The organism is Burkholderia guangdongensis (genome assembly GCF_013403875.1).
GTDB classification, from domain to species: Bacteria; Pseudomonadota; Gammaproteobacteria; order Burkholderiales; family Burkholderiaceae; genus Burkholderia; species Burkholderia guangdongensis.
The window spans coordinates 56,551-112,465 of record NZ_JACBNX010000019.1; the positions used below are offsets into that span (position 1 = coordinate 56,551).

Genomic DNA, 55,915 nt, shown 5'->3' on the forward strand with positions numbered 1-55,915 from the left:
CCCATATGACGTTCGGTATGGACGAACGTATTGCCCGCATGCGTCGCGTCGGTGCCGCTCACGCACGCGTGCCGCTCGCCGGCGGCCTGCGTGACCACCTCCGCCCGGCTGGCGAATCGTGCGGCCTCGAGCGTGAGCCGGTCGCGCGCCTGCATGCGCACGTCATGAGCTTGCAGCCGCACGCTGGCCTCGCCGAAATCGAGCACGAGATCGCAGCCGCCTTCGCGGCGTTCGAGGATCGCCAGAATCCAGTTGCCTGCCGGCGTGTGGTACAGCTGCACCAGATCGCCGCACCGCGGCTTCACGACGCAACTGATCGCGGTACGGGCGGACAGACGGCCGCCGGGCGCGAGCGCGACCCACCATGCACCGTCCGCCGCCGTTTCGCCGATTCGGCCGATCGTGACGTATCCGACCGGATGAACAACCGCCGGCCGCCGGAGCAGCGTAGCCAGCGGCCCCGACAACCGATCGTCGCCGACAACGGACCTGGCCTCGTCCCCGCTGGCCGATTCCAGAATGGTCATCATCACTCTCCTCTTGCCCCAGGTTGGACACGTCGTTGCCATGCATCGTCATCGTCGGCAAACGCGTGCTCGAAAATCGCTTGTCGTGTATCCGCGGCGAGCCATGCGCGCCTCGGCTGTCCGGTCAACAGGCCAGCCCGGCAATCGCAACCATTCAGATCGACCGTCTCGAGTTCGGCGCCCCGCGCGTCCAGTCTCTCGAGGCGAGCGCCCGTCAGCTTCACGCGAAGGAGCCGCGCATGGCGGAATGCGACGCGTGGCGCATGCAATCGCTGAAGATCGCAGTCCGCCAGCACCGCGTGATCGAAAATCGCCTGCGTCAGATCGGTTCCCGATACCGACAGGCCGCGGACCTTCGCATGATCGAAGCTCGCAAACGGTAGGCGGCTCTCGTCGATCCGGCCTTCCGTCCACGTGCAATGCGACCAGGCGGCCTGGCGCAGATCACACTCGCGAACGATCATTCCTTCGATCTGCGAATCAATCCACCTCACGTTGATTCCTCGACAATGCTCGATCGCATGCCGATTGCAGCGACTCTTTCCGACAATGAAATTCACCAGCTCCGCCGAGCGGATGCCGAGGTCCGCGGATGCCACGTCGATCCACGACGTATCCGACCAATGCCCGCCATTCAGCGTGACGTTCGCGAGATGGCTTGCGACGAACGACACGTGCGCCGTCCGCACGCGTTCGAAATGCCAGTCCACGCCATCCGTCTTCGAGAAAATCGAGTCCCGGACCTGTCCGCCCCGCCATTCGGCGCCCCGGATCTCGCCGCCGGTCAACGACAGCCCCCGTAGCCGGCAGTCGTCCCATGTCGTTTCGATGACGCGGCAGTTCTCGTGATGGATGCGGATCGCCTCGCAACGCTCGAAACGATTGCCGTCGAATCGGCAATCGACGAAGTTCACGTTCGACATCCGGCAGTCGGACCACGTCAAATGATCGAAATGACAGCCTTCGTAGATCACGTCGGCCAGATCGAGTCCACGATGAGACGACGTGTAGTGCCGCTTCCTGATGACCAGCGGGAGCGCCGGCGCTGCCGTCGACGGATTTGGGGCGTTCATCCCTGCCTCCTCGGCACATCGAGCCTGCCCGCGTTCAGGTTGTGGCGCCACGCGCCCGCACCGGGAAGGTGTGCCCAACCCATCCGCGCGCGGATCAGGTTGCAGTCGCGCACCCGGGTTTCGTGCATGTCCGCGCCGTACAGCATCGCTTCCTTCAACGAGCAACGGTCGAACGAGGCGCCAAGCAGGCGGGCATGCGTCAGATTTGCCCCTTCGAGCACGGTGTGCGACCAGATGGAGCGTTCCGCTTTCAGGTGCTGGGCATTGAGTCGAACGAACGAGCAGTGCTCGACCCGCAGCGCGTCCGCATGCAGATCCTGAAAGCTCGATGACTGAAACACGCAGTCGCTGACGCGCGCGCGGTCGATCGACGTGCGGTGCGACAATACCGCGAACGAGAGCGTGCACTGCTGCCATGTGCTGGCCGTCAGATCGCTCAGCAGCACACTCGGCTTCGCCAGCTTGCATTGCGCAAGCGCCAGGCCGGCGAATTCGCATTCGACGATCGCGAGACTGTCGGCCTGCACGCGAACCCAGGCCCAGCGACGGGCGTCGACCCGGTTCCACGACACGCTCGTCCATGCCACGTCGCGCACCGTTCCCCCCTCGCCGCCGCCGCCCTGGACCGTCACCAGGGACCAGGCGCCGCCTGTCGCCGACAGCGCGTCGAGCCCGCATTCGTCGATACTGACGCGCTCCAGCTCGACGTTGTTCCATGCGCCGCGCCGCAGCAGGCTGCGGACCAGCGCGCCACCGTGCCAGATCACGCCGTCAAACACCGCATCGACGAATGAACAGTCGACCATGTGCACCTGGATCAAACGGCTGTTCCGCCAGATGCTCCGATCGAATCGGCAGCGCTCGAAACGCAGCGCCTGCATGCGCCAGCCGTCGAAACTCAATCCGGACAGATCCGCGTCGCGGATCGTCTCATCCTTCAGTTCCGAATGGCCGGCTCCGCCGAAATAGGCTCGCCAATCGCGGCCGCGGTCGCGGTCGCGGGACGGCGCGACTGGCCATGCCGCATCGCCGGCCGCGTCCCGGAGACCGTGCGACGCCTGCTGGCCGGCTCGCGCCTCCATCAGAGACTGCCGGTGGCGCTCGAGCCGTTCGACGATCTCCGTGCGCGGTCGCGACGGCGGCGAGAAGCGCGGATGGTCATCGGCGTCGAGAATCAACTCCCAGGCCCAGCCCTTTTCGGTCGACGGCATCAGCACGTGATCCGCCAGTTGCGTCGGGTCGGTGGAGGACACGTCAGCGCGCTGCGCGGCAAACGCCATCATGGCGCCGGTGTCGATCCGCTCGCCCGCGTCTTTCAGCGACGCCACCAGCATCTCCGGCGCATCGTCCAGCACATAATCGATCGTGACCGCCCCATTCCACCACAGCACGCCGACATCGCTGTCGGGCAGAAGCCAGACGGTCTGCTGACGTAACGCCACCTGCTCGGCGTCAGGGTGACCGGTACGCGTCACCAGCGCAACCGCGGCGAGACGCGGCAGCGTACCGGCATAGCCTTCTCCGCGCGCGCCGAAGCCGTTCAACTGAAAGGGAGCGCCGGCTGCCCACACGTCGCCACGCGACCACTGATCGGGCGCGGCCTGCTGAAAGAACCTCGGGTCGACGCTTTCCGGCCAGCCCATGTGAGTACCGTCACGCGCCATCGCTTCCGCGGAGCCTGGGCGATGCGGCATCCACTGGCGGCGCTCGGGCCAGTCGGTCCCGAGCACGCCCATTGCGGCCAGCGGCTCCGGGCGAACGCCAAACGTGGAGACGCGCTGCAACGGTGCCGTGCCGGACGCGATCCCGAACGGGTTTTCGCCCGCATGGCCCGCGGCCGCCTCCGTCGGATCGATTGCAACCGTCGCGAATCCCCCCGGTGCATCGCGCCCGTCGGCACGCGCCTGACACGAGACGGTCTTGCGCACGCCATCCAGTTCCGCCAACGCCGCCCAATCGACCGTGCGGCCGACTTCATCGGCCGGCACGCGGCATACCGAATGTCCGGCGAGCATCCATTCCGCGCGCCATTTCGGCATCGCCGCCTCCACGAGCGGCATCGACGGAGCCGCGGCCTTGACGGCCTCCCAAACGGCTGCCTCGTGGACCAGTATCGCCGGCTCGCTGAGCCGAAAGCCCACGCCGATACTGATTGCCAGCATCGGCCGGGAACCGATCTGCGTGCGCGTCGTCGCGATGAGCGCGGCCTGTGGTTTGATGTGGCGCAGCGGCATCAGCTTTTCACCTGCATGCCGACTTTTTTCAGGTCGATGCCGGTGTCGGCATAGCTCGCGCCGGTATACGCAAAGCTGAACCCGGTCGTCGACACGCTGCTGCCGGTCGCCGAAACACTCGACCCCACCGCGTTCGTCGAACTGCCGATCGCTACTGCGCTCGATCCCACCGCGCTCGTCAGGCTTCCGATCGTCGAGGTCGACACGCCCGCGATGATCGTCGACGTGCCGGTCGTCCAGACCGATGAGCCCATGATGACGTTCGACGTGCCCGTCACCACCGTGCTGTTGCCCGTCACGGCGTTCGACGTGCCGGTATAGGCCTCCGACACGCCGATCGTGCTCCGTGATTGCCCCGTGAACGACATGCTGACGTCCGTCATCGACGCCGCGATGCCCGTCATGCTGGTGGCGACGCCGGTTACCGCCGTGCTCGTTCCGACCACGCTGGTCGCCATGCCGGTAAACTTCGTGGCGGTGCCGATCGCTTCGGCATAGACGCCAATGTACGCCGAGTACACGCCGTTGAAGGACGTGTTCACGCCGGTAAACGTCGTATCGACACCCTTGAAGCCGAATCCGACGCCGGTGAAGGACGTACTGAGTCCCGTAAACGCCGTGGAAACGCCCGTGAAACTGGCCGACAGACCGGTGTACGAAATCGAAATGCCGGTGTAACTGACCGTCATGCCGGTGACCGACGTGGCCGTTCCCTTGACGGACGTATTCATGTCCTGGCCGACGGCTTTGGAGCTGTTGCGCTCGCACGTCTCCTGCATGTCGCGTTCGGAATGGAGCATCAGGCGCTCCGCGCCGCGCTGATCGTCGAACGTGAGCTGGCTCGCGTTCTGGTTCTGCCCAGCGGACTTCACCGAGCGTGATACCAGCCCCGTATAGCGAACGTCCTTCGGCAAATCGTACGGCGTCGGATTCTCGCCGTTGTAGACGATGCCCGTCACGAGCGGCCGGTCGAGATCGCCGTCCACATAGGTCACCAGCACTTCCTGGCCGACGCGCGGCATCGCGAGCACGCCCCACCCTTTCCCGGCCCAGGCTTGCGACACCCGGATCCAGCACGACGCGTCGGCTTCCGACGTCTTGTAGCGATCCCAGTGGAAATGCACGCGAATCCGCCCCAGCTTGTCGGTATGCACCTCCGACATCTGCGGCCCGACCACAGTCGCGCTCTGGATACCCGGCACTTCCGGCCGTCGAGTCACGAGCAGCGGCCGATAGGGCTGGTCGTCCTCGAGCGCGCGGAATTTCACCGCGACATTGCGGCCCTGCGAGGTGCTGTCCGGACCGTCCTGGATAAACGACAGCTCGCTGCCGATCACGTAGTAGCGGCGATTGCGCGTCGGCGCCGGATAGCCGGCGAGCGTAAATGCCCGCCCGGTCGCCAGGCCGCGAACATTCGCGTGGCCGTTCAGCACGCGCGCATCGGCTTGAAACGCCTCCAGTCTCAAGCGCGCGAGCCGCTCGCCGCCCTGCGGATCCTGGTAGCCCGTTCCGTAGTCGTAGTACTCGAGCGCCACCCCCGACAACGCGGGCGCCGACGTTGCCCGCGCGTCGCTGTCGAGCCGGTTCGATGGCGCCAGGTAATTGAAGTCGCGCAATGCGACGTTGTTCGATCGTACCCGCCGCGTGCGCTGCAGTCGCTGCACGCCCTCCCGGCCCTGAATCGCCCGGGACTCCTCGCCGTCCGGAAGATACTGCAACTGGCCGGACGAGAAGGACAGATCCTCGAAGCGCGGATGATCCGACAGCACGACCACGTGTCGATCCGCCTCGTGTTCGACCCAGAAATAGATGCCCTCGTCCTCGAGCAGGCGCTTGACGAAGTTCAGGTCGGTTTCCTGAAACTGCACGCAATATTCACGCGGCTCATACGCGCCTTCGAGGTCGCGGCGGTAATCGAAACGCTGATGCCCGCGGAAAACCTGTTCGACGATCTCCGGCACCGACAGATTCTGGAAGATCCGGCTGTTGCGGTTTTCCTGGAGAAACGACAGCCAGCTTCCCAGTTCGAGCGTATAGGTGTACTGGCCGCTCAGTTGTCCGGTGTCGTAACCGCCGAACACGAACGCATTGAAGGTTCGCATCGCGCCGTCGCCCAGATCGATGTCGGCCGACAGCGACGTGCCCAGCAGCATGTCGAGATCCAGCTCCGGATCGCGGCTCAGCAAGTCGAGACGGTAGGCCGGCTCCTGCGAGAAATTCTCCCGAACGGACAGCGAAAGTGCGACGACGCTCGAGTCCAGCGCATCACCGCGCAATTCGATCAGACGCATGCCGATTCTCCTTCCGAGCCGGCATGCGCCGGCGAGACCGCGCTGTCATCCGCCGCGTCATCGGCGGCAATCGTCATGCCGATGTGGGTTGAGCCGGCATCCCCATCATCGAACGACAGCGACAACGTGTCGCCGACGGACAGCCGGACCGTCCGCAACGGTCGATCTTCAGCGCGCGCGGCAAGCAAGCCCCGCGCGATCGCGGGCATCACGTGCTGGCGCAGCAAATCGCGCACCGCTCGACCGTTTGCCGGATGCCGTGAAATCGCCTGCGCAATCCAGTTCGCCACGCCGTCATCGACGCGCCATGCGAAGCCATTCTGCGCGAGCCGCTGGCCGATCTCGTCGAGTGCCTGATGCGCAATGCCCGTCAGCGCGCCGACATCGAGCGGCCGGAACGCGACGATCTGGATCCGGGCAAGCAGCGCCGCCGAGAAGCGCCCTTGCAGTCGCCCACGCACCAGCGCCTCGAGCCTGGCCTGGGACACATGCGGATCCGCGTGGCACGCCGCTTCGATATCCGCGTCCCCGAGATTGGTCGTCAACAGAATCAGGCTGTTGCGAAAATTGATGCGCCGCCCTTCGCCGTCCTCCATCCAGCCCTGGTCGAACACCTGGTAGAAGACTTCATGAATATCCGGGTGCGCGCGGTCGAACTCGTCAAGCAACAGCACGCTGTACGGCCGCTTCCTGATCGCTTCGGTCAATCGGCCGCCTTTACCGTAACCCGCGTAGCCGGGCGGCGCCCCTTTCAGCGTCGACACGGTATGCGCCTCCTGGAACTCGTTCATGTTGAATTGCACGAGACTGCGCGCGCCGCCGAACAGCAATTCGGCAAGCTTCGCGGCCGCCTGACTCTTGCCGGTGCCCGTGGGACCCGCAAGCAACATGACGCCGATCGGACGCTGCGGATCCCCGAGCCCGGAATGTGATACCTGCAGCGCCTGCGCGATCGAGCGCAGCCCTCCCGCTTGGCCGTGGATGTTCGCGTTGAGCGACGCCTCGAGCGCCGCGATTCTCTGCGCGTCGTCCTGCGCGAGCTGTACGACCGGCACACCAGTCCATTCCGCAAGCACTTCGGCAATGACGCGTTCGTCCACCCAGGGCCGCACCCACCGGTCGGCACCGGCGCGCATCGCCAGCGCCGCGCCATCGGCGGACTCCGCCAGCGCGGCGCCAGTTGCGCGCTCCCGTTTCGGCTCACTGGTCTCCGCGTTCAAGCGCTCGAGCCAGGCGCGCACTTCCTCGCGCTGCGCGTCGACCTCCCTTTCGAGCGAGCGCGCCTGCATCGTCAACTGATCGCGGCGAGCCGCGAGTTCGGCCTCGTCTCCCGGCGTATCGACGCCCATCCTCCGGTCGCTGGCGCGCCAGCCGAGCGTCTGCCCGATCGAGCGAGTCTGCTCGATGAGCCGCTCCAGCTCGGGCGGCACGCCGCTCTGGCTCATCGCGACGCGCGCGCACGCCGTGTCCAGCAGGCTGATCGCCTTGTCGGGCAACTGACGGGCCGGCAGGTAGCGGCGCGACAGCGTCACCGCGCCATGCAGCGCGGCATCCACGATGAACACCTGGTGATGCCGCGCGAATCGCGGCGCAATGGTGCGAAGCATGTCGACGGCGGTGACGTCGTCCGGCTCCTCGATGGACACGGCCTGAAAGCGCCGGACCAGCGCCGCGTCCGGCTCGATATGCTGCTTGTATTCCGCCCAGGTCGTCGCGGCAACCATCCGCAACTGGCCGCGCGCGAGCATCGGTTTGATCAGGTTCGCCGCATCGCCGGTCCCGGCCGAACCGCCCGCCCCGATCAGCGTATGCGTCTCGTCGCAGAACAGGATCACGGGCCCCGGCATCGCGAGCACCGCATCCATCAACGCCTTCAGCCGCTGCTCGAACTCGCCTCGAACCCCGGCGCCCGCCTGCAATCGAGCCAGATCCAGCGCCCAGACCTGCGCGTCCACCATGCCGGGTGGGACGGCCCCGGCGTGAATCTTCTGCGCGAGCGCCTCGACGACGGCCGTCTTGCCGACCCCCGCTTCGCCGAGCAGAATCGGATTGTTCTGACGCCGCCGCGACAGGATATCGATCACGGTGCGCAATTCGCCGTCACGGCCGACCACCGGATCCAGTTCGCCATGGGCCGCCTGATCCGTCACGCACGTCGCCCATTTCGACAGCACCTCCCGGGGCGTGTCGCCCGTCGCCGCTGCGCCCGCGATTGCACTGTCGCGCGGCTCCGGGCACTCGTCGGCCTCTGGCCAGCCGGCCGCGAGCGTGTCGTATCGCTCGACGATCTCATCCAGTGACGCGGCCGTGATGCCGTTCCGCACGCGTTGCTGTAACCAGCGGCGCGTCGATTCGTCGTCGAGCCAGGAGAGCAGCAGGTGTCCGGAACGCACCGTGGCCGCCGGCGCGGCGGTGCGGCTCCAGATCACCGCCGGGCCGACGCTGTGTTCGAGCGCACGGGAGATGTCGCGCAACGACTCGCCACCGACATCGAACGTGTCGAGCGCCTTTTCCAACTGGTGCTTCACGTCGCCGAGGTCATGCCCCCACGCCGTGAGCAGCCGCGCAAAATCGCTCTGCTCGCGCTGAAGCAGGCACATCGCCCAATGGTCCAGGTCGATGAACATGTGCCGCCGCGCGCGCCCGAGCACGGTCGCATCGACGAGCGCCGCATAGGCCGTGCGGCCCAGACAGTTGAATATGCGTTCACGATTCACGCGTCACCCCGGAAAGATTCATGGACAGTCAGCGTACGAAGCGCATGATTCGGCCTCGACCACGCGTCGACGCCGATCCGCATGCGGCCGATCCTCCCCGCCAGTTCGGGACACGTGCGCACCTGAACCTTGATGACGGGATCGACCGCTCCATCGACGAAATCGGATGCGACCGCGCATACCGCCATCACGGCCGGCGCGCGGCGCTGCCAACGATGGAACTCGCCGGCCGCCAGCGGGCCGATCACGATCTCCATCGAATACTGGACGTCCCAGATCCGTGCCCCGAGCCGCCACGTGCCGACGCGCCTCCGGGCACCCGTGGCGTGCATCACGGAAACCCAGCGGCCGTGGCGCGGCACGACCTTCAGCGGAACATGGAAATAAGCGCCGAGCACTCGCTGCAAATCCACCAGCGAGCGGCGCCGCGCGCAATAGGCGCCCGGAAACGCGTGCCGGCAAGCCATCGCATCGCGTGCGACCGCCGCGTCCTGTCGTGCGTTCGCGAATGACGTGACCCGCTCGACGAACGCATTGCGTCCACGCTCGCAGCCGAGCACCGGATGCATCGACGACCACGCGAGATAGTGCATCCACGCCAGATCGCCACAGACCAGATTGACGAAGCGCTCGAAAGCCGGATTGCGCTCGACGTTTCGCTCGTGCATCGCATGTTCGGTCACGGACAGCGGCATCGGCCCGTATGGCGCGAACAAACCGAAATGTCGCTGGATCACGCTGACCCGGGGGCCGTCGCGGTGGTCGATACCGCGTCGCTGCCGGACGTCGATGCGTGAAATTTCGGTGCTCGCGAAGCCCATGTCGGCCGATTGCTCGATTCGCAGCCAGCCCGGACTGCGTCGCACGAATCGAGATGAGCCGTTACGTTCACGCTCCAGCATCTCGATCCGGCGCATCAGTTCGAAAAACGTCCGGCGTGGCGACAGGACCTGCAGGATCCGTTCGAATTTCACTGCAACCTCCCATCACTGCCGGCCACATTCGTATGCGTACTGATTGCTTCGCCGTCGAGTCGCACGATGGCCTCGATGCCGTCGTTCAGCGAGGCCGCTTCCGAGAGTGCCTGCGCAAGCACGCGCCCGAACAACCACCCGCCGCGGTCCGCATGCGCGGATTCCGCGATGTCGATGTCGATCCGCGTTGCCCGCACCAGTGCAATGGGCGTGGCCCGCCCCGTCGCGACAAATTGGGCGCCAAGCACGACCGAGCGCAAACTGTCCACGCGTTGCCGGTCGAGCGCATCTTCGCGGCTGGCGGCGAGATACATCTGCTCGACGACGCGGGCGGTGATGTCCTGCCGTCGCGCGTTGCGCAGCGCGAGCGGATTCTGTCCAAGATACGACGCGGCATTCCAGCATTCGTCCATGGCCGGCATGCCCCGTGGCGCGCTGGCCGGCCACAGGCATTCGACGCGCTGCACGGCGACCGGATCCAGCAGGCTCAGCTCGGCGTCGAGCAGCGCGGAGGTGCGCCAATCCCGGTCGGCAACCAGCGCCTTGCCGGTAATGGAAGCGATATCGTCCAGTTCAACCAGGCCGGCCGGCGCAGATACGCTAATCAGATCGTGGCTGGACAATGGATCGCGGGGATCGCGGGGATCGCCGTGGTCGCGCCGGGAGCCGTCGGCGAGCGGCGCGCTGTCCCGGCGCAGTCCGTATCGAATCGCGTTGTCGTCCGCGTCGTACCCGGCCGTCTCGAGCACCGCACGCGCCGGGTGCGCGTTGCCGTTGCGCTCGCACACGTGTACTTCGGTCACCCCCCACAGGTGGTAGGCAGCCGGCGCGATCCGGTCGACCGGGATCCACTGCTCGGTGAGATTCGGATCATAAGGAACCGGATCGAAGCGCTTCGGATACAGATTGATTGCGGGTGTCGCGAACAATCGGAACTGATTGGCGGAAACCTCTCCGACGAGCCCCTTCGGGAGCTGCTGTATTCCGACGACGAGTTCGAACGAGCGCGCCGACGGGGCGGCCCTGGCGATCGACTCCAGAACGTCGACATGGACACCCAGCAATCGCGCGGGTTGGGCGAAGTACTCGCGAAGCACGCGCAGGCCGGGCAAGCCGCCGACGTCCGACGGCAACAACGCTTCGTCATCGGCGATGCCGGACAACCGGACATCCGCCGCCGACAGCGGCAGTACCTCATCGCCGAAATCGGTCGACACGACGGCGCACCACGTACTGCCGGAAGCAAGCAGCGCCTGATGCAACGCATAGGCGCGCGGCAGGTCGCCCGCGAGGCTCAGATGCAGGGGCGCCAGGCGAACGTCGTTCCGACGCAACTCACCTGCGGTCGCCAGTCCTTCGAGCTCAAAGGCGAATCGCACGACCGCCTGCGACGACGCAAGCCGCTGCGCGAGCGGTGACGGCAGGCCGTTCAGGCTCCGGCCGCACTCGACCTTCTCGAGCCGCAACGGCAGCAACGTAACGTCTCGCGCGGTGGCAAACATCACCGGCAACTTGCGTCCCGGCAATCGGGCCGCGATGAGCGAGCCGCGCGGCAGCGTCTTGTGCTGAAACGCCTCCGGCGAGGCCAGATCCGTGTGAAACGCAAAAGTCGACATGGCGGGCGTCGTCGCCATGAAGAGCGGGCAGACACGTCCGAGCGCTTGCCGTGCGAATTCCGCACATTCGCGATCGAGACGCGCCTGCACGCGTGCCGACAGATAGGCGACGCCTTCGAGCAAGCGCTCGACGAACGGATCGGTCACGGCATCCGGATGCAGGCCGAGCGCCGCGGCGACCTGCGGGTGCTCGCGTGAAAATCGGGCACCCGCATCGCGCAACTGCCGTAGTTCGTCGTTGTAGTGATCCAGAAAGCTCATGTTCGTACGCGCCCCCGTCAGCCGTCGGCCGGGCTGAAAAAGCCGTTCAGGTAATCGAATGCGAGACTTACCCTGAGTTCGGCCCCGCCGTCGCGGACCGTCGTCCGGATGTCGAAATACAGCATCTGCCGCATGGGTCGGTCTCCGAGCCGGGGCTGCACGACGGTGCGACTGCCATCCACCCGCGGCTCGAATCGGCGAATGACCTCGCAGATATGGGCCGCCGTCCGCATCGGATCGACCCGGAACGCGCCGCTGACCTGCAATGGCGGCGAGCCGTAGTTCAATACCGAATAAGCGGCTGGACTGTCTGCGGGCGCGTCGATACGTGCGCCGCGCAACGCGCAGTTCATCAGGTCCGCCACATGGCGGCAGACGACCTCGCCAAACGAATCGTTCCGACATCCTGTCGACAGCTTGCTGTAGAGCGGATGCGAGTTCATACGCCATCTCCTCGCGCGTGATGCAAGGCCGCAACGCGAACCATGGGCGGCCAGAAGAAGGCCGCCCCCCATGCCTGTTAAATCGGCGCGTTCATCTTGAGGTCGTAGCCGGCCTTGATCACCGCCCCCATCGTGCCGTCATTGCGCTGCTCGCGATACTCGAACTCGATCTGCGCGAAGTTGATCTTGATCTCGTCGGTCGGCAGCACGTTGTCGACCTCGCCGCTGCCATTCCCCAACTGCGAGAACGGCATGTTGCCGAGCGTTCGGAACGACGACACGAGACCGCTTGCAAACGTGATCGTCAGGAATTCCTGCTGGCCTTTCCCGGACTTTCGGCAAATCAGCTTCGCGTTGGCGATGTGATCGCCCGTCGCGCACATCAGGAACAGCTTGGGAGACGCCTTGTTGGACACCATGCGAAACTCGAAGTCCTTCATCTCGACCTTGCCTGCGCCACCCCCACTGCCGAACCCCCAGCGGCCGGAGTTCTCTTCCGCCCACTGCCAGCTCTGAATCTGAATCAAGCCCGGATATTGCTGATCGGTCGACTCGCCTTCAACACCATCGATCTGGAGAAAATAATCAACCAATGCATTCGACATTATCTGCACTCCTACTCTTATAGAGACTGGCCGTGACGGCCGCACTCGAGGTACGGCACCTTTCTATTTCAGCGCCCTCCGATCGGAACGAAAACGGCGATCATTGCCGGTTAGCTGCCCGACTCCTGCTTGATGGATGGAAGCTTCGAAACCAGCCTGAGAGACACGGTCAACCCCTCCAGCTGAAAATGGGGGCGCAGAAAGAACTGCGCGCGGTAGTACCCCGGATCCTCCGGGATGGCATCGACGACAACCTCGGCGGCGGACAGCGGGCGCTGCGCCTTGGTGATTTCGCTGGAAATCGACGGGTCGCCATCCACGTAATTCATCAGCCAGTCGTTCAACCAGCGTTGCGTGTCCTCGCGGGACTTGAACGAACCGATCTTGTCGCGGACGATGCACTTCAGATAGTGAGCGAACCGGCACGTCGCGAAAATGTACGGCAGCCGGGACGAAAGGTTCGCGTTCGCTGTCGCGTCGTCGTCCTCGTACACGGCCGGACGGTGTACCGTCCTGGCGCCGATGAACGCCGCCGTATCCGAATTTTTCCGATAGACGAGCGGCATGAGGCCCGACTCGGACAATTCGTGTTCCCGCCGGTCCGAAATCGCAATTTCCGTCGGGCAATGCAGTTCGATCTCGTTGCCCAGTGACGGCAGCACGAATTTCGACAACACCTCGACCGCCCCGCCCGACTCGATCCCGCGAATTTTCGTGCACCAGCCATAGGTTTTGAATGCGCGCGTGATGTTCGCTCCCATCGCATACGCGGAATTTGCCCAGCAAAAATCTTCCGCGCGATTCGGATCGACCTTCTCGTCGAATCCGAATTCCTCGACCGCCTGCGTTTTCGGACCGTACGGAACGCGCGCGAGGAAGCGCGGCAACGTCAGCGCCAGGTAACGGGAATCGTTGCTCTCGCGCAGCCGCCGCCAGAACGCATACTCGGTCGACGTGAATATCTTGGCAACGTCGCGCGGGTTGGACAGCTCGCTCCAATTGTCCATCTGCAGCAATCCCGGCGCGGCCGCGGAGATGAACGGCGCGTGCGCGGCCGCGGCAATCTTCGACATCTCGGTCAGGATCGACACGTCCTGCATGCCGTGATCGAACTGGTAGTCGCCAATCAGGCAACCGAACGGTTCGCCGCCGAATTGGCCATACTCCTGCTCATAAATCATCTTGAAGATCGGACTTTGATCCCAGACCACGCCCCTGAAACGCCGGAGCGTCTTGCCAAGCTCGCCCTTCGAAATATTCAGGTAGCGAATCTTCAGGTTCTCGCCCGTGTCCGTGTTCGACACCAGATAATGCAGGCCGCGCCACGCCCCTTCGAGCGCCTGGAAACGCTTGTTGTGCAATACCTCGGTGAGCTGACCGGAAATCTTCCTGTCGAGCTCCGCGATCAACTGCTCGATCGTCTGCGCGACATCCTCGCGCACGACGATCTGGCTTCTGCGCGCGTAGGTCAGCAACGTTTCGACCGCGCTCTGCACGGCTTCGGCAGCCTCGTTCGTCCGCGGACGAAACGATCGGCGCAGAATATCCTTCAAGTCGTCGTCGACCCGCTCCTCGAGCACAACGCCGGCCGGCGCGAATTCGGACTGGTTCAGCGTGCTCATTTGATCTCCTGATTGGAAGTCGGGTGGTCGTCGGCCGACCACTTCGGATTCTTCAGCAGCTCGTGAATCAGATCCTCCGCCGCCACTTTCCCGTCCATGTAGGTCAGCAGCTCCTTGAGACGATTTCGCGCATCGAGCAGCGCCGAGAGTTCGGGAATCCGCCTGACGACTTCCGCCGGCTCAAACGAATCCATGGATTCGAACGTCAGATCGATCGGGATCAGCGTGCCATCGTCGGTGAGGACGTTTTTCACGTGGTAACTGAGAGCCGGCGCGATCTGCGCCATGCGCTCGTCGAAATTCTCCACGTCGATCCCCACGAAACGACGATCTTCAACCGCGCCGAGCGACTCGACGTTGTCGCCGGACAAGTCCGCCATCACGCCGGCGACGAACGGCAGTTCGACTTTTTTCTGCGAACCGTAGATCTCGACGTCGTATTCAATCTGCACACGCGGCGCACGACTTTCTCCGATGAATTTCTGCCCATCCTTTTGACGTACCACGACGTTCCCTCCTCGACAGGACAATTGATTTATCTGGCCACGGCTCCCGGTCGGCTCAGTTGCGCCGCCAGCGCGGCGCCATCGGCGTAGAGTTCAGCCATCATCTCTTCGAACCCCGCGCCCAGCATTCGCCGGATTCGCGACAGAAAGATCGGCGCCGGATGACTCGGCTCATGAATGCGAAAGTACTCGGCGATGCATTCCAGCGCGGCGTCCACGTCCTCTCGCGTCGTCAGCTCGGAACGGGCGCGCAATGGCTTTGCCTGCTCAGTCGCCGCGATCGCCCGCTCCGTCTCGCGTGCCGCCAGGCGATCGGCCGGCCGATCGGTCGGATTCAGGTGAGCGAGCGCCGCATCGAGTAGACCGAGTACACGCGACAGATCGAATGGCCTTTCCACGGCAGTCGTCAATTCCGCAATTCTCAAAACCGACTCCCTGATTTCCGGCAAAACGATATTTGCTGTCGCGTTGAATTCACTTTCGCCCGGAATTTTTTCCGCGACCTCGCCTCGAGCCAGTTCATCAAGCGTAATACCGCGCTCTTCGAAACGAGCCTGCCTGCACTGATGCAAAAAAGATGCGCTCGATATCCAGCCAAGATGGAGCACATGCATTTCGCGCGGGGATTCACCCGGCAGTGCGCGCGGCTGAATCTCGTCGATGGGCAAGCTCATGATGCCGGCCAGGCATCCGATGCCGTCCGCCAGGCCCGCGACGCCTCGCCTGGCGATACAGGCCCGGAGATACCAGATCGCGACGCGAATGTCGTTGGCCTTCCTCAGCAGCTCGACACACGCTTTTTCGACATTCCCCCATTGAAACGCCGGCTCGCCTTTTCGCAACGGCACATCTCCGAGCGAGTCGTGTTCGCAAATCAACGAATCCAGTCGAATGAATTCTTCATCGAAATCCAGCGCATTGAACTCCGCAAGATTTTCCTTTTCATTCAAATCGAGCTCGGCCACCTGGCACTCCCCTTAGCTGCAACGCATTTACGTCTGCTTGCGTCTAAAAAATACAAAGGTGAAATTGATTGTGGTCGCCAGTCTGGTTTTATGCAATTCGGTAAAACTAATTAAGTTGATTTTTCTCAACATTTATTTTTTCGCATGAAAAACGCGGAATTCGATTGGAAAAGTTATTCAAATTGTTAAATTCTGACTCGGGGAAACAAAAACGGCGCGCCATAGACGCAGTAGACCCCGCGCCGGAACATCGAAACGGCCTACGTCCGGATGAACCGGGGGGCCGCTAGGGGGCCGACCCAATCGGCCATTGCGCGCATGGAAGTGCTAGGATGGAATGACACCGACACCGGAGGCAGCGCATGTCGCCGATCCTTACTCCCGAAGCCATCGAAGCGCTGAAGTGGATCGATCAGTTCGGCGAGAGCCGGCCGTTTCCGCCGGCGTTCGCGAATGTCGTCTACGCGTTGCTCAGCGACGGGCTCGTCTACCAGAGCGCGGAAGGCCGGGCCGAGCTCACCGACGACGGCAAAGCCTTCTTGTCCGACGAATACGACTGACCGTGGCGCGCCCGCGCCCGACACCCGGCGCGATTGGCCGTGCGCGGTACGCGGTTCGTCAACGGAGTGCGCGATGGAACCGAAAGGCAGCGATCTCGGCGATTACAGCGAGCCGTACCGCGGCTTCGAAATCGAGGTGAAGACCGAGCAGGTCTGGGACGGCGAGCGCGTGCACTACCGCGTGCTGCAGGGCGACGCGGTGCGGATCGACTGGCGGCTCGTGAAGGTCGACGGCCTGCTGCTGACCGAGCACCGGATCATCGAGTGGGTGCTCGACGAGGGGCGGCGCGCGGTGGATACGGAGCTGGCGGGCGGGTAGCGTTGGGCGAGACATTCGCCCGTTACGGTAGAATGGCGGGTTGTTTCCGCGTCGCATCCTGTCGAATTCCATGCCCGTTTCGTCCCGCCCCAGCCCCCGCCGCGTCAGCGTGGCCCCGATGATGGACTGGACCGACCGCCATTGCCGGTCGTTCCATCGCATGCTGTCGCACCACACGTTCCTGTACACGGAAATGGTCACGACGGGCGCGCTGTTGTTCGGCGACGTCGAGCGGCATCTCGCGTTCACGCCGGACGAAGCGCCGGTCGCGCTGCAGCTCGGCGGCAGCGAGCCCGACGATCTCGCGCGCGCCGCGAAGCTCGGCGAGCGCTGGGGCTACGACGAGATCAACCTGAACTGCGGCTGCCCGTCGGAGCGCGTGCAGCGCGGCGCGTTCGGCGCATGCCTGATGAACGAGCCGCGGCTCGTCGCCGATTGCGTGAAGGCGATGCGCGACGCGGTGTCGGTGCCGGTGACGGTCAAGCACCGGATCGGCGTCGACGCGGTCGAGGACTATGCATTCGTGCGCGACTTCGTCGGCACGGTCGCGCAGGCGGGCTGCGAAGTCTTCGTCGTGCATGCGCGCAACGCGATCCTGAAGGGGCTGTCGCCGAAGGAGAATCGCGAGATCCCGCCGCTCAAGTACGACTATGCGTATCGGCTGAAGCGCGATTTTCCGTCGCTGGAGATCGTGATCAACGGCGGCATCACGACGCTCGACGAAGTCGAGCAGCACCTTGCGCACGTCGATGGCGTGATGCTCGGCCGCGAGGCGTATCACAACCCGTATCTGCTCGCGGGCGTCGACGCGCGCTTCTACGGCGCGAGCGAGCCGGCGCCGACGCGCGAGGACGCGGAAGCCGCGCTGATCGCGTATTGCGCGGCGGAGCTCAAGCGCGGCACGTATCTCGGCGCGATCGTCCGTCATGCGCTCGGGCTCTATCGCGGCGTGCCGGGCGCGCGCGGCTGGCGACGCATCCTGTCGGACAGCAAGCAGCTCGCGCGCGGCGATCTCGCGATCTTCGACGAGGCGCGTGCGCATCTGTCCGGTCGCGACGAGATTTCCGAAAAAAAAGCTTTGCAAGATTAAACAGGCTTTGTATAATCTCGCTTCTTCGTTGCTGAGCAGCGCTCTGAAGCGAAGAGATGAAGTTAGTGGTGGCTGTAGCTCAGTTGGTAGAGTCCAGGATTGTGATTCCTGTCGTCGTGGGTTCGAGTCCCATCAGCCACCCCAAAGAATTCAAGCACTTAGTGCCGCATACTGAATGGATGCACAGTGCAAAAATTCCCAAATTGGGAATTTGAAAAAAGCCCGCCTCTGAGCGGGCTTTTTTTGCACTTGTTCGGAGACCAATCGTGACCCTCAGTGACCTTGGATCCCCTACTTGGTGGGCGACAGCGGTTGTCGGCGCGGTCGCGCTGAAGATTGTTTCCGACTACGTTCGAAAGGGGCTCGACAAGCTTGCGGCAATGGGCTTTTCCGCGTGGTCGTCGCGAACAGCGGCGTCGAGAGCCCGGTTTGCTTCCAGGGTTCGCGCACTCCGCAAAAATCACACGCTTCGCGAGTGGTGGTTCCAACAGGAAATGCGACATAGAAGCACTTCCCTCATGTACCTGGTCTATGGGGGCATAGGCATCGTGATGATCGGAATCCTTGGTATGGTGAAGAAACTTGCCGAGCTTACGATTGCACCAAAACTGATTTCTACCGGGCCCATCGATGTCCGGTACGCCATCATCGCGCTCGCCGCGTGGGCGTCAATTTGTGTTCTCGTTTCCGTTTGGACGTCTTTGAAAGCAATGTCCATTCAGCAAGAACTCGCCGCCGCGCTCTTCGATGCGGAAGATTCGGCGGAGGCAGATTCGGAACAGCCCGCAGCTACGTCATGATTCCGCCGTGCGCCGCCACTATTCACTGGGGATGGACTTTGGTCATACCTCCGAGGCCATCTCTCGCGCTACCGGGCGCCCGCTGATCGACATAATCGACTCCGAGGATGAAGCGCGGATTCGCGAACTGATCGCCGCACAGACCTGGCCGCAGGGATGCGGAGGGCGACGGGCCTACCGGCAATGGTGTGCTCGACGTGGTCTATGCCAATGGAGCCGTCCAGCCACGCCTTTTTAGGGAGGCCGACTCGCATGAGCTGAATTACCCCCTCCCCGATGGCACCGTCAAGTTACCCTGCGTCAGGCACGTCCAAGCTATTGATGGATATTTCGGCACCTTCCTGCGCGGACTCGGCCTTTCGAGAAACGATGAGGGCGATATTCATGGCGCGGACGTCGAAAATATCCTCCCGCTCACCTTGAATACCTCGCCCAAGAATGGCAAGCGCCGTACCGGATATGAAGCAGCGGCGCTCCTTCTTGTTAATCTCGGCCTTGAATTCCAAGCCGTCACGCGTGCCTTGCTTTGGATCGAACACGCGAATGCTTAGGACGGTAGTCATGCCATCTCCGTAATGGAAGTGCCGGAAGCCAACGACGATTCGATGCAGATGCTTACGCGAATCCGCCGTCGATTGCCAACTTGAGGGCAGCGCGTGACGCGGCGTGTGCCGCTTCCCTGTCCGGGTAGATCGTTTCCGAATGCTCGATTTTGACCAGCGTCCACGTACGCGCGCCAATCATGCGAGCCAGTTGAGCAACGAGTTTGAAACCGCCATCGGCTTTGCGGGCAATGGAATCCAGTTCGCGGCCTTCGTAGCGGCCGGCAAGGTGAAATCGGTGCGACATGATGGTTCCTCCTTGGTGATTTTGAGCGGCATGCAACTACCTAACATTTTTTTCAAGTTTCTAAGTTGCTCGCAGCCAAGTACCCAAATCTCTTGAGAAGCGAACCATGGCGACGAACGCACCGATCGAAGTCGAGATCGCCTATGCGGCACACGATAGCTGCCAGATTCAATGCTGGGCGCGCGGCCACCATGACGCGACGGCATTCCCGAAGGCTTGCGAGGTCGCTTTGGCTCAATGGGATGAACGCATCGTCTGTCTCGATGGGAAGTGGGTGAAGCATCAGCACTGGCGCACCGTGCGCGCCGACGCGGAGACCGCAGCTTGCGGCGTTGTCGACTACGTGCACGTCGAATCGGCACCCGGCCGTGGCGCTTACGCCGTCACGGTGCTCGACGAGTGGCTCCCGCTTTTCACACGCCGATGCAGTCAATGCTACACCACACACTACACGCCAGAGGGATTCAAGGCGATGTGGTCGAAGCTGATGGCGGTCGCGCTGAAGGAAAAGGTCATTGGGACGCGGTTCACGTTCCACGATCTGCGGGCCTACTACGTCACCCGGCACTAGGCCCAACGCGGAGCACTGCCCGATCTGCACGCCAACCCCGCGACCACGGCGCGCGTCTACGATCGGACAAAAATCGTGAAGCGGCGCGGTGTAATTGGGCTTTTTGCTTTCCGGCGGTCGCGCAGGCGCCGCTTTCGCGGCGCCCTCGCCCGTCACAGCCGCGCGATCGACACCTCCGTCGACTTCACCAGCGCGACGACCTCCGCCCCGACCTTCAATTCGAGTTCGTCGACCGAGCGCGTCGTGATCACCGACGTGACGATCCCGAACGGCGTCTCGACGTCGACTTCGGACACCACCGATCCGCGGATGATCTCCTTCACCTTCCCCTTGAACTGATTGCGCACGTTGATTGCGGTAATGCTCATTGGTTTCCGCTCCGAAAAAGATATCTGAAAACGGACGGCGCCCCGCACCGTCCGGACACGACCTGCCGAACCCGGTGTTCAAACGGCCCAGCGAATCCGCTCGAACCGCCGCTCGTCGCGCGCGGCCGCGACCGTCCGCGCCGTCTCGAACTCGGCCGACGCCTCGCGCGCGAGCACCCTCGTCAGTACGCGATCCTCGAGCGCCGCGAACGTTGCCGATGCCCGCGCGCGCGGCCGCTCGAGCGGTACGTGTTGATCGAGCGCGATACGCCCCTGCTCGATCAGCAGGATGCGATCCGCGAGCTCGACCGCCTCCTGCACGTCATGCGTGACGAGCAGCGCAGTGAACCGATGTTCGCGCCACAGGCGCTCGATCAGCGCGTGCATCTCGATCCGCGTGAGCGCATCGAGCGCGCCGAGCGGCTCGTCGAGCAACAGCAACTCGGGCCGATGCACGAGCGCCCGCGCAAGCGCGACACGCTGCCGCTGGCCGCCGGACAGCTGCGCGGGCCAGTCGTTCTCCCGCTCGAGCAGCCCGACCTCGTCGAGCACCGCGCGCGCATCATCGCGCGCGTGCCGGCCGAGCCCCAGCATCACGTTCTGCAGCACCGTCTTCCACGGCAGCAGCCGCGCGTCCTGGTACATGATCCGCGTGTCGAGCACGCCGCCCGACGCGCCGCGCGTGACGAGCGTGCCGTCGCTCGGCGCGTCGAGCCCGGCGACGACGCGCAGCAGCGTCGATTTCCCGCAACCGCTGCGGCCGACGATCGCGACGAAGCTGCCGCGCTCGATGCCGAGATGCACGTCGTCGAGCACCGTGCGCGCGCCGAAGCGCTTGCTGACGCCCGCGAGCGTCACCGCATCGTCCCGTGCGGGCGTGCCCGCCGCCGCGCTGCGCCTGAACGGCACGATCGCCGCACCGCCGTCGCGCTCGTGGATCGCCGCATCGCGCGCGGCGGCATCCGCCACGCGCGCCTGCGCGAATTCCGCGTCGAGATCCGCGCCGGAAAGCGGCCCGTAGCCGGCCGCCGAAGTCGTTACCGTCATCTGTTCGCTCCAGGTTGATACGCCGGATGCCAGCGCAGCGTCGCGCGCTCGAGCGCTTTCGCGAGCACGTCGGCGAGCTTGCCGAGCGCGGCGTACAGCAGGATGCCGACGAGCACCACGTCGGTCTGCATGAATTCGCGCGCATTCATCGTCATGTAGCCGATGCCCGACTGCGCGGAGATGGTCTCCGCGACGATCAGCATCACCCACATCAGCCCGAGCGCGAAGCGCACGCCGACGAGAATCGACGGCAGCGCGCCCGGCAGGATCACGTCGCGATACAGCGCGAAGCGGCGCAGCCCGTAGCTTTTCGCCATCTCGATCAGATTCGTGTCGACCGAGCGGATCCCGTGATACGTGTTCACGTACATCGGGAAGAACACGCCGAGCGCGACGAAGAACAGCTTCGCGCGCTCGTCGATGCCGAACCACAGGATCACGAGCGGAATCATCGCGAGCGCGGGGATGTTGCGGATCATCTGGATCGTCGAATCGAGCGCGGTCTCGGCGGCCTTCGACAGCCCGGTCGCGAGACCGAGCGCGAGGCCGAAGCCGCCGCCGATCGCGAAGCCCGACAGTGCGCGCCACGTGCTGATTTTCACGTCGTCCCACAGCTCGCCGGATTCGACGAGCGCGAACGTCGCGCGCACGACCGCGAGCGGCGCCGGCAGCACGCGCGTCGACAGCCAGCCCGCGCGCGCCGCGAACGCCCACGCGACGAAGAGCGCGGCCGGCACGACCCAAGGCGCCGTGACGCGCCACGCACGGGCGGCCACGCCGCCCGCGTTCCGGATTTTCGTCGTCATTGCGTCATCTCCGTGCGTCAGCGCTGCGCCGTCTTCGGCAGATAGCTGTTGCCGACGACCTCGCCGAACGAGCCGCTCGCGTTCGCGTTCGCGTTCGCGGTACCGTTGCCGTTGATCAGCGGGAACACGAGCTCCGCGAACCGGTACGACTCCTCGAGGTGCGGATAGCCGGACAGAATGAACGTGTCGATGCCGAGCGCCTCGTATTCGCGCATCAGCGCCGCGACCTGCTCAGGATTGCCGACGAGCGCGGTGCCCGCGCCGCCGCGCACGAGACCGACGCCCGCCCACAGGTGCGGATACACTTCGAGCTCCGCGCGGCCGCCGCGCCTTCCGCCGTGCAGCGCGGCCATCCGTCGCTGCCCTTCCGAGTCCATGCCCGCGAACGCCTGCTGCGCACGCGCGATCGTCGCGTCGTCGGCGCGGCTGATCAGGCGCTGCGCGTCGGCCCACGCTTCGTCCTCGGTCTCGCGCACGATCACGTGCAGCCGGATCCCGAACCGGATCTGCCGGCCGCGCGCGGCGGCACGCGCGCGAATGTCGGCGATCTTCTTCGCGACGGCTTCGGGCGGTTCGCCCCAGGTCAGATAGGTGTCGACGTGATCGGCCGCGATCGCATGCGCGGCCGGCGACGAGCCGCCGAACCACAGCGGCGGATGCGGGCGCTGCACCGGCGGATAGAGCGCGCGGCCGCCCTTCGACTTCAGGTGCTTGCCGATGTAGTCGAACGCCGCGCCGTCGTGCGATGCGGCGAGCAGCCCGCGCCAGATGTGCAGGAAATCGTCGGTGATTTCGTAGCGCGTGTCGTGATCGGCGAACAGGCCGTCGCCTTCGAGTTCGGCGGCGTCGCCGCCCGTCACGACGTTGATCAGCAGGCGTCCGCCGGACAGCCGGTCGAACGTCGCCGCCATCCGTGCGGACAGTCCCGGCGACGCGATCCCGGGCCGCACCGCGACGAGGAACTTCAGGCGGCGGGTCGCCGGAATCAGGCTCGACGCGACGACCCACGCGTCCTCGCACGAGCGGCCGGTCGGCAGCAGCACGCCTTCGTAGCCGAGCGTGTCGGCCGCGACGGCGATCTGCCTGAAGTAATCGTAGTCGGCGGCGCGCGCGCCTTCGGCGGTGCCGAGATAGCGGCTGTCGCCGTGCGTGGGAATGAACCAGAACACCTTCATGTGCAGCTCCTGCGTTGACTGTCGTGGCCGGAATTCGGGCAAAAGGATGCCCCTGCGCGCGTCGTCCAGGCGACGCACGCATCGGTGCGGTTGAGATCGAATCGGGATGCCTCGCCGGTCAGGCCGCGCGGCGGGCGAGCACGCGCGCCGCGCGGTGCATTCCGGGAAATCAGTCTAGGGACCGGCGCCGGACGGCGGAACGATTTTTTCGAGCTTAGGTTTTCCGCTTTCGTGCTTAGCGCGCTTTAGTGCGCCGTCGCCGCGATTCCCGGCGAAAGCGGCCCTGGCGACGCTAGCGACCCTATAATGACGCACCCGTCCGAACGACGACGCACGATCGGCGCCGGCCGCGCCGCTACACGGTACCAACGATGCAGAAAATCATCCTGCCGTTTCTGTCCGGCTTTCTTGCCGCCCTGTTCTTCCACGAAGCCGCGCTCGCGCTGCTGCACGCCGCGAGCGTGATAGACGCGGCGGGCTTTTCCACGCAGCCGTTCGCGCCGCTCGGCATTCCCGAATTCGTCGCGAACGCGCTGATGAGCGCGTGCTGGGCCATTCCGATGGCGTGGCTGCTGCGCGTCGCGCCACAGCGCCCCGCGCCGTGGATCGGCGCGCTCGTATTCGGCGGGATCGTGCTCACCGTGGCGCGCGTGTTCGCGATCGATCCGCTGCGCGGGATCTGGCCGGGCGGCAACATGCTGCCGCCGCTGACGGTCGGCTTCGCCGCGAACGCGGCCTGGGGCTGGGGATCGCTCGTGTTCATGCGCGCGTTCATGTCCGACGATGCCGGAGACGATTGAGCCGGCCCGGCGGCCGCTGACCCGGCGCATCGCCTGAGGCAATGCGCCGGGCCGTTTCCCTTCAGTCCTTCAGATTCCGCAGCGGATGCGTGTCCGGTGTCCACGGGCTGTCGAACATCGCGAGCACGTCGGCGCGGCGCACGTCCGCGACCGACTTGAAGCGCCAGCTCGGCTGCTGATCCTTGTCGACGATCAGCGCGCGCACGCCCTCGATCACATCGCCTTGCGCGAACGTCGAGCGCGTCAGGTCGAGGTCGCGTCGCAGGCAGTCGGCCATCGTCGCGCCGCGCGCGCGCTCGACGACTTCGAGCGACACGGCCATCGATAGCGGCGACAGTTGCGCGCGAATCGCATGGCCGGCCTTCTCGACCCATGCGTCGATGGCCGCGCAGTCGGTTTCCGCATCGAGCGACGCGAGGATCGCGACGAGGTCCGGCTCGGCGAAATGCCGGTCGATGCCCGCGCGCGCGCCGGCGAGCGCCGACGTGTCCGGCGTCGGCACGACCTTGTGCGCGGCGGCCGCGTCGGCGACGTACGCGACGACGTCTTCGCCGCGCGCGAACCGCTCGCGATGCAGCGCGTCGACGAGCGCGGGCAGCGCGGCGTCGGGCAGATAGACGTCGGCGAGGCCCGCGTAGATCGCGCCGGCCGCGTCGAGCGTCGCGCCGGTGACCGCGAGATAGCGGCCGATCGCGCCCGGCGTGCGCGCGAGAAACCAGCTCATTCCGACGTCGGGGAACAGGCCGATGCGCGTCTCGGGCATCGCGAGCTTCGTCGAGTCGGTGACGACGCGCAGCCCGCCCGTATGCCGCGCGGCCTGCGAGATGCCCATCCCGCCGCCCATCACGACGCCGTTCATCAGCGCGATGTAGGGCTTCGGATACGAGAAGATCGCGTGATTCAGCGAATACTCGCCGATGAAGAACGTGTCGATCGTGTCGCGCTCGCCGCGCTGGTACGCATCGTGGAAGAAGCGCACGTCGCCGCCCGCGCAGAACGCGCGCGGATGCGGGCTGTATATGACGACCGCGAGCACATCGGCGTCGTCGCGCCACGCGTCGAGCGCCGCGTGCAGCGCGTCGATCATGCCGGTCGACAGCGCGTTGAGCGCCTTCGGCCGGTTCAGTTCGAGAAAGCCGATGCGGTTCGCGACGAACGCGCGCACGTCGGGCTGGTGGGTATCAACGGTCGAATCGGTCATGGGAAGGATCGGGTGAAGTTCAATGCGCCTGCATCTTCGAAAACAGGTTCAGCACGACGACGCCCGCGACGATCAGCGACAGGCCGATCATCGCGGGCACGTCCGGCATCTGGCGATACAGCAGCATCGCGACGAGCGTGATCAGCAGGATGCCCGCGCCCGACCAGACCGCGTAGATGATGCCGACCGGCATCGTCCGCAGCGTGATCGACAGGCAGTAGAACGCAATTGCGTAGCCGACGACGACGATCAGCGACGGCCACACGCGCGTGAAGCCGTCCGCCGCGCGCAGCGCGGACGTGGCGACCACTTCGGCGACGATCGCGATCGCGAGCCAGGCGAATCCGGGGAGTCGCATCGGTCAGCTCCTCGCGAGCGCAAGCGCTGCGTAGTCGCGGCCGAGTTCCGCGCACAGCGCCTCGACGACGAATTCGTGATCCGCACGCTGCGGCAGCCCCGACACCGTGATCGAGCCGATGACGCCGGTGCCCGCGACGGTCAGTGGAAACGCGCCGCCGTGCGGCGCATAATCGGCGAGCGCGAGGCCGTGCTTCGCGTCGAGCGTCGTGCCGGCCTGCTGCATGCGCAGGCCGACCGCGTACGAGCTGCGGCGGAAATGCGCGACGACGTTGCGCTTGCGGCGTACCCAGTCGACGTTGTCCGGCGTCGTGCCCGCGAGCGCGGCGAAGAAGAGCGGCTGGCCGAACGTGACGACGTCGATCGCGATCGCGTGGCCGCGCTCGGTCGCGAGCGCATGGAGCCGGTTGCCGAGCGCCCATGCGCGGGCCGCGTCGAAATTGAGAAAGACGAGCGCCTGTTCCTGCGCGCCGATCGATTGCAGATCGTGAGCGATATCCATGAATCCAGTCAGTGCGAATAGAAGACACAGCCGGAGCCCGATCCGTACGCGCTCCGCTGCGGGTGACGACGCAAACCGCACGATTCTAGCGCACGCGCCCGCCGCACCGGCCGGTAAGCCGATTGTCGAAAAGGTCTTGCATGGATTCGGGTTTGTCCTTATAATTCATTTCTTCGACGGACGCGGGGTGGAGCAGTCTGGCAGCTCGTCGGGCTCATAACCCGAAGGTCGTAGGTTCAAATCCTACCCCCGCAACCAAGCATTCCCGAAAGCCCTGATTTCACGCAGAAATCAGGGCTTTTTTGCTTTCCGGATACTGACCTGAACTACCCTACGCACTGCTCGAAATGCTCGAACCGACCTGCGACGCGCGCTAGGCAGGCTTGGCCCAAATCAAAAAAAACGGTGCGGCGACATGGAATAATCGTACAAATACAACAATGATTCCGAGGGCTGGCGATGCCGGTAACACGATGTTCGTTTGTCTTGAATGGTCTCCCGATGGGAACCCTGCGCTGTGGGAATATGGCGTTTCCCGCCTTCTCCGGTCGCGGACAATACACGGGCGACCCAAAGGCGACTGACCGGAAAAACGATGGCCCGTTGCCGAAGGGCCGGTACTACATCGTTTCACGGGAAAGCGGGGGCCACCTGGGGTGGCTGTACGACGCTGTAAAGGATCGGTTTTCCAACGCCAATCGATCGACTTGGTTCGCTCTATACCGTAACGATGGCGTGATCGATGATTGGACGTTCATCAACGGGGTCAAGCGTGGAAATTTCCGGCTTCATCCCGCCGGCCGGCAACGGCTCAGCGAGGGATGCATCACGCTATCGAATCAATCGGACTTTGACCGGTTGCGGACCTACCTGCTGGCAAACCCGGCAGGCACAATACCCGGAACCACCATGCGCTACTTCGGCATCTTGGAGGTTCGATGAAACGGATCGGTAAGGTGGCGGCGCATGCCCTGGCGGCACTGCTGGTCGCCTATATCATTGGCCCGTGGCTGTACAACTCCGACGCATTCGTCAACTGGCTCAACGGCCCGTCCGGCTCCCGTTTCTTTTCCTGGCTCTTCAATCTGTTCGGATCCATCGGTGGCGAGCAGGATGAAGACATAGCGATCGCATTCATGTTCGGGGTGTCTCTGGTGATCGCAATGGTGATCGTGTGGGCGACGTCGCGCTTGGTGGTTCAACCACTGCTAAAACGTCGGTCCGGGCGCTGATTTTCCCCGGTTTCGTTTCGATCGCGCGCGTTTGGCATGCGGCAAGCCGGCGCATGCCAAACGCGGCCTGCCATGCGCCCCGCTATCGCTCGCCCAGGAACGACAGCAGCAGCCGGGTCACCTCGGCCGGCTTTTCCTGCTGGATGAAATGCCCGCCGAGCGGAATCAGATGGTTCCCCCGCAGGTTCGGCACCGTGCGTGGAAGATTCTCGTAATCGTCCTTCGTCATCTTCAGCACGCCGTCGAGTTCGCCGGCAATGAAGGTCGTCGGCTGCATGATGCGCGCACCGTCGAGGAACGGCGTCAGCTCCCAGTTCCGGTCGAGATTCCGGTACCAGTTGATGCCGCCGCGGAACCCCGACGTCCGGAACAGTTCGACGATGTAGTCCAGCTCGTCGGCCGGCAGCCACTCGGGCAGCGTGTCCGGAACCGCGAGATTGTCGATCAGGCGCGTCGTCTTGTCGAAGCGCGCGAGGCTCGCGCGCCGGTGCGCGTCGTGCAGCTGCGCGTCGCCGGACGCCGTGTACAGCACGCCGAGCAGCGAGCGCCGGATGTCGAGCTCGAACTCCCGCTCGGCCCGCTCCGGCTCCTGGAAGTAATGCTGGTAGAAATGCCGCTCCTGCGTCGCGATGTCGAAGCGCACCGCCGGGCGCACCTTGTGGCGCGGCACGTACGGCACGCTCAGCAGCGCCAGCTTCCTGAACAGATCCGGCCGCAGCAGCGACGCGTACTGCACGACCACCGAGCCCCAGTCGTGGCCGACGAGCGTCGCCTCCTCCTCGCCGAGCGCGCGCACGAGCCCGACCAGATCCCCGACGAGATTGAGCACGTGATACGCATCCGTCGCCTGCGGTGCGTCGGTGAGGCCGTAGCCGCGCTGGTCCATCGCGACGACGCGGTAACCGGCGTCGACGAGCGGCCCGATCTGGTGCCGCCACGAAAACCACGATTCGGGCCAGCCGTGGCACAGCAGCACGAGCGGGCCCGTGCCCTCGTCGACGTAATGCATGCGGATGCCGTTGGTAAACGCATACCGGTGCTTCCAGTCCCTCGCCATGTTTTTTGCGCTCCTTGATTGAAGAACGGCCGATGTCCGGGCGCGCCGCGCCCGCCAATCCATGATCATGCCCCGGCCGGCGCCGGACAACCATTCGAGAAAGCCCCGCCCCGGTGATACACTCGCATCACCTCGTCTTCGCCTTCCGACATGAAATTCTGCTCCGTCTGCGGCCACGAAGTCGTCGCGCGCATCCCGCCCGGCGACAACCGCGAGCGCTTCGTCTGCGATCAGTGCGGCACGATCCACTACCAGAACCCGCGCAACGTCGTCGGCACGGTCCCTGTCTGGGGCAACCAGGTGCTGCTGTGCCGCCGCGCGATCGAGCCGCGCTACGGCTACTGGACGCTGCCCGCCGGTTTCATGGAGATGGGCGAGACGACCGCCGAGGCCGCCGCGCGCGAGACGCTCGAGGAGGCCGGCGCGCGCGTCGAGGTGCAGAGCCTGTTCACGCTGCTGAACGTGCCGCACGTGCATCAGGTGCACCTGTTCTATCTCGCGCGGCTGAACGACGCGGATTTCGCGGCCGGCGAGGAGAGCCTCGAGGTGCGCCTGTTCGACGAAGCGGACATCCCGTGGGACGAAATCGCGTTCCCGACCGTCAGCCAGACCCTGCGCTTCTTCTTCGCCGATCGCGAAGCCGGCGACTACGGCGTTCACACCGGCGACATCTTCCGCTCGCTGCGCAACGGCTGAGCGCCGCGGCGATGGTTCCCTGGCTCGGCCTGGACGATCCGTTTCCGCCCGTCGAGCGTGCGCTCGGGGCCATGAGCGGCGCGCCGGGGCTGCTCGCCGCGAGCGCCGACCTGCTGCCGTGGCGACTCGCCGATGCGTACCGGCGCGGCATCTTCCCGTGGTATTCCGACGGACAGCCGGTGCTGTGGTGGAGCCCCGACCCGCGGATGATCCTCGTGCCGGACGAGTTCAAGGTGTCGCCGTCGCTGAGGAAGACGTTGAAGCGCGTGCTGCGCGAGCCGAACTGGGAGGTCCGCGTCGATTTCGATTTCGCCGGCGTGATGCGCGCCTGCGCGCAGTCGCCGCGCCGCGGCCAGCGCGGCACGTGGATCACCGCGGAGATCATCGATGCGTATTCCGCGCTGTTCCGCTCCGGCCACGCGCACAGCATCGAGACCTGGCACGACGGACGGCGCGTCGGCGGGCTGTACGGCGTCGCGTTCGGGCGAATGTTCTTCGGTGAATCGATGTACGCGGACGTCAGCGACGCGTCGAAAATCGCGCTCGCCGCGCTCGTCGGGCATCTACGCGAGCACAGGCTGGAAATGATAGACTGCCAGCAAAATACGTCGCATCTAGCGTCGCTCGGTGGCCGCGAGATCGCACGCAGCGCGTTCATCGCCCACGTGCGCCGCGCGGTGGCCGAGCCGCCGATTCCGTGGCAGTTCGACAAGGGCGCGCTCGCCCGGCTCGCACACCGCGGCGAATCCGCGGGCCCGCACGGCAACGGGCGCTGAAGCGGCCTTACCCCTGCATCGAGAGCTGCCCATGACTCACCCGACTGAGCTGCCGCTTTCACCGCTTTCGGCGTTGCAGTTCTATGCAACGGCCCCGTACCCGTGCAGTTATCTGGACGGCCGCGTCGCGCGCTCGCAAGTCGCGACGCCGAGCCACCTGATCAATTCCGATCTCTACACCGAACTCGTGAAGGCCGGCTTCCGCCGTTCCGGCGTGTTCACGTACCGGCCGTACTGCGACGGCTGCCGCGCGTGCATCCCGGTGCGCGTGCCGGTCGCCGAGTTCGCGCCGAACCGCACGCAGCGGCGGATGTGGAAGCGGCATCGCGGGCTCGTCGCGAACGTGTCGCCGCTCCACTACGACGAGGAGCATTACGCGCTCTACATGCGCTATCAGTCGGCGCGCCACGCGGGCGGCGGCATGGATCGCGACAGCCGCGACCAGTACGAGCAGTTCCTGCTGCAGAGCCGGATCAACTCGCGGCTCGTCGAATTCCGCGATCCCGGCGCGCCCGGCGGCGAGCCAGGCACGCTGCGGATGGTCAGCATGATCGACATCCTCGGCGACGGGCTGTCGTCCGTCTACACGTTCTTCGAGCCGGACGATCCGCATACGAGCTACGGCACCTACAACATCCTGTGGCAGATCGAGCAGGCGAAGAGCCTCGGGCTGCCGTACGTCTATCTCGGCTACTGGATCCGCGAAAGCCAGAAGATGGCGTACAAGGCGAACTTCCGGCCGCTCGAGGGGCTCGTCGACGGGCGCTGGAAGGTGCTCGATCCGCAGCACGTCGATCTGCCGCCCGTCGACGCGGCGTTCGCGCGCGCGCCGCTGCCCGGCGGCCATTCCGGCACCGTCTGAACCTGTCGAACAGCGAACCCGGCCCCGCTTGCGCAACTGCCTGTAAAATGGCGGGTTATCCCATTTCCGGCTGTCCGTCCATCTCCCGTGTTCAGTTCCCTCTACCCGCTCGCCCGCGCATCCCTGTTCAAGATGGATGCGGAAGACGCCCACCACCTGACGCTGCAAGCGCTCGGCATGGCCGGCCGCACCGGCCTCGCGTGCATGCTGTCCGCGCACGTGCCCGACGCGCCCCGCACCGTGATGGGCATCGAGTTCCGTAACCCGGTGGGCCTGGCGGCCGGCCTCGACAAGGACGGCGCGGCGATCGACGGCCTCGCGGCGCTCGGCTTCGGCTTCATCGAGGTCGGCACGGTCACGCCGCGCCCGCAGCCCGGCAATCCGCGCCCGCGGATGTTCCGGCTGCCGCAGGCCGAAGCGCTGATCAACCGGATGGGCTTCAACAACCAGGGCGTCGACCAGTTCGTGAAGAACGTGCAGGCGGCCCGCTATCGCGGCGTGCTCGGCCTGAACATCGGCAAGAACGCCGACACGCCGATCGAGCGCGCGGCCGACGATTACCTGTACTGCCTCGAGCGCGTGTATCCGTTCGCGAGCTACGTGACGATCAACATCTCGTCGCCGAACACGAAGAACCTGCGCCAGCTGCAGGGCGCGGGCGAGCTCGACGCGCTGCTCGCCGCGCTGAAGGACAAGCAGCAGCGTCTCGCCGATCTGCACGGCAAGCTCGTGCCGCTCGCGCTGAAGATCGCGCCCGATCTCGACGACGAGCAGGTGAAGGCGATCGCCGACACGCTGCTGCGCCACCAGATCGAAGCCGTGATCGCGACCAACACGACGCTGTCGCGCGACGCGGTGCAGGGCCTGCCGCACGCGGACGAAGCGGGTGGCCTGTCCGGGCGCCCGGTGTTCAACGCGTCGAACGAAGTGATCCGCAAGCTGCACGCGGAGCTCGGCAGCGCGGTGCCGATCATCGGGGTCGGCGGCATCTTTTCCGGCGAGGACGCGCGTGCGAAACTCGCTGCCGGCGCGTCGCTCGTCCAGCTCTACACGGGCTTCATCTACCGCGGCCCGGCGCTGGTCGCCGACTGCGTGCGCGCGATCGCTCGCGATCGGGCGTCGTAATATAGAAATAAACAAACGATATTTATCGGTCGATTGCGTTTTCGCTATCATCAACGCGGATATATCGACTGAAACCTATCGACCGAAACCTATCGCCCCGAACCGGACAAGGACAGAGACAAGATGAAAATTGCGCTGCTGAAGAAATTGATGGTCGCCGGCCTGATCGGCGCCTCGCTCGCCGCCGCGACCGCGCATGCGGCCGACCTCCTCGACGAAGTGAAGCAGCGCGGCACGCTGCGCGTCGGCCTCGAAGGCACGTTCCCGCCGTTCAACTCGAAGGCGCCGGACGGCCAGCTCGTCGGCTTCGACGTCGACGTCGCGAAGGCGATCGCCGCGAAGCTCGGCGTGAAGCCCGAGTTCGTCACGACCGAATGGAGCGGCATCATCGCCGGCCTGCAGGCGGGCAAGTTCGACGTGATCGTCAACCAGGTCGGCATCACCGACAAGCGCAAGGAAGTGCTCGACTTCTCGACGCCGTACACGTACTCGAACGCGCAACTGATCCAGCGCAAGGACGACACGCGCGCGTTCAAGTCGCTGGACGATCTGAAGGGCAAGAAGCTCGGCGTCGGTCTCGGCACGAACTACATGGACATGGCGAAGTCGGTGCCGGGCGTCGACGTGAAGACCTACCCGGGCGCGCCCGAGTATCTGCGCGATCTCGCGGCCGGCCGGCTCGACGCGGCGCTGAACGATCGCCTGATGCTCGCGTACCTGCTGAAGAATTCGCAGCTGCCGCTTCGCACCGGCGCGAACGTCGGCCCCGGCAATGCGTCCGGCATCCCGTTCAAGAAGGGCAATCCGAAGTTCGAGAAGGCGATCGACGACGCGATCGCGCAGCTCGACGCCAACGGCACGTTCGCGAAGATCTCGGACAAGTGGTTCGGCATCGACGTGACGAAACCCGCGAAGTAAGCGGCGCCCGTACCCGATCCGCCGTTCATGTCGACCACCACCCTGCTCGTCCAGTCGCTGCCCGTCCTCGCGCAGGGCGCCGCGCTGACCGTCAAGTTCGCCGTGCTGTCGATGGTGTTCGGCCTGCTCGGCGCGGTCGTGCTCGCGATGATGGGCATTCGCCAGAGCGACGGGCTCGTCGGCTTCAAGCGCTTCTGCGTCGACGCGCTCGCGTCGGTCTCGCGTGCATACATCAGCGTGATGCGCGGCACGCCGCTGCTCGTGCAGATCTTCGTGATCTATTACGGGCTGCCGAGCCTCGGCATCGAGCTCGACCCGACGCCCGCCGGCGTGATCGCGCTGTCCGCGAACGTCGCCGCGTACCTGTCCGAGAGCATGCGCGGCGCGATCAACGGGATCCATCGCGGCCAGTGGCTCGCCGCGTACAGCCTCGGGCTGTCGTGGACGCAGACGCTGCGCTACGTGATCGGCCCGCAGGCGCTGCGCATCGCGGTGCCGAGCCTGTCGAACAGCCTGATCAGCCTGATCAAGGACACGTCGCTCGTGTCGGTGATCACCGTGACCGAGCTGTTGCGCAGCGCGCAGGAAATCATCGCGTCGACCTACCAGCCGCTGCCGCTTTATCTCGCCGCCGCGGCCGTGTACTGGGTGCTGTGCCAGATCCTCGAATGGGTGCAGCGCTGGTACGAGAAACGGCTCGCGCTGCCGGGCCGGCACTGAGCCGCCGCGCGGCGCGTCACTCCATCGGATAGCGCACGCCGAGCGCCGCGCGCGCCGCGTCGGTCATCGCGATCATCCGTCGCGAGTGATCGTGCGTCATCACCGGGCTCTCGATCTCACCCGCGCGCAGTAGCGCGCAGAAATGCTCGGTCTCGTAGTTGAGGCCGCCGCCGTCGAACGGCTCGTCGAGTTCGACGACACGCCCGTCCGCGTAGCGGATCGTCGCGCGCGCCGGGTCCCACCAGTTTTCGTGGATCGTCACGTGCCCGAGCGCCGCCGCGAGCAGCGCGTCGCCGCGCCCGTGCACGTCGAGCCCGCAGAAGAGCTGGGCGACGCCGCCGCGCGCGTGGCGGCTGTTCACGCTCGCGAATACGTCGACGCCGGTCGCGCCGACGCGGCCAAACGTTTGCACGTCGAGCGCCGCGCCGAGCCAGTCGACCGCCAGAAACATCTCGTAGATGCCGATGTCGAGCAGCGCGCCGCCCGCCTGCTCGAAGCGGTAGACCGGATGATCGTCCGGCACCGTCGACGACGCGCAGCCGGCCCGCACGAGCCGGATCTCGCCGATCGGATCGTCAGCCAGATGCGCGCGCAACTTCCGGTACAGCGGGTAGAACGGCGGCTTCATCGCCTCCATGAACAGCACGCGCGCGTCGCGCGCGGCACGCAGCACGGCGTCGAGCTGCGCCGCGTTGATCATCGCGGGTTTTTCGCAGAGCACCGCCTTGCCGGCCGCGATCGCCGCGAGCGCGTATTGCGCGTGGCTGTCGTTCAGCGTCGCGACGTAGATCGCGTCCACGCCGCTCGCGAGCAGCGCGTCGAGGCTCGCGGCGGGCGTGCCGCCGTGTTCCGCGCAGAACGCGGCGCAGGCTTGCGCGCGGCGCGCCCAGACGCCGGCGAGCACCGCGCCGCGCACATGCGCGAGGCTGCGCGCGAAGCGATGGGCAATGCTGCCCGCGCCGACGATGCCGAAGCGGACCGGCCGTGGATCGAGTTCGCTCATCCGGAATTCCGTGGTCGATGGCCGACACAGCGCCGGCCGGCCGTCATGATAAACGGCCAGCCGGATCCGGACCAACAAAGCGCGCGGGCGTCAGGCGCGCGCGGGCACCTCGACCGAGAAATCGCGCGAGATTTCGTCGGCGCCGAAGTCGATCAGCGCGAGCGCGGCCGCTTCGGCCTCGCGTGGATCGCGCCGCTCGATCGCCTCGACGACGCGCGCATGCGCGGCGAGCGACCGCGCGTACGCGTTGTCCTGCTGCGCGACGCGCGGATTCACGAGCCGCACCGCGCCGCGCACGATCGCGGCCATCTGCTGGAAGAACTGGTTGCCGCTTGCCTGGACGATCCGCGTATGCAGCAGTTCGTCGGCCGCGTCATAGCCGGCCTCCCCCGGCTGCAGCGGCTTGAACGCGTCGAACGCCTCGCGGATGCCGGCGATCTCGGCCGCGCTCGCGCGCACCGCGGCCTGCGCGGTCGCGCGCGGCTCGATCAGCATCCGGAATTCGATCACGTCCCGCATGAACTGCGGGTCGGGCTTCGCGCGGAAGCGCCAGCTGACAACGTCCTCGTCGATCATCCGCCAGTCGCGCATCGGCCGGATGCGCGTGCCGACCTTCGGCCGAACATCGAGCATGTCGCGCGCGAGCAACATCGACAGCGCCTCGCGCATCACCGTGCGACTGACGTCGAAATCCTTCGACAGCACGTCCTGTGGCGGCAGGATGCCGCCGTACTTGTCCTCGACAATGCCCGTGACAAGCCCATCCATCACTTTGGCGACCAGTGACCGGTCCTTTCCCTGCTCCATGACACCTCCCCGTGCGTCTGTTCGCGAAAACCTGCTCAGCAGTTCCGCCGGCCCTGGTTACGACGTATGTTCTTATGATCTATAAGTTGATTGGTTTCCAGGCCATTCCGCTATCTGGTATACACCTGACAGGGTTATCCCTCTTTCGATTCAACTGACTTATAAATCTCCAAAAAAAACCCGGAAAGCGCGTGGCGCGCGTTCCGGGCCCGGGAGCGCGCGGCGTCGAATGCGCCGCGCGCTCAACCGTGCGCTCAGCTGTGCGAATACGCGATCGTCTCGACGCCGTGCTCGGTGCCGAGCAGGCACAGGTTCGCGCCGCGCGACGCGAACAGGCCGACCGTCACGACGCCCGGCCAGCCGTTGATCTGCGCCTCGAGCGCGCGCGGCTCGGTAATCCGCAAGCCCTTCACGTCGAGGATCTCGTTGCCGTTGTCGGTGATGTATGGCGCGCCGTCCTTCGTCACGCGCAGCACTGGCACGCCGCCGAGCGCGGCGATGCGCCGGCCGATCGCGGTGCGCGCCATCGGCACGACCTCGACCGGCAGCGGGAACGCGCCGAGCACCGGCACGCGCTTGCTGCCGTCGGCGATGCAGACGAACGTATCGGCGACCGACGCGACGATCTTCTCGCGCGTCAGCGCGCCGCCGCCGCCCTTGATCATCGCGCCGCTCGCGTCGATCTCGTCGGCGCCGTCGACGTAGACCTGCAGCGATTCGATCTCGTTGAGATCGAACACCGCGATGCCGTGCGCCTTCAGGCGCTCGGTCGTCGCGACCGAGCTCGATACCGCGCCGCGATAGCGCGACTTGACCGTCGCGAGCGCGTCGATGAAGCAGTTGGCGGTCGAGCCGGTGCCGACGCCGATCACCGAGCCTTCCGGCACGTGCTGGATCACGTAATCGGCGGCCGCCTGGCCGACGAGGCGTTTGAGTTCGTCTTGAGTCATGGCATTCGAAGCTGTCAGATAGCGGAAAACCGCTAGTTTACTGGAGTGGGATGGCGTGCACGCCGACGGTATAGCGCGCAAACGTGTGCAATCGTGTCAGGCGGCCCTCAGGCCTTCGCGCGCCGCTGCCGCACTGCCTCGTACAGGCACACGCCCGACGCGACCGACACGTTCAGGCTTTCGACGCTGCCCGCCATCGGGATGTTCATCACCTCGTCGCAGGTGTCGCGCGTCAGGCGCCGCATGCCCTCCCCTTCGGCGCCCATCACAATCGCGACCGGGCCGTCGAGCTTCGTCTCGTAGACGCTGGCGCGCGCGTCGTCGGACGTGCCGACGATCCACACGCCCGCTTCCTTCAGCTCGCGCAGCGCACGCGCGAGGTTCGTCACCGTGATGTACGGGACCGTGTCGGCGGCGCCGCTCGCGACCTTCGCGGCGGTCGCGTTCAGGCCGACCGCGCGGTCGCGCGGCGCGATCACCGCGTGCGCGCCGGCCGCGTCGGCCACGCGCAGGCACGCGCCGAGATTGTGCGGATCGGTGATGCCGTCGAGCACGAGCAGCAGCGCCGGCCCGTGAATCCCGTCGAGCAGTTCGGCCAGGTTCTGCGCGAGCGGAATGTCCTCGACGCGCGCGACGACGCCCTGATGGCGCTCGGTATGCGCGAGCCCCCAGAGACGCGTCTCGTCGGCCGCGATCAGCCGCACGCCCGCCTCTTTCGCGGTGTGCAGGAAATCCTGCATGCGGCGGTCGCGGCGCGTCTGGTCGTACAGCACCTCCGCAATCGTCGACGCATCGTGCCGCAAGCGCGCGGTCACCGCATGAAAACCGTAAAGAACCTTCAGACGTGACATGACTGGAACAACCTTCGATCAAACGCGGCCGCGCAACGCACGGCCGCCATCCATGGAAACGGAAAACGCCGCGCTCGACGGCCGAAGCCGGTGGCGCGGCGACGCGATACGGCGGACGGCATGCACCGTCCGCGCTCATCAATTTCAATGCTTCTTGTGCACGCGCGCCTTCTTCGTGGCCGGCTTCGGCGCCGCGCCCTTCTTCCTCGCGGCGGCGGCGCGCGCCGCGCGCGCCTCCTTGACCGCCGCGGTCGGCGCGCTCGCCGCGTGCTTGCGATGCGGCGAATCGTCGGCCGGCAGCGCGCGCACGCGCGGGCTGCCGCCGCGCTCGACGCCGCCGCCCGGCGCGGCAGCCGGATTCGCCGGACGCGGCGCCTTCACCGGCGTATCGCGCACGAGGCGGAAGTCGATCTTGCGCGCGTCGAGATCGACGCGGCTCACCTGCACGCGCACGCGGTCCGACAGCCGGTAGCGGATGCCGGTGCGCTCGCCGCGCAGCTCGTTCTTGATCTCGTCGTACTGGAAGTAGTCGGAACCGAGCTCCGTCACATGCACGAGCCCTTCGATGAACAGCGTGTCGAGCTGCACGAAGATCCCGAACGACGTGACGCCGTTCACCATCCCGCCGTACTCCTCGCCGAGCTTGTCGCGCATGAAGTAACACTTGAGCCACGCCTCGACGTCGCGCGACGCTTCGTCCGCGCGGCGCTCGTTCGCCGAGCAGTGCAGCCCGAGCTCTTCCCAGATCGCGGTGTTCGGGCGCGTGCGGCTGTGCGCTTCGTCGTCGGCCTGCTGCATCGCGCGTGCGCGCGGCGACAGCGCGGTGTTCAGGGCGACGCCGTCGGGCGCCTTCGGCGCGTACTTGCGGCCCGCGAGGATCGCGTAGATCGCACGGTGCGTGAGCAGATCCGGATAACGGCGGATCGGGCTCGTGAAGTGCGCGTACGCCTCGTACGCGAGGCCGAAGTGGCCGATATTGTCCGGGCTGTAGACCGCTTGCTGCATCGAGCGCAGCAGCATCGGCTGCAGCATCTGCGCGTCGGGCCGGTCGCGGATCTGCGCCATCAGCGCCGCGTAGTCGCTCGCGTGCGGCGAGTCGCCGCCGCCGAGCGTCAGGCCCATCCCGCGCAGGAACGCGCGCAGGTTTTCGAGCTTTTCGGCGGTCGGCCCCGCGTGCACGCGGTACAGGCCCGGATGCTTGTTGCGCTTCAGGAAGTCGGCCGCGCAGACGTTCGCGGCCAGCATGCATTCCTCGATCAGCCGGTGCGCGTCGTTGCGCTGGCGCGGCACGATCTGCTCGATCTTGCCCTGCGTGTTGCAGACGATGTAGGTCTCGGTCGTGTCGAAGTCGATCGCGCCGCGCTTCTGGCGCGCGGCGAACAGCGCCTTGTACACGCCGTACAGATTCTGCAGGTGCGGCAGCAGCTCCGCGCGGCGCGCGGCCTCGGGGCCTTTCGTGTTCGACAGCACCGCGGCGACTTCCGTATACGTGAGCCGCGCAGCCGAGTGGATCACCGCCGGGTAGAACTGGTACGCCTTGATCTCGCCGCGCGCGGTGATGACCATGTCGCACGCGAGCACGCAGCGGTCGACCTGCGGATTCAGCGAGCAGAGCCCGTTCGACAGCTTCTCCGGCAGCATCGGGATCACGCGGCGCGGGAAGTAGACCGACGTGCTGCGCTCGACCGCGTCGCCGTCGAGCCCGCTGCCGGGCTGCACGTAATGCGACACGTCCGCGATCGCGACGATCAGCCGGAAGCCGTCGCCGCGGCCGACCTTGACCGGCTCGCAGTAGACGGCGTCGTCGAAGTCGCGCGCGTCTTCGCCGTCGATCGTGACGAGCGGCACGTCGCGCAGGTCGACGCGAAAGCGCAGATCGTTCGGCAGCACCTTGTCCGGCAGCGCGGCCGCGTCGTCGAGCGCGGCCTGGCCGAATTCGTGCGGCACGCCGTACTTGCGCACCGCGATCTCGATCTCCATGCCGGGATCGTCGATGTCGCCGAGCACCTCGGTCACGCGGCCGAGCGGTTGCGAGTGGCGGCTCGGGAAGTCGGTCAGCTCGACGACGACGACCTGCCCGACCTTCGCCTTCTTCGCGTTCTGCGTGACGAGGATGTCGTGGCCGATGCGCTTGTCCTCGGGCGCGACGATCAGCGCGCCGTTCTCGTTCAGCAGGCGCCCGATCACGCGCTTGTTCGCGCGCTCGGTGACCTCGACGACGTGCCCTTCCGGCCGGCCACGGCGGTCGTAGCCGACGATTCGCGCGAGCACGCGGTCGCTGTGCATCACCTTCTGCATTTCGCCGTTCGGGAGGAACAGGTCGTCCTGGCCGTCGTCGCGGATCACGAAGCCGTAGCCGTCGCGATGGCCCTGCACGCGCCCGGCGACGAAGTTCGACGGATGCGTGAGCTGGTAGTGACCGCGCTTGTCGAGCCGGATCTGTCCGTCGCGCTCCATCGCGGCGACGCGCCGGAAGAATCCCTCGCGTTCCTGTCGCTTGATCGACAGCGCTTCGGCGATGTCGTTCGCGGCGAGCGGTGCGTCGCTCGTTCGCAGCACGCCGAGAATTTCTTCGCGGCTCGGAATGGGATACGGATATTTGCTCAAGGGCTTGTCGATGGTTGTTCTCGTTGCGTGGGCCGACGGTAAGCGGCGTCGAGCGGCATGGCCGGGTATGGCCAGGATACGGCGGATCATTCTAACATCCGCACGTGCCGGCCACGACGGTGGGCGGCCGCGAGCGTGTCGGTGGCGTGCGATGCGGTCTCTTGATACGGAGGTCATGCAAAGGTGTGTCAAAGGTGTTGACACGCGCGATCGAGTCGCTATAATTGCGGTCTTGCTTGATGCAAGACGTGCCCAGGTGGCGGAATTGGTAGACGCACTAGGTTCAGGTCCTAGCGGTGGCAACATCGTGGAGGTTCGAGTCCTCTCCTGGGCACCATTAGTTGTTCCGATGCAAGCTGAAGTAGTCCGAGAAACCCCGTAAGATCAACGTCTTACGGGGTTTTTTGTTCCCTTCAGATCCCGTACATTCCGCTGACGTCGATCCTTTTTGCGTATACTGTTGCGTATACCGGATCTTGAGGGGGCAGCCATGCCCAGACGAGCCGAACCGAAGTCGGAGTTGGCCTTTCGTACCGCCAAAGCACAAGAACGCCCCTACCTTCTTGCCGATGGTAATGGGCTCGCGTTGAGGGTCCGGCCGAATGGCACCAAGACCTGGTTGCTCCGCTATCGCCGCCCCTGCACCGGAAAGGAAAACTTCCTTAGCCTCGGCTCCTACCCCGACGTTTCCCTCGCCGACGCCCGAAAAGCGGCCGCCACCGCTCGCAACCTGATACGGGAAGGCACCGATCCAGTCGAGCATCGCAAAGCTGAATCCGCCGCGCGCAAACGTGCTGCCGAAGGCGTTTTCCATCTAGTTGCCGAGAATTGGCTCGCCTTCAAACGCAAGGAGTGGGCCGACGAGACTTACCGCAAAGCGGAATTCGTGGTTCGGCAATACCTGATTCCGCCATTACGCAACAAGCCCATCTCGACGCTCGCGACATCGGAGGTTAAACCGGTATTGGAAGGAATAGCGACGCATGCACCCAACCTCGCAACGAAGGCGCGCCAATACGTGGGCGGCATCGTCACCTACGCGATCCACCATAGCCTGAGGGAGGACGGCGTTCCTTTGTCGCTGCGCGGCGTCATACCACGACACGAGAAAGGCCACATCCCGGCGATCACGAAGCCTGCCGAAATCGTCCCGCTCGTACAGGCCATCAATACCTACAAGTCGCCGATCACCAGGGCCGCCCTGAAGCTGACCATGCTTACAGGCTTACGTCCCGGAGTAGTGGCCACTGCACCGTGGGACGAAATCGATCTTGACGCGGGTGAGTGGCATATCCCGGCCAGCCGGATGAAGATGCGTCACGACCATATCGTGCCGTTGCCTAGGCAAGCGGTCGCGTTGCTTAGCGAATTACAGTCGATCACGGGCCGTGGGCACTATGTGTTTCCGTCACCAGCCCGTCAGAAGACGCCGCATTTGCACCGAGATGCGTTAAGCAAGGCTCTACGCGACATGGGATTCCAAGGAAAGCACGCCACACATGGATTCCGCGGCATGCTGCGAACCGTTGGCAGGGAGCGGCTTGGCATCGACATCGATGTTCTCGAAGCGCAACTCGCCCACGCGAAACGAGGCGACGTGCAGAAGGCCTACGACAGAACAACGTTCGACGATGATCGTCGCCGCGTGATGCAGGTGTGGGCTGATTACATCGACGGGCTATGCAGAGCAACTCCGCCAGTTGGTGCGATCAGTTGAAAACTGCTTCGAGAAACAGATTTCTTCCTGTTTTCCCTGTTGCTCACGGGATTTCGTGATTGCGGGCATCGATTTCCAACGGTGCCGCGTCATATCCGACGGTAGCGATCTGCCGGAGGTACTCCGGAAAAAAATCCTTGATTGACCCAGCGTTCTCGTACTGGTGCACGTGTCGGAATTCGTGAGTCAGCAGCCTGCGTGTAAGACGGCCGTCAACGATAAAGATCGCGTAGCCCAATGTAAGTCCCGTGAATCCTGGCCCGAGCAGCCCAGCGTTCAGTGCGACATTCCTCAACCACGGTTCGGTAGGCAATGGGAGGCTCGGTGCGATGACAACCCGAATCTTCTCGGGTGCGAGAACACCGACGGCTCTTGCGTCAGCAATGCCGTCCGATGCTAAATATGCGCCGGTTACGAGTGCAATTCGCTCTTGCTCTTCGGCCCAGGCGATTGCGTGAGGGAGGACCTGTGGCAATATTGACGCGAGACTGGTCATTGTCATGCTCGTATTTTCCGTGGTCAGTAGTTCGGATTCGGCACGAGCCATTTCGTGTCGAAGCGATGGCCGCTCTCGATCGCCTGATCCACATAGGACTTCACGGAGTCGATCGCACGGTAGACGGCATAAGGAACCGAGTCTTCGTACGGTACGGAAGTGATATACGCTGAGATCTGGTCGGGAGTATGAGCGTGATGGCTGGTTTCGAAGCTGTACGGCCGGTCTTCGGCGACGTCGGAGCGCTCCACCTTAACGGCAAGCGGATATTCGTGGCCGGTAGTCGTGAGCAACGTCATCTTCACTTCGAACCTCAATCGGGACGACCCCACGCCAGCAAGCGTCACCAGATCGTTCTCAAGAAGCGCGAGCGCATCCGAAATTGTCGTGTCGATTCGTCCGAGTTGTATTGAAGACATTCTTTTTTCTCCGTTTCCCGCAGTGTGTAGCCTTACGCTACGTATAGCGCAATACTTTCTGCCTGTTAGATTATCGACTCTTTATCTCGGGCACCGGCCGCAGTCACGACGTCAACGACGAAAAACCAGAACACGCACCCGAGGACGAACAGCACCGCGCCGATGACGGAAACGTGGCCGATGAGGATCGTAAAAGCGATGATGCTCGGAATCATCCCTATACCGAGCGCCGCGCCGCGGTATGCGCTCGTCTTGCGCTGCTGGATCACAGTAACCGTGCGGTCAAGAAGAAGATGTCCGACGAGCGCAGGGAGTGAAAGTGAGAGCAGGCAGATCACCAACTCCCCCCCTCCAATCGCTGCGGAGTTCGTGATCGACGCAATGAGAGCCGCAGCAACGAGAAGGCTGTATAGGCACCGATCATTTTCGACCGAACCGCATGCAGTTCAACCGGCGTCTGTGCTCGAACGCGCCTCAGCACATCCTCAAGATTGCCAGGCTCGGTTGTCCCCTTGGAGCCGGTTTCGCCCATAATCGATTCCTAATCGAATTGCTACGCGGTGAGGATCAACATAGGGCGGTTGCGTTGCATGTCGTGACTAATTTCGATCCCCGCAAGGGGTTCGGCCGTCGACCACCCTGGTAGCCCCTTGGCGTGGACCGTAAGTAGGACGCGATGAGCGTCGCAAGCATCCACATTGCCATCACTCTGAGCGCGGTATCGCGGGTCTCCGAGTGGGCGAGGATCGTTGAGTCGTCTACCTCTGGCTTCGAGGGTGACCGTGCTGCCGCGCATGCGCAAAATCGCACGTGCCTTATCGTTGCGGCTGGCGATCAGCTCGTCGAGCTGTTCGGGAGACGCGTTCACCGACTCTGATCCAACGCGCATGAAAGCCGGCCCGGTGAAATGTGGTCGGTCGTCGCTCCCATACACCACGACTGCGACTACGTGACGACTGTCGACATCGAGGACGCGAGTCATGAAGGAGCGAATCGGCGGATAGCATGGGGGTGTCAGGATTTCCGTGTTCAAGGCGGGTTGAATAATCACACGGACGGGCGAACGAATCGATCCTGATAGAGGATAGCGAACTGGTTCATCGCTGCCTTCCAATCATGCGCAGCACGACTCCAGTCGGCCGTGATATTGCGCAGTGCCAGCCAGATCAACTTAGTCGCTGCGTCGTCAGTCGGGAAGTGTCCCCGGGTCTTGATGATCTTGCGCAACTGCGAGTTGATGTTCTCAATGGCATTCGTCGTGTATATAACCTTCCGAACACCCGGTGGAAACGCGAAGAACGGAATCACGCGATCCCAGGCGTTGCGCCACGATGCGCTGACCGTCGGGAATTTCTGGCCCCAAGCGCCTTCGGCAAACGCGTCCAATTCGGCCTGAGCTGCTTCCGCGCTCGGCGCGGTGTAGATTGGTTTGATTGCCGCAGCCAGCCCTCGCCGGTCTTTCCAGCTCGCGTAATCGAGGCTATTTCGGATCAGGTGGACGATGCAGGTCTGCAGCGTGGTGGCCGGGAACACGGCCGCCAGCGCCTCCGGCATACCCTTGAGGCCATCAGTCACGGCAATCAGAACATCGTGAACGCCACGCGTCTTGAGATCGTTGAATACCTTCATCCAGAACTTGGCGCCCTCGGTGTTCTCGATCCACAGCCCCAGAATATCGCGGGTCCCATCGGGCAGAACGCCCAGCGCCAGATAGACCGCCTTGTTACGTACCACGGCGTCCTCGCGGATCTTGACCCGAAGCGCGTCGAAGAACACCACCGGATACATCGGTTCGAGCGGCCTGGCCTGCCAGGCGGTGACTTCGGCCATCACCTCGTCGGTGACGGAACTGATGAAGTCGGGCGAGACCTCGGTAGCGTATTGCTCCAGCAGGAAGCCCTGGATCTCGCGCACGGTCATGCCCCGGGCATACATGGCAACGATCTTGTCGTCGAAGCCCGTGAAGCGTCGTTCGTGTTTGGGGATCAGCAGTGGCTCGAAGCTGCCGTCGCGGTCGCGAGGCACCTCGATGCGGATCGGACCGTCTTCGGTCAGGACCGTCTTGGCGCCTTTACCGTTACGCTGATTCGTGGCATTGACCGGCTTGGCGGCACCGGGTGGATAGCCGAGATGGTGGTTCATCTCGCCGCCCAGCGCTCGCTCGATCAGCGCCTTCTTGAGCGCCAGCGTCGCGGCATTGATGGCTTCGGCCGTCATCGGACCGTTGCCGAACTGTTCAAGCAGTTCGGCCGGAATCGCCGGCAGCTCTGCAGGCTTGGCTTTCGGTTTGCGGGGCATACATTCTCCTTGAGAGGATGATATGCCTTGAACACGAAATTACTGACAGGCCCATCTGAAGCAGGCGTTACCCAACGCCTACTTCGATGCACGGGGACTGATCTCGATCCGCCGGACGGTGGATCGCCTCCAGAGCATGAACTGAACCGCCGTATGCGGAACCGCACGTACGGTGGTGTGAGAGGGCTGAGGGGGTAACCCCTCACCCTACTCGATCGTGAATTGCGTGCATTGCGTGAATGCCGCAGCACGTGGGGTGAATGAACTGTAGGGACGTCAAATTCCCGCAACAAACGAAATCTCGTCATGCGCGCCATGACCTGAAGTCATGCGCCGCGCCGGTGCGAACCGCAGCCGGCCGGCATCGCCGCCGGCCGGCATCGCCGCCGGCCGGAAATATCGGATGACGAACGATTCAGGCCGGCGATTGCGCGAACCAGTCGGCTTCGCGAATCTCGATCACGGTCGGAATCGCGCGCGTCGCGGCGTCGCGCAGCGCGAGCGCGAGTTCGTTCGCGTTGGCGGCCGTTCGCGCCGCGCAGCCGAATCCGCGCGCGAGCGTGATGAAGTCCGGCGTATAAGGATCGACGCCGACCGGCACGATGTCGCGCGCGGTCATGTACTTGCGGATCTCGCCGTAGCCGAAGTTGTTCCACACGAGCACGATCACCGGCACGCGCGCTTCGACCGCGCTCGCGAGCTCGGGCAGCGTGAACTGCAGGCCGCCGTCGCCGATCAGGCAGACGACCGGGCGCGCGGGCGCGGCGAGCTTCGCGCCGATCGCGGCGGGCAATCCGTAGCCGAGCGTGCCGTAGCCGGTCGACGAGTTGAACCACGCGCGCGGCGCGGGTGCGTCGTGCGTGAAGTTGCCGACGTAGACCGGGCTCGTCGAATCGCCGGCGACGATCACGCCGGGCAGCGACTCGACGATCGTGTCGATCAGCCGCTGCTGCGCGCGCGTCGTCGCATCGCGGCCGGCCGCGATCGCGTCGCGCACCGCCGCGACGCGCGTGCCACCCCAGCTCGCGTCGCGCGGTGGCAGCGCGTACGCGTCGAGCTGTGCGAGCACGCTCGCGAGCGCCTGTTGCGAATCGCCGATCAGCGCGACGTCCGGCGGGAAGTTGCGCATCGCCTGCTGCGCGTCGATGTCGATGCGCAGCAGCGCGCCGTCGATCGCGAAGCCGCCGTCGAACACGACGTCATAGTCGGTCTCGCCGAGCTCGGTGCCGACCGCGAGCACGACGTCCGCGTCGCGCACCAGCGCGCGCGTTTCGGGCAGCGACTGCGTGGAGCCGACGAGCAGCGGATGGCCGGCCGGCAGCAGCCCCTTCGCGTTGATCGTCAGCGTGACCGGCGCATGCAGCCGCTCGGCGAGCGCGCGCAGCTCGGCGGCCGCCTGCGCGGCGCCGCCGCCCGCGAGGATCAGCGGGCGCTTCGCGGCCGCGAGCCGGCCCGCGGCCGCGGTGACGGCGGCCACGCCCGGCGACGGCCGTTCGATCGGCACGATCGGCGCATTTGCGATGCCATCCGCCGGCGCGACGATCACGTCGAGCGGAATCTCGATGTGGACCGGGCGCGGGCGCGCGCCGTCGAACACCGCGAACGCGCGCGCGAGCACCTGCGGCAGGTCGGCGGCGTCGAGCAGCGTGTGCGAGAACGCGGTGAGGCCCGCGAAGACGTCGCGCTGCGACGGCAGCTCGTGCAGGCGTCCGGCGCCGCTGCCGAGCTCGCGGCGTGCGTTCACGCTCGAGATCACGAGCATCGGGATCGAATCCGCATACGCCTGCGCCATCGCGGTCGCGATGTTCGTCATCCCGGGCCCGGTGATGATGAAGCAGACGCCGGGCTTGCCGGTCACGCGCGCGTAGCCGTCGGCCATGAAGCCCGCGCCCTGTTCGTGGCGCGGCGTCACGTGGCGCAGCGACGACGCGGCCAGCCCGCGATACAGCTCGACCGTATGCACGCCAGGAATGCCGAACACGTATTCGACGCCGTAGCGTTCGAGCAGCGCGACGAGCGCCTCGCCGCAGGTCGGGGCGGCGCTGGGCGCGGTGAGTGCCTGGTCGAGGCAAGGGGGGAGGGCCGGGGCGTTCATCGGTCGTCGAGCTCCTGAGGGTGGTGGCGAGCCCGCGCCGCGTCGCGCGGAGGCTCGTGCTGGCGGCCATTGTCGTCGTCGGTTGCGCGCGCGAACAATCGATTAGTTCTCATGGCGCGCATGATGTTTTTGCATGGGTAACGCCTCCGGCGCCGTGGCGTGGCGGCGCGGCGTCGCTCACGCGCATGGGAAGCGATCGGTGCTAGAATGCATGAAATTTCAGTGAAAAATCCATCATGCAAACTGCAGCGCAACCTTCTTCAGGGGCCTTGCGAGGTGGGGCCGCTCACCTCGCGGGAGAACTGCGCCCTGGCCGCGTATACCGGCGTGAAGACCTGGCGCGGCTGTCCACGGCGGTGGACCGTCACCTGCAAGCGTTGGTGGCCAGCGGCAAGCTGAGAAAGCTCGCGCAGGGGCTTTACCATGCGCCCAAGCAGTCCAGCTTCGGGCCGTTGCCGCCTGCCGACGATCGGGTGGTGGCCGGATTCCTGCGCGACAAGGATTTCCTGGTGTTCTCTCCGTCGGCGTACAACGCCGTGGGCCTGGGCACCACGCAGTTGTACAACCGAACCTTCGTCTACAACCGCAAGCGCCACGGCGTCTTCAAGCTCGGAAACCGTCAGTTCGATTTCCGCATGAAACCGCGCTTTCCAAAGAAGCTGACGCCCGAATTCTTGTTTGTGGATCTGCTGAACAACCTGGACGAACTGGCCGAGGATCGCGATGCGGTGCTGCGCCTGGCGCGCAGCAAGCTGTCATCCTTCGATTCCGCCCGCCTGCAGCGCGCGGCTGACAGCTACGGCAATGTGGCCACACGCAAACGCCTGCGGGAGTGGGCGGGTGGCTGATTTCCTGCACGAGCGCAAGGACTTTGACCAACTTCTGGCGGTGGTGGCCGACGAGCGCGGCCTCGAGCCCATGTTGGTCGAGAAGGACTACTGGATCATGCAATGCCTCTGGGGCTTGCAGGCTCAGGGCTTCCAGTTCGAGTTGAAGGGCGGAACATCGCTGTCGAAAGGTTTTGGCATCATCCATCGCTTCTCCGAGGACATCGACATACGCATGTCGAGAAGCTGCAGACCATCTCCACCAAGTACCGGAGACTGGCCGAGGCCGAGGCGTTTCCGGCCAACTTCCTGCGCCATTACTATGACGTGTATTGCCTGCTGGCATTGGATGAGGTCCAAACCTTCATGCGCGAGCCTGCCTATCCGGAGCGCAAGGCGCGGCGGTTTCGCACCGGTGACGAGCAAGTCATCGCTCGCAATCCGGCATTCATCCTGCCGGACGCCGATCAGCGCGAGCGCTTTGCCGACGAGTACCGCAAGACAGCCGCGTTGTACCACCAAGGTCAGCCGGACTTCGAGATTCTGCTGGAGCGGATTCACCAGCACATCGATGCGATGTAAGAACCTGATCACGTATCTTTTGAACCATCATGCAACGCAAGCTATATAGCGGCCGTGACCCGTCCCGCGCGGTCGCGATCGCCGATCTTCAGGCGATGGCGCGCCGGCGCCTGCCGCACTTCGCGCTCGAATACCTCGAATGCGGCGCCGAGGACGAGCTCAGCGTACGCGCGAATCGCGCGGCGTTCGAGTCGATCGGGCTGGTGCCGCGCACGCTGCGCGACGTATCGGCGCGAACGATCGCGACGCGGTTCAGGGGCGGCGACGCGTCGGCGCCGATCGCGGTCGGCCCGACCGGCTTCAACGGGATGCTGTGGCGCGATGCCGATATCGCGCTCGCGAGGGCGGCGGCCCGAAGCGGCGTGCCGTTCTGCGTCGCGACGCTCGCGAGCGCGAGCATCGAGCGCATCGCGGCGGCCACGCGCGACTGGCCGGATTCGCCCCGCTGGCTGCAGCTCTACCTGTTCCGCGACCGCCAGTGCACGCTCGAGCTGCTGCAACGCGCGCGGGACGCCGGGTTCTCGTCGATCGTGCTGACGACCGACGCGGTCGTGTACGGCAATCGCAACTGGGAGGCGCGCAATTACCGCGGATTCAAGCGGCCGAACTGGCGCAGCATGCTGAACGCGGCAACGTGCTGGCGCTGGCTCGCGAACGTGTATGCGCCGGGGCTGCCGCGCTTCGAGAATCTCGACGGCTTCATCGGCCAGCGCGCGACCGCGCTCGACGCGGCCGACTGGATCGAGCGGCAGATGGACACCGCGCTCACGTGGCGCGACGTCGAATGGCTGCGCGAACGCTGGGACGGCACGCTGATCGTGAAGGGCATTCTCGACGCCGACGATGCGATGCACGCGGTGCGTTGCGGCGCGGATTCGATCGTCGTGACGAACCACGGCGGCCGGCAGCTCGACGGCGCGATTCCGAGCATCGCGGCGCTGCCGGCCGTCGCCGACGCGGTCGGCGATCGCGCGGAGATTCTGCTCGATTCCGGTGTGCGGCGCGGGATGGACGCGATCAAGGCGCGGCGTCTCGGCGCGCAGGGCGTGCTGCTCGGGCGGGCGACGCTGTATGGCGTCGCGGCGGCCGGCGAGCGCGGCGCGTTGCGTGCGCTGCAGATCCTTCGGGACGAAATCGACAACGGGCTCGCGCAGCTCGGGTGCGCGGGTCTCGACCGGCTGGCGGACGTCGCGATCGCGTAGCGGCGGTGCCGGCGGGGCACCGGGCACCGTATCGATGGCGCCGCCTCACACAATCTCAGCCCGCCCGGCGAATCATCTCCGCATGCGCTCCGTTGATCGCTTCGACCGCCTGGTTGCCTGCGTGCATGTGCGAGATGTGAATCTCGCTCGACTTCGTGAAGCGGTGCGCGAGATGCACCGTGTACGAATTCGTCGCCCAGCTGACGAATCCGGTGATGTAGAGCGCGCCGTCCAGATCTCTCCATTTGACGCCGGTCACGCCCTTGCTCCACGGCAGAATGCCGCGCGCGAGCCAAACGCCGCTGTCGTCCATGTACAGCACGTAGCTGCGTTCCAGCGCTATCGTGTAGACGATCCCGCCGATCACCACGAGCGCGACGATGATCGCGGCGACGGGTGATTTTCCCCAAAGCGCGCGGGGGATGACGACAAGCATCCAGACCGCGATGAGTACCCGGCCGGCATACGCGACCCACGATTTACGCGCCAGGATCATCGGCTCCTGTCGTTGAAGCGATACGGCTTCGATGATGTCGTTCATGTCCGTTCTCCAGTTCCGGTTCAGCCTTTCGGCATCGAGGTGTTGCATGTGACGACACGGTAGTTGCCGGCGTTCGGAATCGAGTTCGCGGCGTCCTTGTCCGTTTTCCTGATCCGGAGGAGCGGCCTGTCGGGAAAGGTCAGGTGCAACGCGTATCCGACGGTATCCGACATCTTCGACAGCAATACGCGATCGTCGCGGGGCACGCCGTCGCAACGATAACTGGACGTGAAATCCAGCGCGTATGCCTGACGGACGAGAAACAGTTCAAGGCCGAAACTGTTGGCGACGAAATCGCCGGCCGAACTCAAGATAAGCAATGAAAGAATGGCGCCCAGACTGGCGACTGGAATAACCCAGCCGTTCATTGAATTGAGTTTGATCTGCTTTCGGGTGTTGAATAATGTCATTGCCACGACAAAAATAAATATTGCCGAGTACGACAGTCTGGCGATGGTGATCGCCAGTATGTAGAGTGTTCCGGTATTGATTGCCTCGCTCAGTTGCGATACGGCGAACGGGAAATATTCATTGAGCCCATAGACGGCTACGTCGTGGGAATCCTGATAAAAAAATGCTGTCGTCCCGACCAGAAACAAGCCAGCCGCGGGATTGGTTGCTATGTTCTTGACGGATTTGATTTGCAGCAGGCAAAGTGCGCAACACAGCAAGGCCGCTGCACCGGAAAACAAAATGTCATATGCGCTTGCCCAGAAATCCAATGTCCGCAGGCACATCAGCGCCACGCAGATCGCGGTAAATACGAGAGCGAGATAACTGTCCACGACGAAAGCGACGGGGTTGTCGGCCCAGTCGCGAGCAGCGCGCACATATGTTTTCCAGATGATTCGCATGCGTTGATTGCTGCGAAGCCGAAAAGTCTTATGGAGCGGACGTTGTCGGGGTGCCATGGTTCGAATCCTTTGTCTCTCGGGTTCTTTCGAGCGGGGCAGCGCTCGCTTTCGTTATTCGTCATATCTTAGCGGCGTCGCACCGATAAAAACAGACAAATTCGAATTCGGCAGGTGCCAATGGGACAACCCGTCGAAGGCAAGCGAAGGCGTTCGATGAGCGATCACCATTGACGGGCGGAGCGCCTCGACCCCGGCGTTTCCCCCATTCCGCTAGACTCGACGACTTCCGCCCGCCCTGGAGAAACAGTCATGTCCATCCCCCCAGCCGCCATCCGCGCGATCGTCACGGGCCACACACGCGGTCTCGGCGCGGCGATCGCCGCGCAACTGCTGCAACGGGACGTCGCCGTGCTCGGCTTGTCGCGCGGCGCGCATCCTTCGCTCGGCAACGAATACGCGAACCGCTTCTCCGAAGCGTCGCTCGATCTGTCGGATCCGCCGCGCGTCGAAGCGTGGCTCGCCGGCGACGCGCTGCGCCGCTTCGTCGACGGCGCGTCGTGCGTGCTACTGTTCAACAACGCGGGCACCGTCGACCCGATCGGCCCACTCGCGACGCAGGCGCCGGCGGCGGTCGCGCGCGCGGTCGCGGTCAACGTCGCGACGCCGCTGATGCTCGCGAGCGCGCTCGCGCAGGCCGTGCCGGACGCGGCAGAGTGCCGGATCGTGCACGTGTCGAGCGGCGCGGCGCGCGGCGCGTACGCGGGCTGGAGCGTCTACTGCGCGACGAAGGCCGCGCTCGACCATCACGCGCGCGCGGTCGCGCTCGACGCGAATCGCGCGCTGCGGATCTGCAGCGTCGCGCCCGGCGTCGTCAACACCGACATGCAGGCGACGATCCGCGCGAGCAGCCGCGAGCGCTTCCCGTCGATCGAGCGCTTCGAGCAGCTGAAGACGAGCGGCGCGCTGACGACGCCCGACGCGGCCGCGCGGAAGCTGATCGATTACGCGCTCTCCGACGCGTTCGGCTCGACGCCGACCGCCGACGCGCGCGACCTGCCCGCCGCGTAGCGCGAGCGCGGTCTTTCCGGCTTTTGCGGGGTTTTGCGTCCCGCCGTCCGCTTGCGCCGCCGGTCGACCTGCAAATGTACGGAATATTCCAACTTGACAGTATTTTTTGTGAATGAAAATATTCAGTCGCGCCCATGACGGGGCGCCCGGTGCGTGTCGTCGGCGCGCGGCGTTCGGTTCGAGCGCCGCGGCCGGTCGATCCGGCGTGCCGCGCGAACCTCGATCGGGATTTCATTCATGAGCCAGAAGCAAGAGTTCTCCCTGCCCGCGCCGACCGGCAGGTCGTGGCGCAGCGTCGTGAGCGGCCTCGTCTACGTGTTCGAAAACGTGATGCCCGATCCATTCACGCTCGCGATCTGGCTCACGCTGCTCGTCGGCGCCGCCGCGTTCTGCTTCGCGCCGCACGGCAGCGCGCAGACGATCCTGACGTCGTGGTTCGACGGCACGTTCAACATCGTCGGCTTCGCGCTGCAGATGATCCTGATCTTCGCGACCGGCTACGCGATCTCCGATTCGCCGCTCGCGCAGCGCGGGCTGCGCGCGCTCGCGGCCGCCGCGCACACGCCGACACGCGCGGCGCTGCTCGTCGTGCCGGTCGTCGCGATCGCGTCGTGGTTCAACTGGGGCGTCGGCCTCGTCGGCGGCGCGCTGCTCGCGCGCGCGATCGCGAAGCGCACGCGCGTCGATTTCGCGTGGCTCGTCGCCGCGTGCTACTCGGGCTGCGCGATCGTCACGAACAGCGGACTGTCGAGCTCGATCGCGCTGTCGCAGGCGTCGCACGGCAACGCGCTGAACCTCGTCGAAAAAGCCACCGGCCAGCTCTTGCCGCTGAGCCAGACGATCTTCGCGCCGTTCGTCTACGTGCCGACGATTCTCGTGACCGTGATCGTTACCGCGATCTTCATCGCGATCCATCCGAAGGCGGACAAGATGGTCTGCTTCCCGCAGACGGCCGAGCGGGGCGCCGACACTGCCGCCGCTTCCACCGACACCGCGCCGCGCGAACCCGCCGGGAACGCGTCGTCGTTCGCGGGCCGGCTCGACCGGTCGGTGCTCGGCACCGCGATCCTCGTCGGCTTCGGCGCCGCGTATCTCGGCATCCTGTGGTCGACGAAGGGCTTCAGCCTCGGGATCAACACGATGATCCTCGTGTTCATGCTGATCGGCCTGGCGCTGCAGCGCACGCCGATCGCGTACGTCGAGTCGATCCGCCGCGCGGCGGGGCAAACCGGCGCGATGCTGCTGCAGTTCCCGCTGTACGGCGGCATCATGGGGATCATGAGCGGCACCGGGCTCGCGTCGGTGATCTCGAGTGGCTTCCTGCTCGTCGCGACGTCGGCGACGCTGCCGCTGTGGAGTTACCTGAGCTCGCTCGTGATCACGCTGCTGATCCCGAGTTCCGGCGGCCACTGGGCGGTGCAGGGGCCGTTCGTGATCCCGGCCGCGCTGTCGCTGCACGCGGACATCGCACGCACGTCGATGGGCGTCGCGCTCGCGGAGAACGTGTCCGTGCTGCTGCAGCCGTTCTGGGTCGTGCCGGTCGTCGCGATCGCCGGCATCCGGATCCAGCCGGTGATGGCCTATACGACGATCGCGTTCATCGTGTCGCTCGTCGTCTACGCGGTCGCGCTCGCGCCGATCTTCTGAATGCCGCGCGGCGAGGCGCCGCTGGAGAAAACTTGACGTCCTCCGCCGCCTAAAGACGGTGGATTCCCACAACCGGCGATGCACGTCCGCATCGGAGAATGTTCACCGCAGCGTTGGTATCACGATCATGCACGACACCGCAGCCACTGCAGGCCCACTCTCTTATTCGCAGCCCCGCGATACCTTTCGGCCGCGTCGTGCTGGCTTTCGACCCGCACGCCGAACAGGACTGGGTAGAACCGCTTTCGTTCACTTCCTCGAACGTGGCCCCGTGCGCGATCGCTTTGTAGCGGAGCTTGTTGCGGAAGGACGACCAGGATGCGTCGTAGACGCTTTTCGCCAGCCTGGTCCTGGCCAGTTTCGATGCCGACACGTTGCCGACCGCGATGTAATCGAAGCGCCGCACCAGTTCGAGCGCGAGCTTGTGCTGGAAATCGGCGCGGGCATTCGCCACCCGGGCGTGCAGTTTGGCGATGTGCCGTTTGTGCTTTCGTGCCCGTTGCGCTTTCGCCAACTTCTCGGCCGCGCGCCGGCCGAACCGGTCGTTGGGCAATTTCTCGCCGGTCGAAAGTGTGGCGAAGTCTTTCAGGCCGAGGTCGATGCCGACACCGGAGCGGATCGGGCGCGCCTGAACATCGGGCATCTCGATCACGATGTTCAGAAACCAGTGGCCGCGCGCATCCCGCGCGAAATTGGTGCCGTCCTTGATTTTGCCTTCGGGAAGCGGCCGGCTGCTGAACACGCGAAAGGTGTGGCCGGCGAAGCGGAACGCGTCGCCCTCGCGCTTCAGGTCGCGGCCCTTCAGCGGCACCCAGCCAAGCGATTTCCTGCCGCGATAGCGCAGAGAAGGGCGCCGGCGCTGGCTGCGCGATTTCGCGTATTGCTCGCACGTTGCGTTGACCGTGCCGGAGTGGATACCCAGTACCTTGCTGCTGCCAGTGGTCAGCACGTTCAGGTCGAAACCCGTCGGCCACTTCTTGTTCCACTTGAGCGCGTGCTTCTGCGTGTCGTTGCAGAAATTCCAGACGTAGTTCACCGCCCGGCTTTGCTTGTTCAGCAAGCCGTTGAGCGACTTCACCCGGTAGCGATAGACAAGGATCATGCCGGTCATTCTAACGTCGGAATGCCGGCTGTCGACGGCGCTCCTTTCCTCCCCGCCATCAATGGCGGGGTCTCTCGGAGCAACAGGTGAATAGAAACCACGCGCTCGAGCGCGTTGCCGACTACTTCGACTCGGGCGCGTTTCTCGCCGAACTGAATCGCCGCGTCGCGTACCGCACCGAAAGCGAGGAGGCCGGCAGCGGCGACGCGCTCGCCGCGTATCTGGCGCACGAAGTCGCGCCGTCGCTGCGCGCGCTCGGCTTCGACGCGCGCGTCGTCGACAATCCGGTCGCCAAGCGCGGCCCGTTTCTCGTTGCGCACCGGCACGAGGGCGACGACCTGCCGACCGTGCTGACGTACGGCCACGGCGACGTCGTGCGCGGCCAGGACGGGCGCTGGCGCGACGGGCGCGATCCGTGGCGGGTGAGCGTCGACGGCGAGCGCTGGTACGGGCGCGGCACGGCCGACAACAAGGGGCAGCACACGATCAATCTCGCGGCGCTGCGCGCGGTGCTCGACGCACGCGGCGGCCGGCTCGGCTTCAACACGAAGATGATCTTCGAGATGGGCGAGGAGATGGGCTCGCCGGGGTTGCGCGAAGTGTGCGCGGCGCTGCGCGACGAGCTCGCGGCCGACGTGTTCGTCGCGTCGGACGGCCCGCGCGTGACGGCCGGCCAGCCGACCGTCTTTCTCGGCTCGCGCGGCGTCGTGTCGTTCGATCTGCACGTGAACCTGCGCGACTCCGCGCATCATTCCGGGCACTGGGGCGGCGCGCTGCGCAACCCGGGCGTGGTGCTCGCGAACGCGATCGCGAGCCTCGTCGACGGCCGCGGCCGGATCAAGGTCGCCGCGCTGCGGCCGCTGTCGCTGCCGGACGCGGTGCGGCGCGCGCTGGCCGACGTCGGCGTCGGCGGCGGGCCGGACGATCCGGATGTCGATGCCGACTACGGCGAGCCCGGCCTCACGCCGGCCGAGCGCGTGTTCGGCTGGAACACGCTCGAAGTGCTCGCGTTCGAAACGGGCAATCCGGCGAAGCCGGTCAGCGCGATTCCGGGCCGCGCGTCGGCGTCGTGCCAGCTCTGCTACGTGGTCGGCACCGACAGCGATCACGTCGAGGAGGCGCTGCGCGCGCATCTCGACCGGCACGGCTTCGAATGCGTCGACGTCGCCGTCACGCTGCGGATG

56 protein-coding genes and 3 tRNA genes (2 of these 59 running past the window's edge) are annotated in these 55,915 nt (G+C 65.2%); 24 read left to right on the forward strand and 35 right to left on the reverse strand.

Annotated elements, in window-relative coordinates:
- The 12 genes from HZI36_RS19005 to HZI36_RS19060 form a co-directional block, all read right to left on the reverse strand.
- A protein-coding gene (locus HZI36_RS19005; protein ID WP_246327133.1) for a DUF3540 domain-containing protein crosses the window boundary here: on the reverse strand, nt 1-530 show its 5' portion. 76 nt of this gene lie to the left of the window's left edge; 530 of the gene's 606 nt are visible here — the first part of the coding sequence; the start codon lies at nt 528-530; its stop codon lies beyond the left edge, outside the window.
- On the reverse strand, nt 530-1,501 hold the full coding sequence (locus tag HZI36_RS19010; RefSeq protein ID WP_343050296.1) for a pentapeptide repeat-containing protein: 972 nt from the start codon (nt 1,499-1,501) through the stop codon (nt 530-532). Before HZI36_RS19010 ends, HZI36_RS19005 begins: the two co-directional genes overlap by 1 nt.
- Nucleotides 1,502-1,596: 95 nt before the next feature.
- Nucleotides 1,597-3,828, reverse strand: coding sequence for a pentapeptide repeat-containing protein (locus HZI36_RS19015; protein ID WP_179404266.1), 2,232 nt, complete (start codon nt 3,826-3,828; stop codon nt 1,597-1,599).
- Nucleotides 3,829-3,833: 5 nt separating this feature from the next.
- Nucleotides 3,834-6,125, reverse strand: coding sequence for a type VI secretion system Vgr family protein (locus HZI36_RS19020; protein WP_179404207.1), 2,292 nt, complete (start codon nt 6,123-6,125; stop codon nt 3,834-3,836).
- A complete protein-coding gene (tssH, locus tag HZI36_RS19025) occupies nt 6,116-8,842 on the reverse strand; it encodes a type VI secretion system ATPase TssH (RefSeq protein WP_179404208.1) in 2,727 nt (908 codons plus the stop codon). Before tssH ends, HZI36_RS19020 begins: the two co-directional genes overlap by 10 nt.
- Entirely contained in the window at nt 8,839-9,816 is a 978-nt protein-coding gene (locus HZI36_RS19030; protein ID WP_179404209.1) for a type VI secretion system baseplate subunit TssG, read from the reverse strand. Before HZI36_RS19030 ends, tssH begins: the two co-directional genes overlap by 4 nt.
- Complete coding sequence (gene tssF / locus HZI36_RS19035; protein WP_179404210.1) at nt 9,813-11,693, reverse strand: type VI secretion system baseplate subunit TssF; 1,881 nt, start codon at nt 11,691-11,693, stop codon at nt 9,813-9,815. Before tssF ends, HZI36_RS19030 begins: the two co-directional genes overlap by 4 nt.
- Before the next feature lie 17 nt (nt 11,694-11,710).
- Nucleotides 11,711-12,136 (reverse strand): GPW/gp25 family protein, encoded by a 426-nt coding sequence (locus HZI36_RS19040; protein WP_179404211.1) that lies wholly within the window; start codon nt 12,134-12,136, stop codon nt 11,711-11,713.
- A 77-nt stretch (nt 12,137-12,213) separates the two neighbouring features.
- Nucleotides 12,214-12,741 carry an Hcp family type VI secretion system effector gene (locus HZI36_RS19045; protein WP_179404212.1) on the reverse strand — a complete coding sequence of 176 codons (528 nt, stop codon included), beginning with the start codon at nt 12,739-12,741 and terminating at the stop codon, nt 12,214-12,216.
- A 110-nt stretch (nt 12,742-12,851) separates the two neighbouring features.
- Nucleotides 12,852-14,363 (reverse strand): type VI secretion system contractile sheath large subunit, encoded by a 1,512-nt coding sequence (gene tssC, locus HZI36_RS19050; RefSeq protein ID WP_179404267.1) that lies wholly within the window; start codon nt 14,361-14,363, stop codon nt 12,852-12,854.
- A complete protein-coding gene (tssB, locus tag HZI36_RS19055; RefSeq protein ID WP_179404213.1) occupies nt 14,360-14,869 on the reverse strand; it encodes a type VI secretion system contractile sheath small subunit in 510 nt (169 codons plus the stop codon). The genes tssC and tssB overlap by 4 nt, the downstream gene beginning before the upstream one ends.
- Before the next feature lie 29 nt (nt 14,870-14,898).
- A complete protein-coding gene (locus HZI36_RS19060; protein WP_343050297.1) occupies nt 14,899-15,834 on the reverse strand; it encodes a type VI secretion system protein TssA in 936 nt (311 codons plus the stop codon).
- A 362-nt stretch (nt 15,835-16,196) separates the two neighbouring features.
- On the opposite strand from HZI36_RS19060, the gene HZI36_RS19065 reads away from it, so the two are divergent.
- The 5 genes from HZI36_RS19065 (at nt 16,197) to HZI36_RS19085 (ending at nt 18,603) form a co-directional block, all read left to right on the forward strand.
- Complete coding sequence (locus HZI36_RS19065; protein WP_179404214.1) at nt 16,197-16,394, forward strand: hypothetical protein; 198 nt, start codon at nt 16,197-16,199, stop codon at nt 16,392-16,394.
- A gap of 73 nt (nt 16,395-16,467) precedes the next feature.
- Complete coding sequence (locus tag HZI36_RS19070; protein ID WP_179404215.1) at nt 16,468-16,713, forward strand: hypothetical protein; 246 nt, start codon at nt 16,468-16,470, stop codon at nt 16,711-16,713.
- Nucleotides 16,714-16,783: 70 nt separating this feature from the next.
- Nucleotides 16,784-17,803 (forward strand): tRNA dihydrouridine(20/20a) synthase DusA, encoded by a 1,020-nt coding sequence (dusA, locus tag HZI36_RS19075; protein WP_179404216.1) that lies wholly within the window; start codon nt 16,784-16,786, stop codon nt 17,801-17,803.
- 68 nt (nt 17,804-17,871) lie between these two features.
- A tRNA-His gene (locus tag HZI36_RS19080) sits at nt 17,872-17,947 on the forward strand.
- 122 nt (nt 17,948-18,069) lie between these two features.
- Entirely contained in the window at nt 18,070-18,603 is a 534-nt protein-coding gene (locus HZI36_RS19085) for a hypothetical protein (RefSeq protein ID WP_179404217.1), read from the forward strand.
- A gap of 290 nt (nt 18,604-18,893) precedes the next feature.
- Here the strand turns inward: HZI36_RS19085 and HZI36_RS19090 are convergent, their stop codons facing one another.
- Complete coding sequence (locus tag HZI36_RS19090; RefSeq protein WP_179404218.1) at nt 18,894-19,166, reverse strand: hypothetical protein; 273 nt, start codon at nt 19,164-19,166, stop codon at nt 18,894-18,896.
- A gap of 52 nt (nt 19,167-19,218) precedes the next feature.
- Nucleotides 19,219-19,452 (reverse strand): hypothetical protein, encoded by a 234-nt coding sequence (locus HZI36_RS19095; protein WP_179404219.1) that lies wholly within the window; start codon nt 19,450-19,452, stop codon nt 19,219-19,221.
- 106 nt (nt 19,453-19,558) lie between these two features.
- Here HZI36_RS19095 and HZI36_RS27045 point away from each other — a divergent pair, with 106 nt between their 5' ends.
- The gene (locus tag HZI36_RS27045; RefSeq protein ID WP_246327134.1) at nt 19,559-20,023 is read left to right on the forward strand and encodes a hypothetical protein; all 465 of its coding nucleotides are present in this window, start codon (nt 19,559-19,561) and stop codon (nt 20,021-20,023) included.
- A gap of 152 nt (nt 20,024-20,175) precedes the next feature.
- Here HZI36_RS27045 and HZI36_RS19105 read toward each other — a convergent pair whose 3' ends face one another.
- The 4 genes from HZI36_RS19105 to ssuD all read right to left on the reverse strand — a co-directional run bounded on the left by HZI36_RS19105 (nt 20,176) and on the right by ssuD (nt 23,419).
- Nucleotides 20,176-20,391 carry a TOBE domain-containing protein gene (locus HZI36_RS19105; RefSeq protein ID WP_006476104.1) on the reverse strand — a complete coding sequence of 72 codons (216 nt, stop codon included), beginning with the start codon at nt 20,389-20,391 and terminating at the stop codon, nt 20,176-20,178.
- Nucleotides 20,392-20,469: 78 nt separating this feature from the next.
- A complete protein-coding gene (locus HZI36_RS19110; protein WP_179404220.1) occupies nt 20,470-21,438 on the reverse strand; it encodes an ATP-binding cassette domain-containing protein in 969 nt (322 codons plus the stop codon).
- A complete protein-coding gene (gene ssuC / locus HZI36_RS19115) occupies nt 21,435-22,244 on the reverse strand; it encodes an aliphatic sulfonate ABC transporter permease SsuC (protein WP_179404221.1) in 810 nt (269 codons plus the stop codon). Before ssuC ends, HZI36_RS19110 begins: the two co-directional genes overlap by 4 nt.
- A gap of 17 nt (nt 22,245-22,261) precedes the next feature.
- Complete coding sequence (gene ssuD, locus HZI36_RS19120) at nt 22,262-23,419, reverse strand: FMNH2-dependent alkanesulfonate monooxygenase (RefSeq protein ID WP_179404222.1); 1,158 nt, start codon at nt 23,417-23,419, stop codon at nt 22,262-22,264.
- A gap of 371 nt (nt 23,420-23,790) precedes the next feature.
- Here ssuD and HZI36_RS19125 point away from each other — a divergent pair, with 371 nt between their 5' ends.
- Entirely contained in the window at nt 23,791-24,219 is a 429-nt protein-coding gene (locus tag HZI36_RS19125; RefSeq protein ID WP_179404223.1) for a hypothetical protein, read from the forward strand.
- A gap of 61 nt (nt 24,220-24,280) precedes the next feature.
- On the opposite strand, the gene HZI36_RS19130 is transcribed toward HZI36_RS19125, so the two are convergent.
- The 3 genes from HZI36_RS19130 to HZI36_RS19140 are packed head-to-tail and all read right to left on the reverse strand — an operon-like array spanning nt 24,281 to nt 26,279.
- Nucleotides 24,281-25,420, reverse strand: coding sequence for an enoyl-CoA hydratase/isomerase family protein (locus HZI36_RS19130; RefSeq protein ID WP_179404224.1), 1,140 nt, complete (start codon nt 25,418-25,420; stop codon nt 24,281-24,283).
- Between the two features lie 19 nt (nt 25,421-25,439).
- Entirely contained in the window at nt 25,440-25,778 is a 339-nt protein-coding gene (locus HZI36_RS19135) for a DMT family transporter (protein WP_179404225.1), read from the reverse strand.
- Between the two features lie 3 nt (nt 25,779-25,781).
- Nucleotides 25,782-26,279 carry a heme-degrading domain-containing protein gene (locus tag HZI36_RS19140; RefSeq protein WP_179404226.1) on the reverse strand — a complete coding sequence of 166 codons (498 nt, stop codon included), beginning with the start codon at nt 26,277-26,279 and terminating at the stop codon, nt 25,782-25,784.
- Between the two features lie 181 nt (nt 26,280-26,460).
- On the opposite strand from HZI36_RS19140, the gene HZI36_RS19145 reads away from it, so the two are divergent.
- The 3 genes from HZI36_RS19145 to HZI36_RS19155 all read left to right on the forward strand — a co-directional run bounded on the left by HZI36_RS19145 (nt 26,461) and on the right by HZI36_RS19155 (nt 27,511).
- Nucleotides 26,461-26,537, forward strand: a tRNA-Met gene (locus HZI36_RS19145).
- Nucleotides 26,538-26,738: 201 nt separating this feature from the next.
- Complete coding sequence (locus HZI36_RS19150; RefSeq protein WP_179404227.1) at nt 26,739-27,221, forward strand: DUF2778 domain-containing protein; 483 nt, start codon at nt 26,739-26,741, stop codon at nt 27,219-27,221.
- Nucleotides 27,218-27,511 (forward strand): hypothetical protein, encoded by a 294-nt coding sequence (locus HZI36_RS19155; RefSeq protein WP_179404228.1) that lies wholly within the window; start codon nt 27,218-27,220, stop codon nt 27,509-27,511. Before HZI36_RS19150 ends, HZI36_RS19155 begins: the two co-directional genes overlap by 4 nt.
- Before the next feature lie 82 nt (nt 27,512-27,593).
- Here the strand turns inward: HZI36_RS19155 and HZI36_RS19160 are convergent, their stop codons facing one another.
- Complete coding sequence (locus HZI36_RS19160) at nt 27,594-28,568, reverse strand: alpha/beta fold hydrolase (RefSeq protein ID WP_179404229.1); 975 nt, start codon at nt 28,566-28,568, stop codon at nt 27,594-27,596.
- 150 nt (nt 28,569-28,718) lie between these two features.
- On the opposite strand from HZI36_RS19160, the gene HZI36_RS19165 reads away from it, so the two are divergent.
- From HZI36_RS19165 to HZI36_RS19190, 6 genes are all read left to right on the forward strand, one after another.
- Nucleotides 28,719-29,264 carry an NUDIX hydrolase gene (locus tag HZI36_RS19165; RefSeq protein WP_179404230.1) on the forward strand — a complete coding sequence of 182 codons (546 nt, stop codon included), beginning with the start codon at nt 28,719-28,721 and terminating at the stop codon, nt 29,262-29,264.
- Nucleotides 29,265-29,275: 11 nt separating this feature from the next.
- Nucleotides 29,276-30,040: a leucyl/phenylalanyl-tRNA--protein transferase gene (aat, locus tag HZI36_RS19170; RefSeq protein WP_179404231.1), complete on the forward strand. Its 765-nt coding sequence runs from the start codon at nt 29,276-29,278 to the stop codon at nt 30,038-30,040.
- Nucleotides 30,041-30,071: 31 nt separating this feature from the next.
- Nucleotides 30,072-30,902 (forward strand): arginyltransferase, encoded by an 831-nt coding sequence (locus HZI36_RS19175; protein ID WP_179404232.1) that lies wholly within the window; start codon nt 30,072-30,074, stop codon nt 30,900-30,902.
- An 87-nt stretch (nt 30,903-30,989) separates the two neighbouring features.
- Nucleotides 30,990-32,027 (forward strand): quinone-dependent dihydroorotate dehydrogenase, encoded by a 1,038-nt coding sequence (locus tag HZI36_RS19180; protein WP_179404233.1) that lies wholly within the window; start codon nt 30,990-30,992, stop codon nt 32,025-32,027.
- Between the two features lie 123 nt (nt 32,028-32,150).
- Entirely contained in the window at nt 32,151-32,945 is a 795-nt protein-coding gene (locus HZI36_RS19185) for a cystine ABC transporter substrate-binding protein (RefSeq protein WP_179404234.1), read from the forward strand.
- Between the two features lie 27 nt (nt 32,946-32,972).
- Nucleotides 32,973-33,665: an amino acid ABC transporter permease gene (locus HZI36_RS19190; protein ID WP_179404235.1), complete on the forward strand. Its 693-nt coding sequence runs from the start codon at nt 32,973-32,975 to the stop codon at nt 33,663-33,665.
- Nucleotides 33,666-33,681: 16 nt separating this feature from the next.
- On the opposite strand, the gene HZI36_RS19195 is transcribed toward HZI36_RS19190, so the two are convergent.
- The 5 genes from HZI36_RS19195 to rnr all read right to left on the reverse strand — a co-directional run bounded on the left by HZI36_RS19195 (nt 33,682) and on the right by rnr (nt 39,883).
- The gene (locus HZI36_RS19195) at nt 33,682-34,668 is read right to left on the reverse strand and encodes a Gfo/Idh/MocA family protein (RefSeq protein WP_179404236.1); all 987 of its coding nucleotides are present in this window, start codon (nt 34,666-34,668) and stop codon (nt 33,682-33,684) included.
- A 90-nt stretch (nt 34,669-34,758) separates the two neighbouring features.
- Nucleotides 34,759-35,475, reverse strand: coding sequence for a FadR/GntR family transcriptional regulator (locus HZI36_RS19200; RefSeq protein WP_179404237.1), 717 nt, complete (start codon nt 35,473-35,475; stop codon nt 34,759-34,761).
- Nucleotides 35,476-35,729: 254 nt separating this feature from the next.
- The gene (gene rpiA / locus HZI36_RS19205; RefSeq protein ID WP_179404238.1) at nt 35,730-36,425 is read right to left on the reverse strand and encodes a ribose-5-phosphate isomerase RpiA; all 696 of its coding nucleotides are present in this window, start codon (nt 36,423-36,425) and stop codon (nt 35,730-35,732) included.
- 107 nt (nt 36,426-36,532) lie between these two features.
- A complete protein-coding gene (rlmB, locus tag HZI36_RS19210) occupies nt 36,533-37,276 on the reverse strand; it encodes a 23S rRNA (guanosine(2251)-2'-O)-methyltransferase RlmB (protein WP_179404239.1) in 744 nt (247 codons plus the stop codon).
- A gap of 144 nt (nt 37,277-37,420) precedes the next feature.
- On the reverse strand, nt 37,421-39,883 hold the full coding sequence (rnr, locus tag HZI36_RS19215; protein ID WP_179404240.1) for a ribonuclease R: 2,463 nt from the start codon (nt 39,881-39,883) through the stop codon (nt 37,421-37,423).
- Between the two features lie 250 nt (nt 39,884-40,133).
- On the opposite strand from rnr, the gene HZI36_RS19220 reads away from it, so the two are divergent.
- Both HZI36_RS19220 and HZI36_RS19225 read left to right on the forward strand, forming a co-directional pair.
- Nucleotides 40,134-40,220, forward strand: a tRNA-Leu gene (locus tag HZI36_RS19220).
- A 183-nt stretch (nt 40,221-40,403) separates the two neighbouring features.
- A complete protein-coding gene (locus HZI36_RS19225) occupies nt 40,404-41,600 on the forward strand; it encodes a tyrosine-type recombinase/integrase (protein ID WP_246327135.1) in 1,197 nt (398 codons plus the stop codon).
- A 43-nt stretch (nt 41,601-41,643) separates the two neighbouring features.
- On the opposite strand, the gene HZI36_RS19230 is transcribed toward HZI36_RS19225, so the two are convergent.
- From HZI36_RS19230 to HZI36_RS19250, 5 genes are all read right to left on the reverse strand, one after another.
- Nucleotides 41,644-42,096, reverse strand: coding sequence for a hypothetical protein (locus tag HZI36_RS19230; RefSeq protein WP_179404242.1), 453 nt, complete (start codon nt 42,094-42,096; stop codon nt 41,644-41,646).
- A gap of 23 nt (nt 42,097-42,119) precedes the next feature.
- Nucleotides 42,120-42,515: a hypothetical protein gene (locus tag HZI36_RS19235; RefSeq protein WP_179404243.1), complete on the reverse strand. Its 396-nt coding sequence runs from the start codon at nt 42,513-42,515 to the stop codon at nt 42,120-42,122.
- A 65-nt stretch (nt 42,516-42,580) separates the two neighbouring features.
- Nucleotides 42,581-42,856 carry a hypothetical protein gene (locus tag HZI36_RS19240; RefSeq protein WP_179404244.1) on the reverse strand — a complete coding sequence of 92 codons (276 nt, stop codon included), beginning with the start codon at nt 42,854-42,856 and terminating at the stop codon, nt 42,581-42,583.
- A 706-nt stretch (nt 42,857-43,562) separates the two neighbouring features.
- Nucleotides 43,563-44,813, reverse strand: a complete 1,251-nt coding sequence (locus HZI36_RS19245) for an IS256 family transposase (protein ID WP_179404245.1) — start codon at nt 44,811-44,813, stop codon at nt 43,563-43,565.
- A 415-nt stretch (nt 44,814-45,228) separates the two neighbouring features.
- A complete protein-coding gene (locus tag HZI36_RS19250; protein WP_179404246.1) occupies nt 45,229-46,908 on the reverse strand; it encodes a 5-guanidino-2-oxopentanoate decarboxylase in 1,680 nt (559 codons plus the stop codon).
- A gap of 236 nt (nt 46,909-47,144) precedes the next feature.
- Between HZI36_RS19250 and HZI36_RS19255 the strand changes: the two genes are divergently transcribed.
- The 3 genes from HZI36_RS19255 (at nt 47,145) to HZI36_RS19265 (ending at nt 49,519) form a co-directional block, all read left to right on the forward strand.
- Nucleotides 47,145-47,756, forward strand: a complete 612-nt coding sequence (locus HZI36_RS19255; protein ID WP_246327136.1) for a hypothetical protein — start codon at nt 47,145-47,147, stop codon at nt 47,754-47,756.
- Between the two features lie 97 nt (nt 47,757-47,853).
- Entirely contained in the window at nt 47,854-48,366 is a 513-nt protein-coding gene (locus HZI36_RS27370; protein ID WP_425485263.1) for a nucleotidyl transferase AbiEii/AbiGii toxin family protein, read from the forward strand.
- The gene (locus tag HZI36_RS19265) at nt 48,347-49,519 is read left to right on the forward strand and encodes an alpha-hydroxy acid oxidase (protein WP_179404247.1); all 1,173 of its coding nucleotides are present in this window, start codon (nt 48,347-48,349) and stop codon (nt 49,517-49,519) included. The genes HZI36_RS27370 and HZI36_RS19265 overlap by 20 nt, the downstream gene beginning before the upstream one ends.
- A gap of 55 nt (nt 49,520-49,574) precedes the next feature.
- Here the strand turns inward: HZI36_RS19265 and HZI36_RS19270 are convergent, their stop codons facing one another.
- The gene (locus HZI36_RS19270; RefSeq protein WP_218884080.1) at nt 49,575-50,060 is read right to left on the reverse strand and encodes a hypothetical protein; all 486 of its coding nucleotides are present in this window, start codon (nt 50,058-50,060) and stop codon (nt 49,575-49,577) included.
- A gap of 20 nt (nt 50,061-50,080) precedes the next feature.
- A complete protein-coding gene (locus HZI36_RS19275; protein ID WP_179404248.1) occupies nt 50,081-50,914 on the reverse strand; it encodes a hypothetical protein in 834 nt (277 codons plus the stop codon).
- A gap of 309 nt (nt 50,915-51,223) precedes the next feature.
- Between HZI36_RS19275 and HZI36_RS19280 the strand changes: the two genes are divergently transcribed.
- Complete coding sequence (locus HZI36_RS19280) at nt 51,224-51,982, forward strand: SDR family oxidoreductase (protein ID WP_179404249.1); 759 nt, start codon at nt 51,224-51,226, stop codon at nt 51,980-51,982.
- 237 nt (nt 51,983-52,219) lie between these two features.
- Entirely contained in the window at nt 52,220-53,629 is a 1,410-nt protein-coding gene (locus HZI36_RS19285; RefSeq protein WP_179404250.1) for a TIGR00366 family protein, read from the forward strand.
- Between the two features lie 49 nt (nt 53,630-53,678).
- Here the strand turns inward: HZI36_RS19285 and HZI36_RS19290 are convergent, their stop codons facing one another.
- Nucleotides 53,679-54,731, reverse strand: coding sequence for an RNA-guided endonuclease InsQ/TnpB family protein (locus HZI36_RS19290; protein WP_179404271.1), 1,053 nt, complete (start codon nt 54,729-54,731; stop codon nt 53,679-53,681).
- A gap of 86 nt (nt 54,732-54,817) precedes the next feature.
- Between HZI36_RS19290 and HZI36_RS19295 the strand changes: the two genes are divergently transcribed.
- A protein-coding gene (locus tag HZI36_RS19295; protein ID WP_179404251.1) for a M20/M25/M40 family metallo-hydrolase crosses the window boundary here: on the forward strand, nt 54,818-55,915 show its 5' portion. The gene runs 321 nt beyond the window's last position; the window shows 1,098 of its 1,419 coding nt (coding positions 1-1,098); the start codon lies at nt 54,818-54,820; its stop codon lies off the right edge, out of view.

Excerpts from the sequence above, each read along its gene's own strand:
- dusA (WP_179404216.1), top strand. The coding sequence starts at position 16,784 with ATGCCCGTTTCGTCCCGCCCCAGCCCCCGCCGCGTCAGCGTGGCCCCG.
- tssC (WP_179404267.1), bottom strand. The coding sequence starts at position 14,363 with ATGAGCACGCTGAACCAGTCCGAATTCGCGCCGGCCGGCGTTGTGCTC.
- aat (WP_179404231.1), top strand. The coding sequence starts at position 29,276 with ATGGTTCCCTGGCTCGGCCTGGACGATCCGTTTCCGCCCGTCGAGCGT.
- HZI36_RS19265 (WP_179404247.1), top strand. The coding sequence starts at position 48,347 with ATGCAACGCAAGCTATATAGCGGCCGTGACCCGTCCCGCGCGGTCGCG.
- HZI36_RS19130 (WP_179404224.1), bottom strand. The coding sequence starts at position 25,420 with ATGACCGATTCGACCGTTGATACCCACCAGCCCGACGTGCGCGCGTTC.
- HZI36_RS19175 (WP_179404232.1), top strand. The coding sequence starts at position 30,072 with ATGACTCACCCGACTGAGCTGCCGCTTTCACCGCTTTCGGCGTTGCAG.
- HZI36_RS19105 (WP_006476104.1), bottom strand. The coding sequence starts at position 20,391 with ATGAGCATTACCGCAATCAACGTGCGCAATCAGTTCAAGGGGAAGGTG.
- tssF (WP_179404210.1), bottom strand. The coding sequence starts at position 11,693 with ATGAGCTTTCTGGATCACTACAACGACGAACTACGGCAGTTGCGCGAT.
- HZI36_RS19185 (WP_179404234.1), top strand. The coding sequence starts at position 32,151 with ATGAAAATTGCGCTGCTGAAGAAATTGATGGTCGCCGGCCTGATCGGC.
- HZI36_RS19070 (WP_179404215.1), top strand. The coding sequence starts at position 16,468 with ATGGAACCGAAAGGCAGCGATCTCGGCGATTACAGCGAGCCGTACCGC.
- rpiA (WP_179404238.1), bottom strand. The coding sequence starts at position 36,425 with ATGACTCAAGACGAACTCAAACGCCTCGTCGGCCAGGCGGCCGCCGAT.
- HZI36_RS27370 (WP_425485263.1), top strand. The coding sequence starts at position 47,854 with ATGCAATGCCTCTGGGGCTTGCAGGCTCAGGGCTTCCAGTTCGAGTTG.
- HZI36_RS19020 (WP_179404207.1), bottom strand. The coding sequence starts at position 6,125 with ATGCGTCTGATCGAATTGCGCGGTGATGCGCTGGACTCGAGCGTCGTC.
- HZI36_RS19150 (WP_179404227.1), top strand. The coding sequence starts at position 26,739 with ATGCCGGTAACACGATGTTCGTTTGTCTTGAATGGTCTCCCGATGGGA.
- HZI36_RS19235 (WP_179404243.1), bottom strand. The coding sequence starts at position 42,515 with ATGTCTTCAATACAACTCGGACGAATCGACACGACAATTTCGGATGCG.
- HZI36_RS19040 (WP_179404211.1), bottom strand. The coding sequence starts at position 12,136 with ATGAACTCGCATCCGCTCTACAGCAAGCTGTCGACAGGATGTCGGAAC.
- HZI36_RS19255 (WP_246327136.1), top strand. The coding sequence starts at position 47,145 with ATGCAAACTGCAGCGCAACCTTCTTCAGGGGCCTTGCGAGGTGGGGCC.
- HZI36_RS19285 (WP_179404250.1), top strand. The coding sequence starts at position 52,220 with ATGAGCCAGAAGCAAGAGTTCTCCCTGCCCGCGCCGACCGGCAGGTCG.
- ssuD (WP_179404222.1), bottom strand. The coding sequence starts at position 23,419 with ATGAAGGTGTTCTGGTTCATTCCCACGCACGGCGACAGCCGCTATCTC.
- HZI36_RS19275 (WP_179404248.1), bottom strand. The coding sequence starts at position 50,914 with ATGCGAATCATCTGGAAAACATATGTGCGCGCTGCTCGCGACTGGGCC.
- HZI36_RS19250 (WP_179404246.1), bottom strand. The coding sequence starts at position 46,908 with ATGAACGCCCCGGCCCTCCCCCCTTGCCTCGACCAGGCACTCACCGCG.
- HZI36_RS19110 (WP_179404220.1), bottom strand. The coding sequence starts at position 21,438 with ATGACGGTAACGACTTCGGCGGCCGGCTACGGGCCGCTTTCCGGCGCG.
- HZI36_RS19095 (WP_179404219.1), bottom strand. The coding sequence starts at position 19,452 with ATGTCGCACCGATTTCACCTTGCCGGCCGCTACGAAGGCCGCGAACTG.
- ssuC (WP_179404221.1), bottom strand. The coding sequence starts at position 22,244 with ATGACGACGAAAATCCGGAACGCGGGCGGCGTGGCCGCCCGTGCGTGG.
- rlmB (WP_179404239.1), bottom strand. The coding sequence starts at position 37,276 with ATGTCACGTCTGAAGGTTCTTTACGGTTTTCATGCGGTGACCGCGCGC.
- HZI36_RS19155 (WP_179404228.1), top strand. The coding sequence starts at position 27,218 with ATGAAACGGATCGGTAAGGTGGCGGCGCATGCCCTGGCGGCACTGCTG.
- HZI36_RS19195 (WP_179404236.1), bottom strand. The coding sequence starts at position 34,668 with ATGAGCGAACTCGATCCACGGCCGGTCCGCTTCGGCATCGTCGGCGCG.
- HZI36_RS19065 (WP_179404214.1), top strand. The coding sequence starts at position 16,197 with ATGTCGCCGATCCTTACTCCCGAAGCCATCGAAGCGCTGAAGTGGATC.
- HZI36_RS19200 (WP_179404237.1), bottom strand. The coding sequence starts at position 35,475 with ATGGAGCAGGGAAAGGACCGGTCACTGGTCGCCAAAGTGATGGATGGG.
- HZI36_RS19140 (WP_179404226.1), bottom strand. The coding sequence starts at position 26,279 with ATGGATATCGCTCACGATCTGCAATCGATCGGCGCGCAGGAACAGGCG.
- HZI36_RS19230 (WP_179404242.1), bottom strand. The coding sequence starts at position 42,096 with ATGACCAGTCTCGCGTCAATATTGCCACAGGTCCTCCCTCACGCAATC.
- HZI36_RS19045 (WP_179404212.1), bottom strand. The coding sequence starts at position 12,741 with ATGTCGAATGCATTGGTTGATTATTTTCTCCAGATCGATGGTGTTGAA.
- HZI36_RS19190 (WP_179404235.1), top strand. The coding sequence starts at position 32,973 with ATGTCGACCACCACCCTGCTCGTCCAGTCGCTGCCCGTCCTCGCGCAG.
- HZI36_RS19280 (WP_179404249.1), top strand. The coding sequence starts at position 51,224 with ATGTCCATCCCCCCAGCCGCCATCCGCGCGATCGTCACGGGCCACACA.
- HZI36_RS27045 (WP_246327134.1), top strand. The coding sequence starts at position 19,559 with ATGGCGACGAACGCACCGATCGAAGTCGAGATCGCCTATGCGGCACAC.
- HZI36_RS19125 (WP_179404223.1), top strand. The coding sequence starts at position 23,791 with ATGCAGAAAATCATCCTGCCGTTTCTGTCCGGCTTTCTTGCCGCCCTG.
- HZI36_RS19270 (WP_218884080.1), bottom strand. The coding sequence starts at position 50,060 with ATGAACGACATCATCGAAGCCGTATCGCTTCAACGACAGGAGCCGATG.
- HZI36_RS19290 (WP_179404271.1), bottom strand. The coding sequence starts at position 54,731 with ATGATCCTTGTCTATCGCTACCGGGTGAAGTCGCTCAACGGCTTGCTG.
- HZI36_RS19090 (WP_179404218.1), bottom strand. The coding sequence starts at position 19,166 with ATGACTACCGTCCTAAGCATTCGCGTGTTCGATCCAAAGCAAGGCACG.
- HZI36_RS19165 (WP_179404230.1), top strand. The coding sequence starts at position 28,719 with ATGAAATTCTGCTCCGTCTGCGGCCACGAAGTCGTCGCGCGCATCCCG.
- HZI36_RS19160 (WP_179404229.1), bottom strand. The coding sequence starts at position 28,568 with ATGGCGAGGGACTGGAAGCACCGGTATGCGTTTACCAACGGCATCCGC.
- HZI36_RS19135 (WP_179404225.1), bottom strand. The coding sequence starts at position 25,778 with ATGCGACTCCCCGGATTCGCCTGGCTCGCGATCGCGATCGTCGCCGAA.
- HZI36_RS19245 (WP_179404245.1), bottom strand. The coding sequence starts at position 44,813 with ATGCCCCGCAAACCGAAAGCCAAGCCTGCAGAGCTGCCGGCGATTCCG.